51 protein-coding genes, 1 tRNA gene, 1 pseudogene and 1 riboswitch (2 of these 54 cut by a window edge) are annotated in these 57,266 nt (G+C 59.9%); of the genes and pseudogenes, 25 read left to right on the forward strand and 28 right to left on the reverse strand.

Annotated elements, in window-relative coordinates; translation table 11 throughout:
- The 7 genes from M0412_RS04395 to M0412_RS04425 all read left to right on the forward strand — a co-directional run.
- A protein-coding gene (locus M0412_RS04395; protein WP_046798332.1) for a twin-arginine translocase TatA/TatE family subunit crosses the window boundary here: on the forward strand, positions 1 to 120 show its 3' portion. It extends 87 nt beyond the left edge of the window; 120 of the gene's 207 nt are visible here — the last part of the coding sequence; its start codon lies beyond the left edge, outside the window; its stop codon occupies positions 118 to 120.
- A gap of 53 nt (positions 121 to 173) precedes the next feature.
- Positions 174 to 905, forward strand: coding sequence for a Sec-independent protein translocase protein TatB (gene tatB, locus M0412_RS04400; RefSeq protein WP_269699702.1), 732 nt, complete (start codon positions 174 to 176; stop codon positions 903 to 905).
- Positions 902 to 1,705: a twin-arginine translocase subunit TatC gene (gene tatC, locus M0412_RS04405; RefSeq protein ID WP_142840012.1), complete on the forward strand. Its 804-nt coding sequence runs from the start codon at positions 902 to 904 to the stop codon at positions 1,703 to 1,705. The genes tatB and tatC overlap by 4 nt, the downstream gene beginning before the upstream one ends.
- 96 nt (positions 1,706 to 1,801) lie before the next feature.
- Positions 1,802 to 3,085, forward strand: a complete 1,284-nt coding sequence (gene serS, locus M0412_RS04410; protein ID WP_269699701.1) for a serine--tRNA ligase — start codon at positions 1,802 to 1,804, stop codon at positions 3,083 to 3,085.
- Between the two features lie 173 nt (positions 3,086 to 3,258).
- Complete coding sequence (gene surE / locus M0412_RS04415) at positions 3,259 to 4,029, forward strand: 5'/3'-nucleotidase SurE (protein WP_065115839.1); 771 nt, start codon at positions 3,259 to 3,261, stop codon at positions 4,027 to 4,029.
- A complete protein-coding gene (locus tag M0412_RS04420) occupies positions 4,026 to 4,679 on the forward strand; it encodes a protein-L-isoaspartate(D-aspartate) O-methyltransferase (RefSeq protein WP_162936635.1) in 654 nt (217 codons plus the stop codon). The genes surE and M0412_RS04420 overlap by 4 nt, the downstream gene beginning before the upstream one ends.
- A 345-nt stretch (positions 4,680 to 5,024) precedes the next feature.
- Entirely contained in the window at positions 5,025 to 6,593 is a 1,569-nt protein-coding gene (locus M0412_RS04425) for a peptidoglycan DD-metalloendopeptidase family protein (RefSeq protein ID WP_269699700.1), read from the forward strand.
- A 215-nt stretch (positions 6,594 to 6,808) separates the two neighbouring features.
- Here M0412_RS04425 and mobB read toward each other — a convergent pair whose 3' ends face one another.
- The 5 genes from mobB to moaA form a co-directional block, all read right to left on the reverse strand.
- On the reverse strand, positions 6,809 to 7,324 hold the full coding sequence (gene mobB, locus M0412_RS04430; protein WP_269699699.1) for a molybdopterin-guanine dinucleotide biosynthesis protein B: 516 nt from the start codon (positions 7,322 to 7,324) through the stop codon (positions 6,809 to 6,811).
- Between the two features lie 36 nt (positions 7,325 to 7,360).
- Positions 7,361 to 7,999 carry a molybdenum cofactor guanylyltransferase MobA gene (gene mobA / locus M0412_RS04435; RefSeq protein WP_269699698.1) on the reverse strand — a complete coding sequence of 213 codons (639 nt, stop codon included), beginning with the start codon at positions 7,997 to 7,999 and terminating at the stop codon, positions 7,361 to 7,363.
- Complete coding sequence (locus M0412_RS04440; RefSeq protein WP_142840007.1) at positions 7,996 to 9,195, reverse strand: multidrug effflux MFS transporter; 1,200 nt, start codon at positions 9,193 to 9,195, stop codon at positions 7,996 to 7,998. Before M0412_RS04440 ends, mobA begins: the two co-directional genes overlap by 4 nt.
- Before the next feature lies 1 nt (position 9,196).
- Entirely contained in the window at positions 9,197 to 10,165 is a 969-nt protein-coding gene (locus tag M0412_RS04445; protein ID WP_269699697.1) for a DMT family transporter, read from the reverse strand.
- A gap of 173 nt (positions 10,166 to 10,338) precedes the next feature.
- Positions 10,339 to 11,388, reverse strand: a complete 1,050-nt coding sequence (gene moaA, locus M0412_RS04450; RefSeq protein ID WP_269699696.1) for a GTP 3',8-cyclase MoaA — start codon at positions 11,386 to 11,388, stop codon at positions 10,339 to 10,341.
- 107 nt (positions 11,389 to 11,495) lie between these two features.
- On the opposite strand from moaA, the gene M0412_RS04455 reads away from it, so the two are divergent.
- The 3 genes from M0412_RS04455 (at position 11,496) to M0412_RS04465 (ending at position 14,628) form a co-directional block, all read left to right on the forward strand.
- The gene (locus M0412_RS04455; RefSeq protein WP_269699695.1) at positions 11,496 to 11,864 is read left to right on the forward strand and encodes a DUF971 domain-containing protein; all 369 of its coding nucleotides are present in this window, start codon (positions 11,496 to 11,498) and stop codon (positions 11,862 to 11,864) included.
- A gap of 308 nt (positions 11,865 to 12,172) precedes the next feature.
- Positions 12,173 to 13,975 carry a monovalent cation:proton antiporter-2 (CPA2) family protein gene (locus M0412_RS04460; RefSeq protein WP_269699694.1) on the forward strand — a complete coding sequence of 601 codons (1,803 nt, stop codon included), beginning with the start codon at positions 12,173 to 12,175 and terminating at the stop codon, positions 13,973 to 13,975.
- Positions 13,976 to 14,019: 44 nt separating this feature from the next.
- On the forward strand, positions 14,020 to 14,628 hold the full coding sequence (locus M0412_RS04465) for a pyridoxamine 5'-phosphate oxidase family protein (protein WP_269699693.1): 609 nt from the start codon (positions 14,020 to 14,022) through the stop codon (positions 14,626 to 14,628).
- A gap of 225 nt (positions 14,629 to 14,853) precedes the next feature.
- Here M0412_RS04465 and M0412_RS04470 read toward each other — a convergent pair whose 3' ends face one another.
- From M0412_RS04470 to M0412_RS04505, 8 genes are all read right to left on the reverse strand, one after another.
- On the reverse strand, positions 14,854 to 15,924 hold the full coding sequence (locus M0412_RS04470; RefSeq protein ID WP_142840002.1) for a GGDEF domain-containing protein: 1,071 nt from the start codon (positions 15,922 to 15,924) through the stop codon (positions 14,854 to 14,856).
- 491 nt (positions 15,925 to 16,415) lie between these two features.
- Positions 16,416 to 17,633 carry a gephyrin-like molybdotransferase Glp gene (glp, locus tag M0412_RS04475; RefSeq protein WP_269699692.1) on the reverse strand — a complete coding sequence of 406 codons (1,218 nt, stop codon included), beginning with the start codon at positions 17,631 to 17,633 and terminating at the stop codon, positions 16,416 to 16,418.
- Positions 17,634 to 18,125 carry a cyclic pyranopterin monophosphate synthase MoaC gene (moaC, locus tag M0412_RS04480; RefSeq protein ID WP_269699691.1) on the reverse strand — a complete coding sequence of 164 codons (492 nt, stop codon included), beginning with the start codon at positions 18,123 to 18,125 and terminating at the stop codon, positions 17,634 to 17,636. It abuts the gene before it with no gap.
- 7 nt (positions 18,126 to 18,132) lie between these two features.
- Entirely contained in the window at positions 18,133 to 18,948 is an 816-nt protein-coding gene (gene trpC / locus M0412_RS04485) for an indole-3-glycerol phosphate synthase TrpC (protein ID WP_269699690.1), read from the reverse strand.
- Between the two features lie 10 nt (positions 18,949 to 18,958).
- A complete protein-coding gene (gene trpD, locus M0412_RS04490; protein WP_269699689.1) occupies positions 18,959 to 20,002 on the reverse strand; it encodes an anthranilate phosphoribosyltransferase in 1,044 nt (347 codons plus the stop codon).
- 16 nt (positions 20,003 to 20,018) lie between these two features.
- Positions 20,019 to 21,911: a peptidyl-prolyl cis-trans isomerase gene (locus tag M0412_RS04495; RefSeq protein ID WP_142839997.1), complete on the reverse strand. Its 1,893-nt coding sequence runs from the start codon at positions 21,909 to 21,911 to the stop codon at positions 20,019 to 20,021.
- Between the two features lie 270 nt (positions 21,912 to 22,181).
- Complete coding sequence (locus M0412_RS04500; protein ID WP_256367998.1) at positions 22,182 to 22,316, reverse strand: hypothetical protein; 135 nt, start codon at positions 22,314 to 22,316, stop codon at positions 22,182 to 22,184.
- Between the two features lie 40 nt (positions 22,317 to 22,356).
- A complete protein-coding gene (locus M0412_RS04505; RefSeq protein WP_046798466.1) occupies positions 22,357 to 22,536 on the reverse strand; it encodes a hypothetical protein in 180 nt (59 codons plus the stop codon).
- A gap of 437 nt (positions 22,537 to 22,973) precedes the next feature.
- Between M0412_RS04505 and coaD the strand changes: the two genes are divergently transcribed.
- From coaD to M0412_RS04535, 6 genes are all read left to right on the forward strand, one after another.
- Complete coding sequence (gene coaD / locus M0412_RS04510; protein ID WP_142839995.1) at positions 22,974 to 23,468, forward strand: pantetheine-phosphate adenylyltransferase; 495 nt, start codon at positions 22,974 to 22,976, stop codon at positions 23,466 to 23,468.
- 29 nt (positions 23,469 to 23,497) lie between these two features.
- Entirely contained in the window at positions 23,498 to 24,067 is a 570-nt protein-coding gene (locus M0412_RS04515; protein ID WP_142839994.1) for a peptidylprolyl isomerase, read from the forward strand.
- A 36-nt stretch (positions 24,068 to 24,103) separates the two neighbouring features.
- Complete coding sequence (locus tag M0412_RS04520) at positions 24,104 to 24,613, forward strand: peptidylprolyl isomerase (RefSeq protein ID WP_065115822.1); 510 nt, start codon at positions 24,104 to 24,106, stop codon at positions 24,611 to 24,613.
- Positions 24,614 to 24,850: 237 nt separating this feature from the next.
- A complete protein-coding gene (gene queA / locus M0412_RS04525) occupies positions 24,851 to 25,933 on the forward strand; it encodes a tRNA preQ1(34) S-adenosylmethionine ribosyltransferase-isomerase QueA (RefSeq protein ID WP_269699688.1) in 1,083 nt (360 codons plus the stop codon).
- Positions 25,933 to 27,063 carry a tRNA guanosine(34) transglycosylase Tgt gene (tgt, locus tag M0412_RS04530; protein WP_003515541.1) on the forward strand — a complete coding sequence of 377 codons (1,131 nt, stop codon included), beginning with the start codon at positions 25,933 to 25,935 and terminating at the stop codon, positions 27,061 to 27,063. The genes queA and tgt overlap by 1 nt, the downstream gene beginning before the upstream one ends.
- Before the next feature lie 37 nt (positions 27,064 to 27,100).
- Positions 27,101 to 28,258, forward strand: a complete 1,158-nt coding sequence (locus M0412_RS04535; protein ID WP_269699687.1) for an aminodeoxychorismate synthase component I — start codon at positions 27,101 to 27,103, stop codon at positions 28,256 to 28,258.
- Here M0412_RS04535 and M0412_RS04540 read toward each other — a convergent pair whose 3' ends face one another.
- The 5 genes from M0412_RS04540 to M0412_RS04560 all read right to left on the reverse strand — a co-directional run bounded on the left by M0412_RS04540 (position 28,259) and on the right by M0412_RS04560 (position 33,572).
- Positions 28,259 to 29,536: a type III PLP-dependent enzyme gene (locus tag M0412_RS04540; RefSeq protein ID WP_161991220.1), complete on the reverse strand. Its 1,278-nt coding sequence runs from the start codon at positions 29,534 to 29,536 to the stop codon at positions 28,259 to 28,261.
- Positions 29,520 to 31,052, reverse strand: coding sequence for an AMP-binding protein (locus M0412_RS04545; protein WP_142839991.1), 1,533 nt, complete (start codon positions 31,050 to 31,052; stop codon positions 29,520 to 29,522). Before M0412_RS04545 ends, M0412_RS04540 begins: the two co-directional genes overlap by 17 nt.
- Positions 31,049 to 31,312 (reverse strand): acyl carrier protein, encoded by a 264-nt coding sequence (locus M0412_RS04550; protein ID WP_142839990.1) that lies wholly within the window; start codon positions 31,310 to 31,312, stop codon positions 31,049 to 31,051. Before M0412_RS04550 ends, M0412_RS04545 begins: the two co-directional genes overlap by 4 nt.
- Before the next feature lie 106 nt (positions 31,313 to 31,418).
- Complete coding sequence (locus tag M0412_RS04555; RefSeq protein ID WP_161991272.1) at positions 31,419 to 32,159, reverse strand: hypothetical protein; 741 nt, start codon at positions 32,157 to 32,159, stop codon at positions 31,419 to 31,421.
- 285 nt (positions 32,160 to 32,444) lie between these two features.
- Positions 32,445 to 33,572 (reverse strand): S-(hydroxymethyl)glutathione dehydrogenase/class III alcohol dehydrogenase, encoded by a 1,128-nt coding sequence (locus M0412_RS04560; protein ID WP_269699683.1) that lies wholly within the window; start codon positions 33,570 to 33,572, stop codon positions 32,445 to 32,447.
- Positions 33,573 to 34,005: 433 nt separating this feature from the next.
- On the opposite strand from M0412_RS04560, the gene M0412_RS04565 reads away from it, so the two are divergent.
- From M0412_RS04565 to M0412_RS04575, 3 genes are read left to right on the forward strand one after another with little or no spacing between them, the layout of a single operon-like run.
- Positions 34,006 to 35,373 (forward strand): TadE/TadG family type IV pilus assembly protein, encoded by a 1,368-nt coding sequence (locus M0412_RS04565; protein WP_371338077.1) that lies wholly within the window; start codon positions 34,006 to 34,008, stop codon positions 35,371 to 35,373.
- Positions 35,354 to 35,881: a TadE/TadG family type IV pilus assembly protein gene (locus M0412_RS04570; RefSeq protein ID WP_269699679.1), complete on the forward strand. Its 528-nt coding sequence runs from the start codon at positions 35,354 to 35,356 to the stop codon at positions 35,879 to 35,881. The genes M0412_RS04565 and M0412_RS04570 overlap by 20 nt, the downstream gene beginning before the upstream one ends.
- Positions 35,878 to 36,456, forward strand: a complete 579-nt coding sequence (locus M0412_RS04575; protein WP_269699678.1) for a TadE/TadG family type IV pilus assembly protein — start codon at positions 35,878 to 35,880, stop codon at positions 36,454 to 36,456. The genes M0412_RS04570 and M0412_RS04575 overlap by 4 nt, the downstream gene beginning before the upstream one ends.
- A gap of 43 nt (positions 36,457 to 36,499) precedes the next feature.
- Here M0412_RS04575 and trmFO read toward each other — a convergent pair whose 3' ends face one another.
- The 3 genes from trmFO to M0412_RS04590 form a co-directional block, all read right to left on the reverse strand.
- Entirely contained in the window at positions 36,500 to 37,957 is a 1,458-nt protein-coding gene (trmFO, locus tag M0412_RS04580) for a methylenetetrahydrofolate--tRNA-(uracil(54)-C(5))-methyltransferase (FADH(2)-oxidizing) TrmFO (RefSeq protein ID WP_269699677.1), read from the reverse strand.
- A gap of 831 nt (positions 37,958 to 38,788) precedes the next feature.
- Positions 38,789 to 38,932 carry a DUF1127 domain-containing protein gene (locus tag M0412_RS04585; protein WP_003495735.1) on the reverse strand — a complete coding sequence of 48 codons (144 nt, stop codon included), beginning with the start codon at positions 38,930 to 38,932 and terminating at the stop codon, positions 38,789 to 38,791.
- Between the two features lie 482 nt (positions 38,933 to 39,414).
- The gene (locus M0412_RS04590) at positions 39,415 to 39,561 is read right to left on the reverse strand and encodes a DUF1127 domain-containing protein (protein ID WP_013636249.1); all 147 of its coding nucleotides are present in this window, start codon (positions 39,559 to 39,561) and stop codon (positions 39,415 to 39,417) included.
- 662 nt (positions 39,562 to 40,223) lie between these two features.
- Here M0412_RS04590 and M0412_RS04595 point away from each other — a divergent pair.
- Positions 40,224 to 40,306, forward strand: a tRNA-Leu gene (locus tag M0412_RS04595).
- Between the two features lie 240 nt (positions 40,307 to 40,546).
- The gene (tig, locus tag M0412_RS04600; protein WP_046798367.1) at positions 40,547 to 42,025 is read left to right on the forward strand and encodes a trigger factor; all 1,479 of its coding nucleotides are present in this window, start codon (positions 40,547 to 40,549) and stop codon (positions 42,023 to 42,025) included.
- A gap of 137 nt (positions 42,026 to 42,162) precedes the next feature.
- Here the strand turns inward: tig and M0412_RS04605 are convergent.
- Positions 42,163 to 43,151 (reverse strand): annotated as a pseudogene (locus tag M0412_RS04605) (carbon-nitrogen hydrolase family protein).
- A gap of 437 nt (positions 43,152 to 43,588) precedes the next feature.
- On the opposite strand from M0412_RS04605, the gene M0412_RS04610 reads away from it, so the two are divergent.
- Positions 43,589 to 44,248: a hypothetical protein gene (locus M0412_RS04610; RefSeq protein WP_269699673.1), complete on the forward strand. Its 660-nt coding sequence runs from the start codon at positions 43,589 to 43,591 to the stop codon at positions 44,246 to 44,248.
- A 291-nt stretch (positions 44,249 to 44,539) separates the two neighbouring features.
- Here the strand turns inward: M0412_RS04610 and sthA are convergent, their stop codons facing one another.
- The 3 genes from sthA to M0412_RS04625 all read right to left on the reverse strand — a co-directional run bounded on the left by sthA (position 44,540) and on the right by M0412_RS04625 (position 49,038).
- Positions 44,540 to 45,943, reverse strand: coding sequence for a Si-specific NAD(P)(+) transhydrogenase (gene sthA / locus M0412_RS04615; protein ID WP_142839859.1), 1,404 nt, complete (start codon positions 45,941 to 45,943; stop codon positions 44,540 to 44,542).
- 505 nt (positions 45,944 to 46,448) lie between these two features.
- Positions 46,449 to 46,982 (reverse strand): DUF1003 domain-containing protein, encoded by a 534-nt coding sequence (locus tag M0412_RS04620; RefSeq protein WP_269699672.1) that lies wholly within the window; start codon positions 46,980 to 46,982, stop codon positions 46,449 to 46,451.
- Positions 46,983 to 47,097: 115 nt separating this feature from the next.
- Positions 47,098 to 49,038 carry an LTA synthase family protein gene (locus M0412_RS04625; RefSeq protein WP_269699671.1) on the reverse strand — a complete coding sequence of 647 codons (1,941 nt, stop codon included), beginning with the start codon at positions 49,036 to 49,038 and terminating at the stop codon, positions 47,098 to 47,100.
- A 221-nt stretch (positions 49,039 to 49,259) separates the two neighbouring features.
- On the opposite strand from M0412_RS04625, the gene M0412_RS04630 reads away from it, so the two are divergent.
- On the forward strand, positions 49,260 to 50,939 hold the full coding sequence (locus M0412_RS04630; RefSeq protein WP_269699670.1) for an NAD+ synthase: 1,680 nt from the start codon (positions 49,260 to 49,262) through the stop codon (positions 50,937 to 50,939).
- Between the two features lie 280 nt (positions 50,940 to 51,219).
- Here M0412_RS04630 and M0412_RS04635 read toward each other — a convergent pair whose 3' ends face one another.
- A complete protein-coding gene (locus M0412_RS04635) occupies positions 51,220 to 51,597 on the reverse strand; it encodes a glyoxalase superfamily protein (RefSeq protein ID WP_142839856.1) in 378 nt (125 codons plus the stop codon).
- A 192-nt stretch (positions 51,598 to 51,789) separates the two neighbouring features.
- On the opposite strand from M0412_RS04635, the gene M0412_RS04640 reads away from it, so the two are divergent.
- Positions 51,790 to 52,620: a TolB family protein gene (locus M0412_RS04640; RefSeq protein ID WP_269699669.1), complete on the forward strand. Its 831-nt coding sequence runs from the start codon at positions 51,790 to 51,792 to the stop codon at positions 52,618 to 52,620.
- Positions 52,621 to 52,692: 72 nt separating this feature from the next.
- Positions 52,693 to 52,876, forward strand: a riboswitch (cobalamin riboswitch).
- A gap of 96 nt (positions 52,877 to 52,972) precedes the next feature.
- Complete coding sequence (bluB, locus tag M0412_RS04645) at positions 52,973 to 53,689, forward strand: 5,6-dimethylbenzimidazole synthase (protein WP_269699668.1); 717 nt, start codon at positions 52,973 to 52,975, stop codon at positions 53,687 to 53,689.
- Positions 53,690 to 54,137: 448 nt separating this feature from the next.
- On the opposite strand, the gene M0412_RS04650 is transcribed toward bluB, so the two are convergent.
- Together M0412_RS04650 and M0412_RS04655 are read right to left on the reverse strand one after the other, a co-directional pair.
- Positions 54,138 to 55,241, reverse strand: coding sequence for a DUF2865 domain-containing protein (locus M0412_RS04650; protein ID WP_269699667.1), 1,104 nt, complete (start codon positions 55,239 to 55,241; stop codon positions 54,138 to 54,140).
- 138 nt (positions 55,242 to 55,379) lie between these two features.
- Positions 55,380 to 57,266 carry the 3' portion of an NADP-dependent malic enzyme gene (locus M0412_RS04655; protein WP_142839854.1) on the reverse strand. Its footprint extends 429 nt past the window's final position, so the window shows 1,887 of its 2,316 coding nt (coding positions 430–2,316); its start codon lies beyond the right edge, outside the window — the gene reads right to left on this strand; it ends in the stop codon at positions 55,380 to 55,382.

Below are 57,266 nucleotides of genomic sequence, written 5' to 3' on the forward strand. Positions count from 1 at the left end.
GGTGATGTCGCGAAGGGCATCAAGAGCTTCAAGAAGGGCATGGCTGACGAAGACCAGACGCCGCCGCCGGCAGATGCCAATGCGAAGACTGTCGACCACAAGGCTGACGAGATCAAGTAAGCGGCTCGTGTCGTTTGGTTTGAGACCGGCGCTAGGGTCTCGGGAGCGTATTGATGTTTGATATCGGCTGGAGCGAGCTTCTGGTGATTGCGGTCGTGCTGATCGTGGTCGTCGGACCGAAAGACTTGCCGCCCATGATCCGCGCCTTCGGCAAGACGATGGCCGGCCTTCGCAAGATGGCCGGGGATTTCCGCACGCAGTTCGATGAGGCCCTGAAAGAGGCCGATATGGACGATGTGCGCCAGACGATTTCCGATGTCCGCAATCTCAACCCGACAAATTCGCTGCGTGATGCGATGAACCCGCTGCGCCAGCTCGGCAATGAGATCAAATCCGACCTGCAGAAGGCAACGGCAGCACCCGATGGGCTGTCCTCCACTGCCGCACCCGCGACGAGCGAGCCGGTTGCCCCGCTCGTGAGCACGCCGGAGCCGGAAATGAAGCTGCCGGATACGCCGCCCGTCGTCGCCGCAGCAGCACCGGTTGCTGCCACTGCGGCAGAAAAGCCGAAGCGCGCCCGTGCGAAATCCGTTGCGACCGTCGAAGCCGAAGCGGTTGCCGCCAAGCCGAAGCGCGCCGCCCGCACCAAAGTGGCTGCAACGCCGGACGCTGTCGCTTCCGCGACAACGGGCGAGCCCGCCGTTTCGAAGACACCCGTGAAGGCGGTTGTCAAAAAGGCGGCCGTCAAGAAGGCCGCGGCTGACACGACGACGGCCGTGGCTGACGCCAAACCGGCCAGAGCGGCAAAAACAAAGGCTGTGAAGCCGAAAAAGGATGAAGCATGAGCGGGGATACCGAAGATAAGCCACAGCCGCTTATCGAGCACCTCATGGAGTTGCGCACCCGGCTGATCTGGTCGCTCGGTGCATTCTTCATCGCCTTCATTGCCTGTTTTGCGGTTGCCAAGCACCTCTTCAACCTGCTTGTCATTCCCTATAAGTGGGCAGTGCTCTGGGCGGGTCTCGATGTGACGAAATCGTCGTTGATCTATACCGCGCCGCAGGAGTTCTTCTTCACACAGATCAAGGTCGCGATGTTCGGCGCGATGGTCATCTCCTTTCCGGTGATCGCCTCGCAGCTCTACAAGTTCGTCGCACCCGGTCTTTACAAGAACGAGCGCGCCGCCTTCCTGCCGTTCCTCATCGCGTCGCCGATCCTTTTCCTCATCGGTGCGGCGCTCGTCTATTTCTTCTTCACGCCCATGGTCATGTGGTTCTTCCTCGCCATGCAGCAATTGCCAGAGGATGGCGAGGTGGCGATTTCGCTGATGCCGAAGGTGTCGGAATATCTCAGCCTCATCATGACGCTGGTGCTGTCCTTCGGTCTGGTGTTCCAGCTGCCGGTCGTCACCACGCTTTTGGCGCGCGTCGGCATTCTGACCAGCGACTGGCTGCGTGAAAAGCGCAAGTTCGCCATCGTCATGGCCTTTGTGGTCGCGGCCGTCCTGACGCCGCCCGATCCCATGTCCCAGATCGGTCTTGCGCTGCCTGCGATCATTCTCTACGAGATTTCCATCTACATGGCTCGACTCGTGGAGAGGAAACGTGCGGCGGAATCCAAAAGCACGGAGCTGGAAGAGACCTGAGCCTTTGCCAAGGTTTCCCCCGCTCACAAATCTCTTCGCGCCGGGCCTTTGCCCGGCGTTTTGCTGAGGGCAATGCAACAACGGTCTGGAACGACGATGCACGACATTAAATGGATACGCGAAAACCCCGAAGCCTTCGATGCGGCTCTTGCCCGCCGAGGTGCTGAGCCTGCTGCCAGCGGCCTGATCGCCCTTGATGAAAAGCGCCGTTCCGTCATCCAGTCCCTGCAGGACATGCAGTCCCGCCGCAATGCCGCCTCCAAGGAAATCGGCGCCGCCATGGCGCAGAAGAACATGGAGCTTGCGGAAAAACTTAAAACCGAAGTCGCCGACATCAAGGAAAACATGCCGCGCGCCGAGGAGGAGGACCGTCAGGTCACCGCCGAGCTGAACGACGCTTTGTCGCGCCTGCCGAACATTCCCTTCGACGATGTGCCAGACGGCAAGGACGAGCACGACAATGTGGTCACCCGCGTTGTCGGCCAGAAGCCCGGCTGGAACCATGCAGCCAAGGAACACTTCGAGATCGGCGAAGCGCTCGGCTACATGGATTTCGAGCGTGCTGCCAAGCTTTCGGGTTCGCGTTTTACCGTTCTGACCAGCCAGCTGGCGCGGCTGGAGCGGGCGCTTGGCCAGTTCATGATCGACCTGCACACGACGGAACACGGTTACACTGAAGTTTCCTCGCCGCTGATGGTGCGTGACGAGGCGATGTTCGGCACCGGGCAATTGCCGAAATTCTCCGAAGACCTGTTCAAGACCACCGATGGCCGCTGGTTGATCCCGACGGCGGAAGTGACGCTGACCAACCTCGTGTCCGGCGAAATTCTCGAGCAGGAAAAACTGCCGCTGCGTTTCACCGCGCTCACACCGTCCTTCCGTTCGGAAGCGGGCTCGGCCGGCCGCGATACGCGTGGCATGCTGCGCCAGCACCAGTTCTGGAAATGCGAACTCGTCTCCATCACCGATGCGGAAAGCGCTGTTGCCGAGCATGAGCGCATGACAGCCTGCGCCGAAGAAGTGCTGAAGCGTCTCGGCCTGCATTTCCGCACTATGACGCTCTGCACCGGCGACATGGGTTTTGGCGCACGCAAGACCTACGATCTGGAAGTGTGGCTGCCAGGCCAGGACACCTATCGCGAAATTTCGTCCTGCTCGGTCTGCGGCGATTTCCAGGGCCGGCGCATGAATGCGCGTTATCGCGGCAAGGACGACAAGGCGACGAAGTTCGTTCATACGCTGAACGGTTCCGGCACGGCCGTCGGCCGCTGCCTGATCGCGGTTCTCGAAAATTATCTGAACGACGACGGTTCCGTCACAATTCCAGACGTGCTGCTGCCCTATATGGGCGGTCTGACGCGCATCGAGAAGGCGGCTTGAGAATTACACGACCGTCGTGCCGGATTTGATCCGGCATCCAGTCAGCCCAAGTCCTTGGGCTGAAAAGAGTGCTTCCCGCCGCGCAGACGCGCGTCGGCTGGATGCCGGATCAGGTCCGGCATGACGGAGAAGAGGATGCTTCGTCCCCTGCGACATGAAAGCGGAGAGAAAACATGCGGATTTTGCTGACGAATGATGACGGTATCCACGCCGAGGGTCTGGCCGTGCTGGAGCGTATCGCCCGCACGCTGTCCGACGATGTCTGGATCGTCGCGCCCGAGACCGATCAGAGCGGCCTTGCTCATTCGCTGACGCTTTCCGAACCGCTGCGCCTGCGAAAAGTGTCCGACAAACATTATGCGCTGCGCGGCACGCCGACCGATTGCGTCATCATGGGCATTCGCGAAGTTCTGCCTGAGAAGCCCGACCTCGTGCTGTCAGGCGTTAATGCCGGCGCCAACATGGCCGATGACGTGACCTATTCCGGCACCATTGCCGGCGCCATCGAAGGCACGCTGCAGGGCGTGCGTTCCTTCGCGCTCAGCCAGGCCTTCAGCCATGCCGACGGCCGTGTCGTGCCGTGGGAAGTCGCCGAAACCTATGCGCCGGATCTTCTGCGCAAGCTGATGAATGTCGATCTGCCTGATGGCACGTTCCTCAATCTCAATTTCCCCAATTGCGCGCCCAAGGATGTGCAGGGCGTTTCCGTGACCGGGCAAGGCAAGCTCGATTTCGGCCTGACGGTGGAAGAACGACAGGACGGCCGCGGTTTCCCCTATTACTGGCTGCGCTTCGGCGAACGCCTCGGTACCTTCCGCGAAGGCACCGATATCCATGCCCTGAAGCACGGCAAGATTTCGGTCACGCCGCTTAAGCTTGACCTGACGGACTACACGGTGAAGGATCGGGTTGCGCAAGCACTTGGATTCGGAGTCGCCGATTGAAATCCGCAATGGTCGAAAAGGAAGGTTTTGCCGCTCTCGTTCTCCGCTTAAGGGGCGAGGGGATTTCCGACCTTGATCTCTTGACGGCGGTCGAGCAGACGCCCCGTTCGAAATTCGTACCGCCGCAATTTGCGGCCGATGCCTATTCCAGCCGCACAATCCCTATCGACTGCGGCGCCTTCATGGAAGGCGCCGACATGGCGGTGAAGATCCTTGCCCGCCTGCAGCTGAAACCCGGCCAGCGCGTGCTGGAAATCGGCACCGGCAGCGGTTTCATGACGGCGATCATCGCCCGCCGGGTCGAGCGGGTGTTTTCGCTGGAGCGTTACAAGACGCTGGTGCAGCAGGCGCAGAACTGTCTCGATGATCTTTCCATCCGCAATGTCGTCATCCGCCAGGCGGATGGCAGCAATGGTCTGGTGGGCGAGGGCACCTTCGACCGGATTGTTTCCACCGCCGCCTTCACCACCATGCCGCGCTTCTTTGCCGAGCAGATCGTTTCGGGCGGAATGATGATCGCGCCGATCATCATCGAGGGTGATCGCTGCGTGATGACCCGCTTCTCCAAGACCGGCAGCCGCTTCGAAAAGGAAGAGCTGTTTGAGGCGCCTTATCTGCCACTCAGCACCCATATTGCCCGGCATTTGTGACGAAATGAAAATTTTGAAGGCAATTCATTTTTGTCTTCTAATGTTCTGAATTGTCGCAACTATTTGATTTTCAATATCATTATTGTCCCAACATGACGCATCCGGTTTTCGTCATGGTTATCGAAGTGTCAAAAAAGCGCCAAACGGCTTAACGTTTTAACGGCGTGGTAACACTAACGCGCTTTAATCATAAACATCGACGCATGGTTTTCCCCACCTCGGGAAATGGGCCTTGCAAGAAGTGAAATTTGTGCCGGATCGGTCTCGATGCGGCGGGTTGGCGTCAGTGTAGATCGAGTCATGCGTATGAGACATTCGTCTAAAATCGGAAAATCAGTCGCAAAAATGTTCGCAGCGGCATTGCTGGCAAGCGTCGCAACGGGCTGTAGCTCGGATGCAACGCGGTTCGGCGGCCTCTTTTCCAGTGGACCGGATCAGATGACCACGGCGTCAATTCCAGCCCGGCAGGGCGGCGGTGCTTACGCACAGGCCCCGGTTCCGCAGGGCGACATGAATGGCGGTTACGCCTCTGCCGCGCCGCAGGGCGGTTACGCCAACCAGAACATGGCGGGTAATTCCTATCCGCAGTCCGGCGGTTACGGCGGCGGCATTCAGCCTTCCACGGCCCGCTCGGCTTCGGCCTCTCCGGTGCAGCGCTCCGAACTGTCGGCGCCTTCGGCAGTGGCAAGCCGCGATCCGTCGACCCGCAACGAAGCCATGGCTCAGCCTTTCCCGTCGGCGCAGCGACAGGCCGCTCCGTCTCTGGCCGCACCTGCCCGCCAGGCCGCAGCACCGGTTACCGACAATCTGACGACCGCAACCGTCCGTTCCGACAAGAATGGCTGGCATACGGATGGCGCTTCTTCCGTGACGCTGCGTCCGGGCGAAAGCATCACCACCATTTCCAACCGCTACGGCGTTCCGGAAAAGGAACTGCTGCGCGTCAACGGCCTGAAGACGGCGTCTTCGGCGCAGGCCGGCCAGTCGATCCTCATTCCGAAATTCGGCCAGGTGCGCAACGCTGCCAAGGATGCGGCCGGCAACATCGCGCTGAACCGCAATGGCGACCAGCCGACGCCGCTGCGCAGCCCCGAGGGCAATGTGGCCGTGCTGCCGTCGCAGGCCGCCGCTCGCGACAAGGTTTCCTCCGAGGCCGGCAAGCTGACACCTCCCGGTGGCAAGCCGTTGCCGCCGACCGGTGGCTACAAGGTTCAGCCGGGCGACAGCCTTGCGAAGATCGCCCGCGAAAACGGCGTCTCGGTTGCCGCGCTGAAGGCTGCCAACGGTCTTTCCAACGAAAGCATCCGTGTCGGCCAGACACTTTCCATGCCGGGTGCCGGCACTGACAACGTCAAGACAGCCTCCGTTCCCGCCAAGGAAGCGGCCAAGGCAGTCGAGACCGCATCCGCCAAGCCGGAGCCCTACAAGGCCCCCGCCGCTGCTGCCGCGACTATCCCTGCCGCGCCGGCCGCTACGGCAAGCGTCAGCGACATCGAAAAGAAGTCCGACATGGCGTCCCTTGCTCCGGAATCCACGGGCATCGGCAAATATCGCTGGCCGGTTCGCGGCGCGGTCATCAACAATTTCGGTGACAATGTCGAAGGCAGCCGCAATGACGGCATCAACATCTCGGTTCCCGAGGGTACGCCGATCAAGGCCGCTGAAAACGGTGTGGTCATCTATGCCGGCAACGGTCTGAAGCAGCTCGGCAACACGGTTCTGGTGCGCCATGATGACGGCAAGGTCACCGTTTACGGCAACGCCGCCAATCTCGACGTACAGCGCGGCCAGAAGGTCCAGCGTGGCCAGACGATCGCCACCTCGGGCATGACGGGCAGCGCCAAGCGTCCGCAGGTTCACTTTGAAGTTCGCAAGGATGCGACACCGGTGAACCCATCAGGTTTCCTTGAATAGGTATTGCGTCTCAAGGAATGATGAAGCCGGGTGAAGAGCCCGGCTTTTTCATTTTTGGGGGTGAGGGATGCAAACGTCTCCACATATTCGACGTCCTCCTCGGGCTTGACCCGAGGACCCATGGTGCGCGGAGTTGTGGATCCTCGGGTCAAGCCCGAGGAGGACGGAGGAGAGAGTGCGGCCGAGACAGAAACGGCCCCGTTTCCAATGCCAGTTTACCCTCTCACCAACCCCACCGTCTTCTCGATGAAATCCGCAATACTCGCGGTATCATCAAGATCGAAAACGGGGAGCGCCGTGTCCGTCACCTCATGATCGGCGGCAATTGCGATGATATGCGGATCGAGCGGCGCAAGCGGTTCGGTTTTCATCGCTTCCAGCCGCCGCGCCTCGATCTTAGGCACCGGCTCATATTTGTAACCTTCGATCAGCACGAGATCGCAGGGGGCGAGGCGGGAGAGGATGTGCTCGAAGGACGGCTCCGGTTCGCCGCGCAATTCATGCATGATGGCGAAACGGGTGCCGGAAACGATGGTGACCTCATGCGCGCCGGCCTGCCGGTGACGCCAGCTGTCGGCACCCACCTTGTCGATATCGAAATCATGATGGGCGTGCTTGATGGTGGAGACGCGGTAGCCGCGCGCCGTCAGCTCGGTGACGATGCGCACCGCAAGGCCGGTCTTGCCCGAATTTTTCCAGCCGGCAATGCCAAAGACCTTTTGTGTCGTCATGGTTGCAGCTCCATCTCTTTGTTTCAACGCATTATCCTACTGGAAATGCTCCAGATAGCTACGCGCCAGCGCCAGCTCGTCCGGGGTGTTGATGTTGAAGAATGGATCGAGGCTGCCCTTTGCCGTTTCCACCGGCGGGAAGGCCACGCCGATGGTGACATGCCGGGCAAGATAAGCCCGGATGCGGCGGTTGGCATCGTTCTTCAGCCACGCCTCGAGATCGTCGGCAAGCGCCACCGGCCACAGCGCGAAGACGGGGTGAAGCTGGCCGCTTGAGGCAGCGATGACGATCGTATTATCCGATATGTGTTCGCAAAGCCGGGCGACGAGATCGTCTGGAAAGAACGGACTGTCGGCAGGTGCCGTCAGGAAATGGCTGCCGGTGGCCTCGCGATTACGGAAATGCCGCATGCCGGCCAGAACACCTGCAAGCGGCCCGGCATGGCCATTCAGCGTATCGGGCAACAGCGGCAGGCCGAAACTGTCCGCCCAGCCGCCCTTGTCATTGGTGGCGGCATTGATGGTGACATCCGAGACCTGTGGCGCGATGCGGCGTACGACGTGGGAAAGCAGCGGTGCATCGCCCAGCGTCACCATCGCCTTGTTGCTGCCCATGCGCCGCGACAGGCCGCCGGCGAGCACGAGACCGGGTATCTCAAGGGGAAGGGCGCTCATTGCCGCTGTTCCTGCAGCCTTACGACATAGGTGGTGAGAAGGGCGACAAGGCCGGTCGCCAGCATCACCATGAGGAGCGGCCAGGTTCCGTCCTCCTTCGACAGGACCGAGGAGGCGAGTACCGAAAGGGCGGCGCCGCCGCCGATGGTCATCGCGCCGCCAAGACCGGAGGCCGAGCCGGCCAGATGCGGCTGAACGCTGACCATGCCGGCATTGGCGCTGGGAAGTGTCACGCCGTTGCCGACGCCGATCAGGGCAAGCGGCACGAAGAACGCATAGGCGCTTTCCGCCCCGCCGGTGATCAGCACAATGGTCGTGACGATGCCTGCAATGGCGATGACATTGCCCGAGAGCATCATGCGGGTGATGCCGATCTGGCTGGCATAACGGCCGGAGACGAAATTGCCGAGCATGTAACCGCTGGCCATGAAGAAGAATTGCAGGCCGAGCATGGCCGGGGCAAGCCCATAAAGCACGCTGCCGACAAAGGGCGCGCCACCGAGGAAGGAAAAGAACATGCCTGACGAGAAGGTCGAGGTCAGCGCATAACCCCAGAACAGCGGCGAGCGCAGAAGTTCGGGCCAGGCGTGGAACTGCTGTGAAAAACTCGCCGACTTATTGTGGTTGGTTTCGCCGAGATCAAACCAGGCGAGCACCAGAATGCCGACGCCAAGCAGGGCAAGGAGCGCAAAGCTCGACTGCCAGCCGGAAATGTCGTTGAGCAACCCGCCAACCGTTGGGCCAACCATAGGCACCACGGACATGCCCATGGTTACATAGCCGATCATCGAGGCGGCCTGTTCCATCGGCACCATGTCGCGCACGATGGCGCGGGCCAATACGAAGCCGGAAACGACGGCCGCCTGTGCGACGCGCCCGATCATGAAGACGGTGATGTTGGGCGCCAGCATGCAGACCAGCGTGGCGGCAATCATGATGGCGATGCTGGCAAGCATGACCGGGCGGCGGCCGAAGAGATCGGAAAGCGGGCCGATAAGCAGTTGCAGGCAAGCGGTGGCGGCGAGGTAGCCTGAAACGGCAAATTGCATAACCGCGTAATCGGTCTCGAAATAGAGCGCCATGGCCGCAAGTGAGGGCAGGAATACATTCATGCACAGCGCCGCGACGCCGGCGATAACGACCAGTGTGATGATATGGGGTGGGGTGGTCCGGTCGAGAAAACGGCCGCTTTTCATCTCACTCTCCCGCCTCTTCCGTAACGGCAGTTTTCGTTACGGAAGCCGGCCGCACCGTGGTCGCAGCCGTCGGTGTCGCGGCCGCGCGCTTGGCCATCTGCGAACGCTTGCGCAGGCTTTCGCGGTAGAAGGTATAAAGGCCTGAACCGATGACGATCATGGCGCCGATGATGGTGAAACTGTCGATCTTTTCGTTGAAGAAGAACACACCGATCATGAAACCCCAGAGCAGGCCGGTATAACGGAACGGTGCGACGAAGGAGATTTCGCCTGATCTCATCGCGAGAATGATCGCCTGATAACCGACCAGCACCAGAATGGCGGAAGCGGCGAGATGCGAGACGATCGTTACGTTCATCGGCTGCCAGCCGCCGAAAGGCACGATCAGCAGGCCGCCCACCGACATGTTGACGAAGGCGGTGATGACGGTGATGGCGAGCGAAGGTACGTCGGCATACATTTTCCGGGTCAGGAGATCACGTGCGGCGGTGACGGCGAGTGATGCGACGACCAGCAATGCACCGGGCGTGAAACCTTCCGGGCCGGGTCTGATGATGACGAGCACGCCGATGAAACCGACGATGATGGCCACCCAGCGCCGCCAGCCGACCGGTTCGCGCAGGAACAGCGCCGCACCCAGCGTCACCACCAGCGGCAGCGACTGCAATATGGCCGAAGCATTGGAAAATTCGATGAGGCCCAGCGCCGTCAGATAAAGCACGGCCGCAGTCACTTCGCAGAGACAGCGCAGGATGATGATGGGGCGCAGCAGGGTTTTCAACGGCCGAAGCGCGCCGAAATGCCGGGCGGCGATATAGATCAGCACCACGGTCATGATGCCGCGCACGAACATGATCTGGCCGGTGTTGATGTAGGGTGTGACGGATTTCGTCAGGGCGTCGTTGGCCGTGAAGCTTGCCATGGCGAGCGCCATGAAAAGCGCGCCGCGCGTATTGTCCGTCAATGCCATTCCATACGATCCCAGACCATGCGCAGTTTTACCCTGATCGCCCTTTCAGACGGTTTCGGGCGGCCTCGCGGGCGCGACGGCGCATTCCTCCATGTAAAGAGACGTGACACGGCCAAGCCGGCAATTCAACCGTTTATATGGGTGGGTGGACGAGAAAGAGGTTCAGCCGCCAATCAGCCGCCCGTCACGCTCATATGGCGGGCGACGGCAGGGCGTTTATGGGTGCGGTCGATGATGAAATCATGACCTTTTGGCTTGCGCAGAAGGGCTTCATCGATGGCGCTGGACAGATAGGCGTCGCTGTCGGAAGCGCGCAGCGCCGTGCGCAGGTCGGCGGCATCGTCCTGGCCCAGACACATGTAGAGCGTGCCGGTGCAGGTGAGGCGGACACGGTTGCAGCTTTCACAGAAATTATGGGTCATCGGCGTAATGAAGCCGAGCCGGCCGCCGGTTTCCTTCACCGTTACGTAACGTGCGGGGCCGCCGGTCTGGTAATCGCTGTCGATGAGCGTGAAGTTCTGTTCCAGATCGGCGCGCAGCTGCGACAGCGGCAGGTAACGGTCGGTACGGTCTTCCTCGATCTCGCCCATCGGCATGGTTTCGATGACCGTCAAGTCCATGCCGCGACCATGGGCGAAACGCATAATCTCGGCAATCTCGGTGTCGTTGAAATCCTTCAGCGCCACGGCGTTGAGCTTGACCTTGATGCCGGCTGCCTGTGCGGCATCCAGCCCTTCCATGACCCGGCCGATATCGCCCCAGCGGGTGATCTGGCGAAATTTATCCCGGTCGAGCGTGTCCAGCGAGACGTTGATGCGCTTGACGCCGCAATCGGCAAGTTCGGCGGCGAATTTGGCCAGCTGCGAGCCATTCGTGGTCAGCGTCAGTTCTTCCAGCGCGCCGGTGCGAATATGGCGGCCGAGGTTCCGCACCAGCGACATGATGTTCTTGCGCACCAGCGGCTCGCCGCCGGTGAGCCTGAGCTTGCGCACGCCGCGCGTTATGAAGACGGAACAGAGCCGGTCCAGTTCTTCCAGCGTCAGAAGGTCTTTCTTCGGCAGGAAGGTCATGTGTTCGGACATGCAATAGGTGCAGCGGAAATCGCAGCGGTCGGTGACTGAAACGCGCAGATAGGTGATGGCGCGGCCGAAGGGGTCAATCATCGGTGCGTTGTTTTCCGTCAGGAATTGCGCTTTTTCAAGCGATCCGGGGAAACTGTTCACATCTCCATCCTCGTTGCGCGATGCGCCTTTCAAATGATGTAGTGGCTTGCCTATCGTGAGGCAAGTCCGTAATTTTGACGCATATTATGAGCGTACGGAAGTGAAAAATGAGTGATGTCTGGCCGACCGAGCTGCTGGTGTCGAAAGACCGGCGGGAATTGACCGTTTCCTTTGACGATGGAAGCGTTTACCGGCTCCCCGCCGAGATGTTGCGGGTGCTTTCGCCCTCGGCGGAAGTACAGGGCCACGGTCCGGGACAAAAGGTCACGGTACCCGGCAAACGCAATGTCGCCATCCGTTCGATGATCGCCACCGGCAATTATGCGGTTCGCATCGTTTTCGACGACGGCCATGACAGCGGTATCTACACCTGGAAATATCTGAGGGAACTGGGCGAAACCGGCGACGCACTGTTTGACGATTATCAACGGCAGCTTGCTGAAAAGGGCTTGAGCAGGGAGCCGCTATCCCGGTAGGCGGACGCAAGGCCTGCGACACTCCCACCCTCATTCCTGTGCTTGTCACAGGAATCCAGCCAGCCCAAGCCCTTGGGCTGAAAAAGACTCCTCCCGCCGCGCCGACGCGCGTCGACTGGATTTCTGTGACAAGCACAGGAATGAGGGGAGGAGGACAGCGGCATCTGAAGCCAGCATGCCTGATGGACAAATAACCCGTTGAATCTGCGCATCGTCCTTCAGTAAAATCGTTTTCGCTTTTCACCTCGATGCGCTAGGAAGTGAGGGAGGGAACACCCTCGTCTTATCGATTTTCAGCGGGGTGGCGTGTGGCTGTCGAAGCGAACGGAAATGATCTGGCCCAGGTGGTCGTGTTGTTGGCGGCAGGCGTTGTCGCTGCGCCGATTTTCAAACGTATCGGCCTTGGCTCGGTGCTGGGTTATCTGGCCGCCGGCCTGGTGATCGGGCCTTACGGGCTCGGCTTCTTTTCCGATCCGCAGGCCATCCTGCATATTGCCGAACTGGGCGTGGTGATGTTCCTGTTCATCATCGGCCTTGAAATGCAGCCGTCGCGACTGTGGTCGATGCGGCAGGATATTTTCGGGCTGGGGGCGCTGCAGGTGCTGGTCTGTATGGCCGGCCTGACGTTGATCGGTGTCGGTCTTGGCTTTCCGGTCATCATGTCCTTCGTCGCCGGCACGGGTTTCGTGCTGACCTCGACGGCGATCGTCATGCAGATGCTGCAGGAACGCAACAGCATGTCCAGCCTCAAGGGCCAGCGCATCATCGCCATCCTGCTGTTTGAGGATCTGGCCATCGTGCCGCTTCTGGCGCTTGTCGCCTTTCTCGGCTCGGGCGGCGAACATGTGACGCCCTCGGAGCGCTGGATTTCCGTGGGCATCGCGCTTGCCGCCGTCGGAGCGCTCATTCTTGCCGGGCGTTATCTGCTCAACCCGTTCTTCCGGCTGCTCGCCGCCTCCGGGGCGCGTGAGGTGATGACGGCGGCCGCCCTGCTGGTGGTGCTGGGGTCTGCGCTGCTGATGCAGGTCAGCGGGCTTTCCATGGCCATGGGCTCCTTCCTTGCCGGCGTGCTTTTGTCGGAATCGTCCTTCCGCCACCAGCTGGAAGCGGATATCGAGCCGTTTCGCGGCATTCTGCTCGGCCTGTTTTTCCTCGGCGTCGGCATGGCGATCGATCTTGCCGTCATCGGATCCAACTGGCAGCTGGTGGTCGTCAGCGTCGCGGGCTACATGCTGCTCAAGGGTTTTCTCATCTATGGCGTGGCACGGGCGCTCGGCACCACCAGGCGTGAAAGCCTGGAACGGGCGGTGCTGATGGCGCAGGGCGGCGAATTCGCCTTTGTGCTTTATTCCGCCGCCGTTAGCGCCGGCATTCTCGACCGGGAAGCCAACGCCATCCTGACGGCGACCATCATCATCTCCATGGTGCTGACGCCGCTGATGGTCATTCTGCATGACCGGCTGGTGCCGGCGGCGGTTCCCAATACCGACGATCTCGATGTGCCCGAGAATGTCGAAGGCAGCATTTTGCTGATCGGCTTCGGGCGTTTCGGCCAGATCGTCAGCCAGCCGCTGCTGGCGCGGGGTTACACGCTGTCGCTCATCGACAAGGATGCCGACTTCGTGCGTGATGCGGCGGAGTTCGGTTTCAAGGTCTATTATGGCGACGGATCGCGGGCGGAAATCCTGCATGCAGCTGGCGCCAGCACGGCGCGCGCCGTTCTCATCTGTGTCGACGACAAGGACGCGGCGGTGCGGATCGCGGAGATCGTCAAGCACGAATTCCCGCTGGTTCCGGTTCTTGCCCGCGCCTATGACCGTGGCCACGCCATCGATCTTCTCAAGGCGGGCGTCGATTACCAGATCCGCGAGACGCTGGAATCGGCGCTGAATTTCAGCGAGGAAGTGCTGGGCGCCATGGGCGAGGAGCGTGAAGACGCTGCCCGTCTGGTGGAGGAATTCCGCGACCGTGACGAGGAACGTTTCGCCATGGAAGTCGTCGGCGGCATCTATGCCGGCCGTTCGCTGATCCGCGGCAATGCCCAGCCGGCCGACCTCGTCGCCGCACGCACCGCACGCGAGCGGGCGGAACGGGAAAAGGCGGAAGAGTAGGGCCCGCTTAGCAGTCAAGCAGATTTCGAGGGATTGAGGCGAATATGACGATCATTCGTACTGTTGAAGAACTGAAGGCCATCTATGACGGCACGAGCGAAGCCTCGGTCGCGAAGGTAACGGCGAAGCTGACGGCGGAATACCGGCTGATGATCGAGGCATCACCCTTTCTGGCGCTGGCGACGGTGGGGCCGGAGGGAATGGACTGTTCGCCGCGTGGTGACAGGGGCGGTGTGGTGCGGGTGGCGGATGAAAAGACCGTGCTGCTGCCGGACTGGCGCGGCAATAACCGCGTCGACTCGCTTTTGAACATCGTTCGCGATCCGCGGGTGGCGCTGATGTTCCTGATCCCCGGCTCGAATACGACGATGCGCATCAACGGCCGGGCCGTTGTTTCGGTTGATGCGGAACTGCTCCAAAGCTTCGAGATGGATGGCAAACATCCGCGCACCGTCATCGTGGTGACGATCGATGAGGTTTATTTCCAGTGTGCCCGGGCACTGATGCGCTCGGAACTGTGGAACCCGGAACACTTCGTCGAACCGGCGTCGCTACCCACGCCAGGTGTGCTGCTGAAAGCCGCGAAAGCGGAGTTCGATCAGGAAACCTATGACCGCGAATGGGCGGCGCGGGCGGCGGCCACGATGTGGTGAGGGGTTTGTCGCCAAGATTGCTCATAGCAATGTAACGACAGGCTGACGTCTTTCCTCTTCCCTCATTCCTGTGCCCGTCACAGCACACCAGTCGACGCGCGTCTGCGCGGCGGAGGGAGTTTTAAAGCTCAGGGACCTTGGCTGGCTACATTCCTGTGACAAGCACAGGAATGAGGGTAGGGGAAGTTGGGTGGTTTTAGTGCACCCAAACTGGCGCAATGCGCGTCACGTCCGGTAGATCAGCCAGTTCTTGCCGGTATAGTTCTTCTGCATGCCATCCTCGTAAAAGACGGAGCGGTTTCTGCCGGTTTCCTTGGCGTGGTAAAGTGCCGTATCGGCATGGCCATAAAGCTCGCCCGGATTGTTGGCCTGTGAAGCGGAGGCAAAGCCGATGGAGATCGTCACCGTGCCATAATCGGCGCCCGATCTTGAATTGCGGAAGGGCGTGCTTTCCAGCGACAGGCGGATGCGCTCGCACATCACCATGACTTCCTCCGGCGTATTGCCGTCGAGAATGATCGCGAATTCCTCACCGCCGCTTCTTGCGACGAAGCCATCCTTGCGGACATTGGCGCGGATGACCGAGGCGACGGTTGCCAAAATCTTGTCACCGACGGGATGGCCGAACGTATCGTTTATCCGCTTGAAATGGTCGATATCGAGCAGCACCAGCGATGTATATTGCAGGCCGATCGAGCTGTCATAGACGGAAGCCAGCCGGTCATCGAAAGCCCGGCGGTTGGAAAGGCGCGTCAGCGAGTCGGTATTGGCGATGCGCTTATATTCATCCAGTTCCAGACGGACCTGATGCATTTCTTCGGCATGGCGATTGACGTCGTTAAACGCCTTCTCGCCATCGATGATCTTCGTGCCCGTGGCTTCGGCCAGCAACAGGATCGCATTCTTCAGAATATTGGTGCTGGAGGCATTCTTGTCATCGATGCGCTGGCGCGTTTCGCCAAGTATCCTGTTGTAGTTCTCGATGGAGGATTGTTCCCGCCGCAATGTACCCAGCAACGCTTCCAGTTCGCGCCTGAGCTTTTCATGCGCGTCGTCGATTGCCCTGACTGGATTGCTTTCGCCGTAGCGCGTGGACAGTTCGTCCAGATCTTCCTGCGTGGCCCGGCTTCCCAGTGCCGCCAGATCCTTGGTCAGCGCCGGGTTCGAGCCGATATAGGCTTCGTAGAAAAGGCTGTAATTACGCGGGATCGGCGAAACACCCATGCTCCGCATGGCGTAGGCAATCTGCCCGGCAATGTCGGGTCCCGTTGTTTTGGGCGTGGATGCCGTGTTCATCAAGAAACTCCAGTGAGTCTGCTTATAGACTATGATTATTATTATGCGGGCTGTTTTGGAAAGCTTAATTTATAGAAAACTAATTTTTGTTCCCGGAAATTCCATTTTCGCTGATTTTTATCTTATTTAATTGATAATTATAAGTAATTTTCATTTTTAGAGATTTCCGGTGTTTTTTCCCTCTACTGTGCGCCTTGGTGACAGCATCGTATTTATTCTGTCAATCCCGATAACGCTTTTCGAGTGATTTATTTTGGCACAGCAATGCAGGGTACAACGAAGGGAAACGCCAGGTCAGTGCCTTTTTTCAATTCGGCAAGACATGACCTATAGGCGGCAAACTTCGCCGATTATGTCTATACACAAGAATCTTACAGTTTTTATTTGGTCGTCTCAACGCCAAACGGCGCGGTTTGCGCCGGTATAGACATGATATTTGTCACGCTTTTGAAACGGTGCGCCGTTTCGATCCGGCGGCTTTCGGGACCACGTCAGGTCCTGAGCTTAATAACCGGGCATTCCGTGCCTGCCGATGCTTCCGGCGCATGCGGCGGACGGATGATCAGGACGTCGGAATGGGCAAGGATGTTCATCATCGATGAATCCTGTTTGGCGTAGGCTTCCGCCGCGCGTTCACCACTGTCGTCGGTGCGGAGACGGGCGCGAAGATAATCCTGCCGATGGTCATTGGCCTTCAGCGGCGCTGCGGTTCTGACTGTCGCTGTGCGTTGTACAGGCGCGCGTCGGCCGATCCGGCGGATCAGCGGTTCGAGAAACAACAGGCTGCAGACGAGGCTGGCGACCGGGTTTCCGGGAAGGCCGAGAACCTGCATGGCGCCGATCGCGCCGACCATCAGCGGCTTTCCGGGACGCATGGCGATGCGCCAGAAATCCAGCTGCATGCCTTCCGCCTTCAATGCCGCCTGCACGAGATCGTGGTCGCCGACGGAGGCGCCGCCCAACGTCACCAGCACATCCACCCTGGCTGCGACAGCTTTGCCGATGGCGGCGCGGATCAGCGTATCGTCATCGGCGATGATGCCGAGGTCGAGAATATCGGCGCCCGCCTGACGGGCGAGGGCTGAGACGCCAAAAGTGTTGGAGGCGATGATCTGGGCCGGGTTCGGCGTGCTGCCTGGCGGCAGCAATTCGTCGCCGGTGGCGAGGATGGCGATGCGCGGCCTGCGATAGACAGCCAGCGTGGCGTGGTTCATGGCCGCCGCAAGTGTCAGGTCGGTGAAGCCAAGTTCGCGCCCGGCTTGCAGAACCGTTTCGCCCTGCGCAAAATCCTGCCCGCGCGGGCGAATGTGTCTCCCGGCGGTGACTTCGAAGGCGGTGCGGATCTTGCCGCCTTCCAGCACCTCCGCATCTTCCTGAATGAGGATGGTATCGGCTCCCTCCGGCACCGGCGCGCCGGTGAAGATGCGCACTGCTTCGCCTTCACCCAGAGTGCCGGTAAAGGCATGGCCGGCAGCCGCCTGGCCGATGACGGTCAGGACTGAGCCGATCTCAGATGCATCGACGCTGCGTAGCGCGTAGCCATCCATGGCGGAGGCATCGAAAGGCGGCTGGGTGAGGCGCGCCGCCAGATCGGCCGAGAGGACGCGGCCATCACATTCGGCAAGCGGCAGGGTTTCACTGTCGATTACCGGAACCGCCGCTTCCAGAAGGCGCCGTGTGGCATCATCTACGGGCAGCAGCGGTTTCATTCAGCTCTCCTGCCGGCGAAAATCACCGGATTTGCCACCGCTTTTTTCGAGCAGGCGGATATTGACGATTTCCATCGCCTTGTCGGCAGCCTTGGCCATGTCATAGATCGTCAGGCAGGCGATGGAGACGGCGGTCAGCGCTTCCATCTCCACACCGGTCTTGCCAGACAGTTTCACCATGGCTTCGACGCGCAGGCCAGGCAGGGTGGTGTCTTCGGCAATGTCCACCGCGACCTTGGTCAGCATCAAGGGATGGCAGAGCGGGATGAGATTGGCCGTCTGCTTGGCGGCCATGATGCCGGCAAGGCGCGCGGTGCCGATGACATCGCCCTTCTTGGCGTTGCCGTCGCGGATGAGCGCCAGCGTTTCCGGTTTCATTTTCACGAAGCCTTCGGCGACGGCGACACGGATGGTTTCCACCTTGTCGCCGACATCGACCATATGCGCCTCGCCGCTGGCATCGATATGGGTGAGCTTTGAGGCCTCGCTCATCGGGGATTTACTCCGCTGCCAGAATGCCGGATTGGCCCGTCAGCAGCGCCTTGGTGGCCGCCGTCACATCATCCTTGCGCATCAGGCTTTCGCCGACGAGGAAGGTGCTGATGCCGCTTTTTTCGAGGCGCTGACAATCCTCGAAGGTGAAGATGCCGCTTTCGCCGACCAGCAGCTTTTCGGCCGGTACGAGGCCTGCGAGCTTCTCGCTGGTTTCGAGGCCGACTTCAAAGGTGCGCAGGTTGCGGTTGTTGATGCCGAGAAGCGGCGAGGCGAGCTTCAGGGCCCGTTCGGTTTCCTCTGCATCATGCACCTCGACCAGCACATCCATGCCAAGCGCGAAAGCCTCGTCTTCGAGGCGCTTGGCCTCGTCGTCAGAGAGCGATGCCATGATAAGGAGAATGCAGTCCGCGCCCCAGGCGCGGGCCTCATGCACCTGATAGGTCTCGAACATGAAATCCTTGCGCAGAGCCGGCAAAGCGCAGGCATTGCGGGCGGCGGTCAGGAATTCCGGTGCGCCTTGAAAGCTCGGGCTGTCCGTCAGCACCGAAAGACAGGCGGCACCGCCCGCCTCATAGGCAGCCGCCAGCGCCGGCGGATCGAAATCCGGGCGGATGAGGCCTTTCGACGGGCTGGCCTTCTTGATCTCGGCGATCAGGCCGAACTTGCCTTCGGCCTGCTTTGCCCGGAGCGCCTTGTAGAAACCACGCGGCGCACTCTGGTCAGCGGCCATGGCCTTGAGATCGGCCAACGAGGTCTTCGCCTTGGCAGCGGCGATTTCCTCGCGCTTGTAGATCTCGATCTTTTTCAGAATGTCGCTCATGGTCTCGCTTTCATTCCTGCTTGTGGTCGGCCTGCGCGGCATCGGCTTCATTGGAAACGGCGACCAGACGGTCGAGTGCTGCTGCCGCCGCACCGCTGTCGAGCGCTTCGCTGACGATCGTCATCGCCTGACCCAATGTTTCGGCCTTGCCGGCGATGACAAGGGCAGCCGCCGCGTTGCAGAGCGACACGTCACGATAGGCATTGCGCTTGCCCGACAGGACGTCGCGCAGGGCTGCCGCATTGGCAATACCGTCGCCGCCTTTCAGATCAGCCATCGCCGCAACGTCGACGCCGAAATCTTTCGGGGTCAGATCGAAAGTGCGGATCTTGCCATCTTCCAGCGCGGCCACATGGGTGACGCCTGTCGTGGTGACTTCATCCATACCATCGCCATGGACGACCCAGATGCTTTCCGAACCGAGATCGCGCAGCACTTCGGCAAGCGGCACCAGCCAGCGCGGCGAAAACACGCCGAGCAATTGGCGCTTTGCACCCGCCGGGTTGGAGAGCGGGCCGAGCAGGTTGAAAATCGTCCTTGTGCCGAGTTCGACCCGGCTCGGGCCGACATGGCGCATGGCGGAGTGGTGCATCTGCGCGAACATGAAGCCAAGTCCCGCCTCTGCGATGCAGCGGGCGATGAGATCGGGACCGATATCGAGCTTGACGCCAAGAGCGGACAAGGCATCCGCCGTGCCGGATTTGGAGCTCAGCGCCCGGTTGCCATGCTTGGCGACCGGCAGGCCCGTGCCGGCAACGATGATCGAAGCCAGTGTCGAGATATTATAGGTGCCGATGCCATCACCGCCGGTTCCGACGATATCGATGGCATTGGCTGGGGCCGAGACCGGCAGCATGCGGGCGCGCATGGAGGAAACGGCGCCGACGATTTCGTCGACCGTTTCGCCGCGCACGCGCAGCGCCATCAGGAAACCGCCGATCTGCGACGGGGTGGCTTCGCCCGACATCAGAATGTCGAAGGCCGTCCGCGCATCCTCGCGGTTCAGGCTTTCTCCGTTCGCGACCCTGGCGATCAGCGGCTTCAGTTCGGCCATGGTTTCCGCCCCCCGGTCAGAAGCCGACCATCGCCTGATCGGCGAGGGCCTGATTGATGGTCACACCATAGTCGTTTTGCAGACGGTTGACCATCTGGTCCAGCATATCGTCGCCGGCTGCACGGGCAATGGCGGTAAACTGCTGGTCGTCATTGGCAAGCGCGTCGGCAGGGGCGTTGGTGTCAACCGAGGTGACCTTGAAGAGGATGCGGCTGGAACCATCGGCATCTGCCGCCGTGCCAACCACGCCTTCAGCGCCGGAGAAAACGGCGGCAATCGTCTGGCGGCCGAAAATCGCATCCTCGCTGGTGCGGCGCAGGCCGGATTTCTGCTCGACGGCAAGGCTGAGCTCGCCGGCAACAGCCTCGAGCGTTTCGCCCTTTTCAACGCGGGCCTTCAGTTCGTCAGCCTTGGCGGCAAGCGCTGTGCGCTGCTGCTCGGACGTCCAGTCGGCCACGACATCGTCGCGGACTTCGGCAAGCGTGCGGTCACGGGCGGGGATGATCTGCTCGACATCGAACCAGATGTAACCTTCGCGGCCGAGATTGATCGGCAGGGCTTCGGTGCCAGGTTCGGTCTTGAAGACTTCCTGCGCCAGCTGCGGCGAGGGCAGGCCTTCGACCGTGTCACCCTTTTCATCGAGGCCGGCGGCATCGATGGCGGCAATGGTGACGGGCTTGAGGTTCAGCTGCTTTGCGGCATCGGCAAGCGACGAACCACCGGCGCGCAGATCCTCGTAACGGTCGTGCACATTGGTGACTTCTTCCGCCGCAGCGGCAGTGGCGAGATCCCTGCGGATATCTTCCCTGGCTTCATCCAGCGTGCGGGTGGTTTCCGGCTTGATGCCGGTGACGCGCAGGATGACCGGGCCGAAGGAGCCTTCAACGACGGCAGATACGCCGCCATCCTTCTGGATGCCGAAGGCCGCGTCGGCAATCGACGGATCAGGGATGGTATCCTTGGTGAATTCGCCGAGCGTCACGTCGGAAGCGGTCTTGCCCTGATCCTTCACCACCTGATCATAGGTGGTGTTGCCGAGGCGGATCTGTTCGGCGGCCGCGGCAGCCATTTCCTTGTCCGTAAAGGTCAGCTGTTCAACCGTACGGCGGCCGGCGGTGCGGAAGCTGTCCTTGTGGCTGTTGTAATAGGCGGCGATCTGCGCCTCGGTCACCGAGGACTGATCGGCAATGTCTGACGGTTCCAGCTTAACATAGGTGAACTTGCGGAATTCCGGGGCGCGATATTTCGTCTTGTTGGTTTCAAACCACGGGGTGAGCACGTCGTCGCCCGGTGCCTTGACCGGCGGGATGACGGCGTTGGAAAGAATGACGTAATCGACGGCGCGCTGCTCGTTGCGATACTGCTTCAGCGCATCCACCAGCACCTGCGGTGCGGTAAAGCCATCCGAGACGGCTTCGACAATCTGGCTTCTGACGGCAACCTTGCTGCGTTCCTTGATATAGTCGTCCTCGCGGAAGCCGGAATTGCGCAGGCGTTCGCTGAACAGGTTGCGGTCGAACTGGCCGTTGACCGACTTGAAGGCCGGGTCTTCGGCAATGAGCTTGGCAAGGCGATCTTCCGAAAGGCCGAGATTCATCTTGGATGCAAGCTCGTCAAGCGATGCCCCTGCCGCAAGCTGGCTGAAGACCTGCCGGTCGATGCCGAAGGCCTTGGCCTGTTCGGTCGTCAGCCTTGTGCCGAACTGGCGGCTGAGATCGGAAATCTGGCGCTGATAGGCGAGGCGGAATTCCTCCGGGCTGACCGTCTGGTCACCCACCGTCATGACGGCGTGGGAATTGGCGGTGACAAGCGATGCGGAGACGCCCCAGACGCCAAACGAAACAACAAGCAGGAGAAGCAGCAGCTTGGCTGCCAGGGTTCGAGAAGCATTTCTCAGGGAATCGAGCATCGTTATGCAAACCTCACAGGAACGTCATCGCGGTCGCCAGCCTTCCGGCCCGCAACGTATCGGCGTTCCTTAAATCAATCCAAACGGAAATTGAAGGGAATTTCCCTTGGAAAAACGGGGTTTTGAAAACGCTTATGTGATTGGAGCGACGTTTTTCCGCCTTCATCTTCGCCGCATCGCCTTAATGAGGCGCAAAATAAAACCGCCCGGAGCGCCCAGGCGGTTGCGAAGAATCGTTTTTGAACCGGCGGTTAAGGCCGTTCGCCGCACTCAGAAAGCGCGGTCGCGCCGGATCGTCGCCTTGAATTCCTCGTCTTCACGCCGCATCTCGGCGATGACGGAGATCATCGATGTCACGAACATTACGCTGATCAGGGCCAGAAGCATCGTCAGAAATGTGAACATGATATCGTCTCCGGTCGTTTCGAGGAAATTGGCCCCGTTATCAGTAATAATTCATATACTGGTAACGGGCGGTCAGCTGCGGATAGTCCGGTCCCTGGGCTTCAGGCTTCTGCTCATAAAGGCTAAACGTCGTTGCTACCATTGCGATAACCAGTACTGTCCAGGCGGTGCTGATGACGCTGATTTTCGCCGAAGTAGACTGTTTTTCTCTTACAAACATCTGTCCGTTCCTTTGGTTCTTTCTTAACGCGCCATGCCTCAACATGTTCCGCGTCAATCGTAAAAATCGATTAGCATCGCGCCTGTGAAACTTCCTTGAATGGCTTGTTCATCTGGCGTTCAGGAAACTGGCTAAGGGCGTCATTCGAGAAAAAGATACTCGGCAGCGAATGATGCGATGACCGAAAGGACGATCATGAAGGCCAGCATTTTCAATTCTCCGGATGCTTAACGGGTGAGGGGCGTTTCGGTTTCCCGATGTTGTGCATTTAAACAAAATAGCTCTGAAACCGCACTGAACGGCCCATTCATCGCGGGTTCACGGCACAGCTCCGGTTGTGCTGCGCGGTTATAATGTCTTGCGCCGCGTGGCTCTCCATGACAAAAGGCGGGCACATGATACCCAGCATCGAAGCGCGCCCACCATCTGAGAGCGATATGACGATTGCCTTTTATCCAGGATCATTCGATCCGATGACCAACGGACATCTGGATGTGCTTATCCAGGCGCTGAACGTGGCGTCGAAAGTCATCGTTGCCGTCGGCATTCATCCCGGAAAAGCGCCGCTGTTCAGCTTTGATGAGCGGGCGGCGCTGATAAAGCAGGCGCTTGCCGAACAGCTGCCCACCGAGGCGGCGCGTATGGAGGTCGTTTCCTTCGACAATCTGGTGGTGGATGCCGCCCGCCAGCACGGAGCGCGCCTTTTGCTGCGCGGCCTGCGCGATGGCACCGATCTCGACTATGAAATGCAGATGGCCGGCATGAACCGCCAGATGGCGCCTGATATCCAGACCGTGTTCCTGCCCGCTGGAACATCTTCGCGACCCATTACAGCCACATTGGTCCGGCAGATCGCCGCCATGGGCGGCAATGTCGATGCCTTCGTGCCGAAAGCCGTGCTTGAAGCCCTCAACGCCAAGCTGAAGCGCTGACTTCAGCCCCACATTCTGGAGCCAATCCGATGAAACTCGTTCGATTTGCCTTTGCCGGCGCCATGTTTGCAGGCGCGCTTGCCGCCAGCACCATTGCTTCCGCCGCCGAACTTCTCACTGTCCAGCTGAAGGACGGTCCCGTCGTCATCGAACTGATGCCGGAAGTCGCGCCCAAGCACGTGGCGCAGATCGAGGCACTGGCCAAGAAGGGCGCTTATGACAACGTCGCCTTCCACCGCGTCATCGACGGTTTCATGGCGCAGACCGGCGACGTGCAGTATGGCAACATGGAAAAAAGCTTCAACGCCCAGCGCGCCGGCACCGGCGGTTCTGACCTGCCGGATATTCCGGCTGAGTTCTCCAAGACGCCGTTCACGCGCGGTGTGGTCGGCATGGCCCGCTCGCAGGATCCGAATTCCGCCAACTCGCAGTTCTTCATCATGTTTGCCGATGGCCCGTTCCTGAACGGCCAGTACACCGTGGTCGGCAAGGTCGTATCCGGCATGGAAGCCGTGGACAAGATCAAGCGCGGCGCCGGCAGCAACGGCGAAGTTTCCAACCCCGACCGGATGATCAAGGTCACCGTCGGCAAGAAGTAAGGTAGGGCAATAGAGCCCGAACAGAGGAGAATAATCATGGCCGAGATCAAGGATCCGGAAAACACCATCATCATGGAAACGACGACCGGCAAGGTCGTGATCCAGCTGCTTCCGGAAGTTGCTCCGGGTCACGTCGCCCGTATCAAGGAACTGGTATCGGAAGGCGCTTATGATGGCGTCGTGTTCCACCGCGTCATCGAAGACTTCATGGCCCAGACGGGCGACGTGAAGTTCGGCAAGAAGGGTTCGGAAAGCTTCAACCCGGCACGCGCCGGCATGGGCGGCTCTGAAAAGGAAGACCTGAAGGCTGAATTTTCCGCCATTCCGCACGTTCGCGGCACCTGCTCGATGGCCCGTTCGCAGAGCCCGAACTCCGCCAACTCGCAGTTCTTCATCTGCTTCACCGATTCGCCCTGGCTGAACAAGCAGTACACCGTCTGGGGCCAGGTCATCGAAGGCATGGAAGCCATCGACAAGGTCAAGCGCGGCGAGCCGGTGAAGGATCCCGATTCGATCGTTTCCATGAAGCTTGCTTCGGCGGCTTGAGGTTAAAGAGTTTCTCCCGCCTTGCTGAACTGCAGGGCGGGCGGATGTTTTGCTGATGGAGTGTTCCTCGCACTCGACGTCATCCTCGGGCTTGACCCGAGGATCCATTCCCGCCAGCGTCATGGGTCCTCGGGTCAAGCCCGAGGATGACGTGGAGGGGAGGAAGCCCCTTCACCAACAACGACCCGCCGGCAGTTTGCTGCGAGGCGGGTTTTGATATTTTCGAGAGCCCTTGCAATGCGTGTAGACCTGTTCGATTTCGATCTGCCCGAGGAGAATATCGCCCTTCGCCCGGCGAACCCGCGCGATAGTGCGCGTCTGCTGGTGGTCGATCCGAATGAAAACCGCATGGAGGACCATCACGTCTTTAACCTGCCGTCTTTCCTGCGGCCCGGCGATGCGCTTGTCTTCAACGATACCCGCGTCATTCCCGCTCAGCTGGAAGGTGTCAGGCTGCGTGAAGGTGCGCCGGAGACGGCGGTTTCGGCCACGCTGCACATGCGTACCGATCAATCCCGCTGGAAGGCTTTTGCCCGCCCCGGCAAGCGCATCAAGGAAGGCGACCGCATCCGGTTTGGTTATGAGCGCGACAATGCCTGCGGCCTTGCCCATCTGGAGGCCACCGTCGAGGAAAAGGGCGAGGATGGCGAAATCACGCTGCTGTTCGATGTGTCCGGCCCTGTTCTGGACGAGGCGATTGCCTCGGTCGGCCATATTCCTTTGCCGCCTTATATCGCTGCCAAACGGCCGGAGGACCAGCAGGACCAGACCGACTACCAGACCATTTATGCCCGTGAAAAGGGCGCTGTCGCTGCCCCCACCGCCGGGCTGCATTTCACGCCTGACCTGTTCGAAGCACTGGACAAGGCCGGCATCGAGCGGCATTTCGTGACGCTTCACGTTGGGGCAGGCACTTTCCTTCCGGTAAAGTCCGACGATACCGACGATCACAAGATGCATTTCGAGATCGGCCATGTGTCGCAGGAAACCGCTGAACGGCTGAATGCGGTGAAGGCGCGGGGCGGGCGCATTATCTGCGTCGGCACCACTTCGCTGCGGCTCATCGAAAGTGCGGCCGACGAGAATGGTGTTATCCACCCATGGTCCGATGCCACCGGCATCTTCATCACGCCTGGTTACCGTTTCCGGGCCGTCGATATGCTCATGACGAATTTCCACCTGCCGAAATCCACGCTGTTCATGCTGGTTTCGGCTTTCTGCGGTCTCGAAACGATGCGTGACGCTTACAGGCGCGCCATCGAAACCGGATACCGTTTCTATTCCTATGGCGATTCCAGCCTGTTGTTCCGGAAAAACTGATGCACGACAAATTCACCTTCACCCTGAAAGCCACGAGCGGCGGCGCGCGCCTCGGCGAAGTCGCCATGCCGCGCGGCGTCATCCGCACGCCCGCCTTCATGCCTGTCGGCACTGTTGGCACCGTCAAGGCCATGTATCTCGATCAGGTACGCGAGCTGGGTGCCGATATCATTCTCGGCAATACCTATCACCTGATGCTGCGGCCCGGCCCGGAGCGTGTTGCGCGTCTTGGCGGTCTGCATGAGCTGATCCGCTGGCCGCATCCGATCCTCACCGACAGCGGCGGCTTCCAGGTCATGTCGCTTTCCGGTCTGCGCAAGCTCGACGAGAAGGGCGTGACCTTCAAGAGCCATGTGGACGGTTCGCTGCACCACATGTCGCCGGAACGCTCGATCGAAATCCAGGGCATGCTCGATTCGGACATCCAGATGCAGCTCGATGAATGCATTGCGCTGCCGGCCGAGCGCAAGGAAATCGAGCGCGCCATGGAAATGTCGCTGCGCTGGGCGGAACGCTGCCGCGTCGCCTTCGGCGAGCAGCCCGGCAAGGCCATGTTCGGCATCGTGCAGGGCGGCGACCAGCCGGATTTGCGCATTCGTTCCGCCGAAGGGCTGAAGCAGCTTGATCTCAAGGGTTATGCCGTCGGCGGCCTTGCCGTCGGCGAACCGCAGGATGTGATGCTGGGCATGCTCGATATCACCCTTCCGGTGCTGCCGACCGAAAAGCCGCGTTACCTGATGGGCGTCGGCACGCCTGATGATATCCTGAAATCGGTGGCGCGTGGCATCGACATGTTCGACTGCGTGATGCCGACCCGCTCCGGTCGTCACGGGCTTGCCTTTACCCGTCGTGGCCGCGTCAATATTCGCAACGCCCGGCATGCCGAAGACATGCGCCCGCTCGACGAGCAGTCCAACTGCCCGGCCTCGCGCGATTATTCCCGCGCCTATCTGCATCATCTTACCCGCTCCAACGAGGCGCTGGGCGGCATGCTGCTCTCCTGGCACAATCTTGCCTATTATCAGGAGCTGATGCAGGGTATCCGCAAGTCGATCGAGGAAGGCCGTTTCGCCGATTTTTATGCGGAAACCATCGAAATGTGGGCGCGGGGCGATATAGACCCCATCTGACTCTTCCCGAGTTTTTCTCCTGTTTCGGACGCTTTCCTTGGCACATGCGCCTTACGTTCTTTTCCGGGATGACACGACCGGCACGGTGACAGCCTTCGCCGAGCCGGAAGAGATCATCGTCGCGGATGAGCCTGAGGCGTTTTTCGCCGCGCTCAAGCGCATGGAGGAACTGCGCCGGGCCGGTAAATATCTTGCCGGCTATATGTCCTACGAGGCGGGTTTCCTGTTCGAACCAAAGCTTGCGCCTTCTGCCGCCGAGCCTCGTAATGTACCGTTTCTGACCTTCGGCGTCTTTTCCGGCCCACAGCCGGATGCGGGGCGGTTTGCGCGCCCCGACGCGCTGTCGGATGCGGATGCGTTTCTTTCCGATCCCGTGCCGGCCTGGACGCTCCAAGAATACCAAAAGCGCTTTGCGCGCTTGCACGACCATCTGCGTCGTGGTGACTGTTACCAGGGCAATCTGACCATGCCCGTCACTGCCCGCTGGAGCGGCGATCCGCTCACTGCCTTCTGGTCGCTGATCGAGCGCCAGCCGGTGAAATACGGCGCGCTGGTCGATCTCGGCGGCCCGGTCATCCTGTCGCGCTCGCCGGAACTGTTTTTTTCGGTCGATGGCGAAGGTTTCATCGAAACCCATCCGATGAAGGGAACGACACCGCGCGGGGCGGATGTGGAGGAGGACCGGGCAATCATCGCGGCGATGCTGGCGGATGAAAAGACGCTGGCCGAAAACCGAATGATCGTCGATCTGCTGCGCAACGATATTTCCCGTATCACCGAGGTCGGCAGCCTTCATGTGCCGCGGCTGTTCGATATCGAGACTTATCCCACGGTGCACCAGATGGTCAGCCATGTCAGGGCGAAGCTTCTGCCTGATGTGACGGTGGAAGACATCTTCGCCGCGCTGTTTCCCTGCGGTTCCGTCACTGGTGCACCAAAAATGTGGGCGATGAAAATCCTGCGGGAGCTGGAAGCCGGCCCTCGCGACGCCTATTGCGGCGCGATCGGCTTCATGTCCCCTAACGGTGATATCCGGTTCTCAGTGGCGATCCGCACCCTTAGCCTGTTCGATAACGGCCGCGCCGTCTTTAATGTCGGTGGCGGCATCGTCTTTGATTCCGATGCGGAAGCCGAATATGACGAGTGTCTGCTGAAATCGAAATTCGCGGTGGGGAACAGGTTGCTGCGGCGGTGATCAGCGTCCGATCACTTCAAATACACCATCTTCCACCAGCACTTCCTTCGCCACCGCGTGGCTGAGAAAACCCGCAGGGCTGGCGCTGGCGCCATAGGCGCCCGATTGCAGGATAGCGAGTAAGTCACCGGCCTTCAGTTTCGGCAGTGCTGTATTGCGGGCCAGTGTGTCGAGCGGTGTGCAAAGTGGACCGACGATGGTTGCAGTCTCGTCGTAATCTGCCTGCATCTTGGCGGGCGCGACGATGGGATAGTTGCGCTTGACGATCTGGCCAAGATTGCCCGAGGCCGCCAGATGGTGGTGCATGCCACCATCCGTCACCACGAAGGTGGTGCCGCGCGAGGTTTTCACCGAATTTACCTCCGCCACATAGATGCCGCCGGGGCCGGCGAGGAAGCGGCCGGGTTCGACGATGATATGGGCGTCGGTTATCAGCGGATGCGCTTTCACAAGCGCCTTGAGTTCGGGAATGGCGGCGCTGACCGTTGCAAGATCAAGCGGCATTTCCCCGGCGAAATAGGGGATGCCGAGGCCACCGCCGAGATCGATGGTTTCAAGCGGTCTGCCCAGCATTTGCGCCATGCGTGCGGCAAGGGAAATGGCGTGTCGCCATTGGGAGACAAGCATGTCGGCGTCGAGAATCTGCGTGCCGCCATAGATGTGCACGCCGACGAGATCAATATGTCTGGCATCCCTGAAAAGCCGCAGGACGTTTTCCAGCTCTTCCTCGTCGAAACCAAAAGCGGTGGCCTTGCCGCCCATACGCATGGCGCCGGCCTGCGCATCCGGCACGGGGTTGATGCGGATCGAGGCTTTGACCGGTTTACCGATCTCTTCGATGCGGGCGATTTCCTCGGCGCTTTCAATATGGATTTCGCCGATGCCGCCCTCGATCACCTCGCGCAATTCGGCCATGCCCTTGCCGGGGCCGGCGAAGATGATGTTCTCAGGTGCGATGCCGGCCTTGATGGCGGCGCGATATTCGCCGACGGAGGCGATTTCTGCACCCGCGCCCTGTTGCCGGAAGAGCGCGATAATGGCGGGCAGGGGATTGGCCTTTACCGAATAATAGATATCGGCAAAGCCCGAGAGCGCCGTTTCAAGGTTCCGATAGGCACGGCGCATGGCGCTGGCATCATAGAGGAAGCATGGCGTTCCGGTTTGGGCGACGATATCGCGCACCGCAAGCCCGCCGATGACAAGGTCATTGTCAGTGACCGCAAATTGCGCAGCCGCAAGGGCCGGGCCGTGGCTCTGGGTTTTATCCGTGGGCGACATTGTCCGTCCGTTCGCGCACCAGCGCGCGGTAATCCACCTTGCCATTGGCGGTGACCGGCAGCCGGTCGACCAGTTCGATGGCGCGCGGGATCATGAAGGGAGCGAGCATTTCGGCGGCTTTCTTAAGGGCTGCCGAAACGTCGATATTTTCATTGGCGGCGGTTGCCACGGCATGCACCCTTTCACCGGCAAAGGGGTCCGGCAGACCAATGACGGCGACCTGCTGGAACAGCCCTGTCGACATCAGGCTTTCCTCCACCTCTGTCGGGCTGATGCGATAGCCTGACGATTTGATCATCGCATCGTTGCGGGCAACGAAGCTGAAGAAACCGTCCTCATCTTCCACCGCCAGATCACCGGAATAACAGACGGTTTCGCCGCCCAGCGCCGCTGGAGTGAAAGGATGAGGGCGCAGCACTTTTGCCGTGTCTTCCGGCCGGTTCCAGTAGCCCAGCGATACGGTCGGGCCGCGGTGGACGAGAATGCCTGGCTCGCCCGGTTTTGCCCGTTGTCCCTTGTCGGTGACGATGAAGATTTCGCATTCCGGAATGGCCTTGCCGATGGAGGTCGGGCGGCTGTCGATTTCTTCCGGTGGCAGGAAGGTGGAGCGGAAAGCCTCGGTCAGACCATACATCAGGTAGATTTTCGTATCCGGCAGCTTTTCGCGCAGCGCTTTTACGGTTTCCTGCGGCACACGCCCGCCGGAATTGGTGATGTAGCGCAGATGCGGCAGTGGCGTCTTTGCGAGCGACGGGGCCGCTCTGGTCAGGATCGCCCAGACGGTCGGCACGCCGGCGAGACCCGTCACGGCATGGTCGCGCAGATCGCGGACGATATCGTCGCCCAGCCGGAAGGTGGAGATGATCGTGGTCGCGCCCTGTTCCACAGCCGTCAGCAGCTGGTTCAGGCCGTAGTCAAAGCTGAAGGGCAGGAGGGAAAGAATGCGGTCGCTTGCGGTAATTTCGAGATAGGTCCGCACGATGCGCGCGCCGGCCAGAAGATTGCGGTGCGACAGCATCACGCCCTTCGGCGAGCCGGTGGAGCCGGAGGTATAGAGGATCGCCGCGAGGTCCTCGCCGATTGCCGCCGAAGGGCGGGCAGGTGCGTTTGTGCTGCTCTCGATATCTTCCGCCAGCAATAGGCTCACATCCGGCAGGCCTTCCAGCGCTGCGCCGAGTTCTTCCTGCATTGCCCTGCTGCTGATGACTATTTTCGCGCCGCAATCCGTGATGATATGGCGGATCTGCTGTGATTTCAGCAGCGCGTTGACCGGCACAAAAACACAGGATGCCATGCTGACGCCGAAGATCGACCAGCATTCCTCGATGCCGCGCGGCAGGAAAATGACGACGCGGTCACCGCGCTCTGCGCCGGCCTGCTGCAGGGCTGCCGCGCAGCGGTTCGCCGCCTGCGCGAATTCCCGATAGGTCAGGGCTATATCTTTATGGACAAGGGCCTGATCGTCGCTTGCCGCCTGGGCGGTGAGCAGGTGATGCAGCAGGAAATGGGGTGTCATTTCCTTCGTTCCCTGAGGACGAAGGCGATGAGATCGGCGGGTGTGCCGAGATTGTCAGGCGTGAAATGCTCGTCATCGAGAACGATGCCAAAAGTCTCGCCGAGGAAGATCATCAATTCCAGAAAACCGAGCGAATCGATCACGCCTCCTTCGAGAAGCAATGTATCGTCGGTAAAAGGTGCATAGGCGGGAAAACGGTTCGAGAGATAGGAGTAGATGGTATCAGCAACGTTGGTTTCGCTTTTCTTTGCGGCAAGCATGCTTGTTCTCCGATGTCCCGTTTGTTCCCCATAAAACCTGCCCGGAATGACGCTTTATCTATAAAGGTCGAGAACCTGTCAGGTCAGCTATGGTTCAGTAAAATACCTAGGGTGGCAATAACACCAACTCTGAGTATGTTTCGTTAATAAAATGTGGGTTCCATGCGCCTTTTACTTGTATCGGTGCGAATTTATGTGCGGCAAACCCGCCGGCATTGCGCTCACCATCAAGTGCCGACATGGTCAGGGCAAGCCTGCCTCGGCCAAGAAGATGACGGGCGATTGCGGAAATATGCCTTTGCGCTACCTCTCGGTCCTCGCAATAAATCAGCCGGGCGGAGGGCAGCTTCTTGGTCGTGGTTTTCAAGAATACCAGCGGATGGTGATGGCCATCCGCCTGCATTATGGCGACGATGCAGCCGAGCCGCAGGTGATCTTCGAGCATCTCGCGCATTGCGGCCGGCAGGGTATCGGCCGACACGGCGGCAAGTGGGCTGAGCCGCGCGCCCGAGGGACGCAGAGCCTTGAGCGGCAGTGGATAAAAAAGCGTGTGTTCCGTCACCGTATGAAAACCGAGCCGCTCGTTCAGCTTGCAGGCTTCGGGAGACGGGGTGAGGTCGGTAAACAGCTCTTCCTCGGACGAGGAGGCCATTTGCAGCATGCGCGGTGCGAACCACCGGCATGAAGGCTCGACATACCAGCTGGACAGGTTGGCGACGATCCTGCCGGTTTCGGGCAGGCGGCTTTTGATCGTCAACAGAACGCCCTCCGCGTTCTCACCCTTCATCAGCAATTGCCCGATCGGACCAAGTTCCCGACGCGCATGGTGGTCGCTGATAAGCGCCAGCCCGCGGGACCAGAAGACCTCGCTTTTTTCGGGGAAACCTTTCGCCAAAAGGGCAACGGCGGCGGCGCGGTTTCCGTTGTCAATCGGTACGATTTTCAGGGGTCGCTCTCCGCAATCTGGCGTTAACTGGCCGGGGAAAGAGATTTTTCAACTTCGCCGCGTAGTACTGGCTTACGACGATAGATTTACTGTCCCGTTAATCGCCTGGGCTGCAAGGCGGCGGAGCCGATCACGTTTGCATGAAAGCAGGCGCGCCAAACGCGCCCGCCTCCTGTCATTGGCGGATCAATAGACCACGACGCCGCGTATGCTCTCACCCTTGTGCATCAGCTCGAAGCCCTTGTTGATGTCTTCGAGCGGCATCACGTGTGTGATCATCGGATCGATCTGGATCTTGCCTTCCATGTACCAGTCGACGATCTTCGGCACGTCGGTGCGGCCGCGCGCGCCGCCAAAGGCCGTGCCCATCCAGTTGCGGCCGGTGACCAGCTGGAACGGACGGGTCGAGATTTCTTGGCCGGCGCCGGCAACGCCGATGATGACCGACTTGCCCCAGCCGCGATGCGAGGCTTCCAGCGCCTGGCGCATGACCTTCGTGTTGCCGGTGCAGTCGAAGGTGTAGTCAGCACCGCCGATCAGGTCGCCATTGCGCTTCGTCATATTGACGAGATAGGGCACGATGTCGTCGCCGACATCCTTCGGATTGACGAAGTGGGTCATGCCGAACTTTTCGCCCCAGGCCTTGCGGTCATTGTTGATGTCGACGCCGATGATCATGTCGGCGCCGGCAAGGCGCAGGCCCTGCAACACGTTGAGGCCGATGCCGCCGAGGCCGAAGACGATGGCTGTGGAACCAATCTCGACCTTGGCGGTGTTGATAACAGCACCGATGCCGGTGGTGACGCCGCAGCCGATGTAACAGACCTTGTCGAAGGGCGCGTCGGGATTGATCTTGGCAAGCGCGATTTCCGGCAGGACGGTGTAGTTCGAGAAGGTCGAGCAGCCCATGTAGTGGTGGATCTTGTCCTTGCCGATCGAGAAGCGCGAGGTACCATCCGGCATGACGCCCTGACCCTGGGTGGCGCGGATGGAGGTGCACAGATTGGTCTTGCGCGAGGTGCAGGAATAACACTCGCGGCATTCCGGCGTGTAGAGCGGAATGACATGGTCACCCTTTTTGACCGAGGTGACGCCGGGGCCGACATCAACGACGATACCGGCACCCTCATGGCCGAGGATGGCCGGAAACAGACCTTCCGGATCGGCACCGGAAAGCGTGAAATCATCGGTGTGGCAGATGCCGGTCGCCTTGACCTCAACAAGCACTTCGCCGGCGCGCGGACCTTCCAGCTGAACGGTCATGACCTCAAGCGGTTTTCCTGCCTGAATGGCAACAGCGGCGCGTACGTCCATTTTCGATCTCCTGGCGTTGTCTGATGATTGGATAGGGCTGTTTTGCCCGAGCTTGCCGGCAGGGACAAGGGGCAAAAGCGACCTTCACGTCTCAGTTACGACCAAAAAAGTGAAGCTGTCTCCGCACCGGAGAAGGAGGGCGAGCCTCGGCAAGATTGTATCCGCAATCGAATATCGACCTGGCGTATTCAATTGAATATTTCGACTATAATAAATTATGAATATCTGATTTAAATATATGATTTTACATACTATTTTTGATGTTCTGGTGATCTTTAATTTACGAATCTGATGTTTAATTCGCCATATAAAATGACGAATGAAATTGGGCTGCCATCGATCGGTGGTTCCGGAAAATACCTTTATCTCGCGAATGCAACAGGCCTTCGCCACTTGTGTCGCGCCGCCATGATCGCGGCGAGCATCAGCGGTTTTGCTGAGTTTGTATCCTGTGGCCCCAGGGGATTTCGCCCGGCTGCAGTCTTTGTGTGTCCGGCTGGGGAGGAGCCGGGGCGATCCGTGGCGGTTGGATGAAAAGCGATTATTGCAGATGTTTCATATTGAAAAAATCTTGAGCGCGTCGGCGCATCATTTCCGCCTGCTTCTTCAGGATCGGCGGGGAAATTTTGCGATCATGACGGCATTGCTGATGCCGGTTTTTCTGTTCACATTCGGGCTATTGTTCGAAGGCGGCCGGGCGCTGGCCTATTACAGCCAGTCAAAGCGGGTGATCGCGCAGGCCTGTGAGCGCTCGACGAAACCGACCCGTACGAATGTGCCTCTCGATGAAGTTCGCCGCAAAAACGTGCTGGATACATTCGATGCGCTTATCACCTCCACCAAACAGGAGGTGGTGAGCCGCGACGTGACGATCGACTGGCTGACCACCGATATCGACGCGAAATTTACCTATAAGACGGTGTTGGGCGGCCTGTTCAATGTCGAAAAGATGGACTACGCGCTGACTTACCGTTGCGACGGTATTCCTCCCTATCCGTATGACGGCGAGGTGATCGTAAACAACACATTCGACCGGCTGAACGGTAAAGACCGGATTCTCGAAAACGGTAAAGGCCCCAACGCCATGAATGGGTGCTGGGGCGTCGTCAGCTATGAGGAAATTGGATGGAATGGTGGCACGGGCCCCGGCATCGAGCTTCAGGACTGGAGCAATGCGGCGTGCCGCAAAAAATTCGGCTGGCAGGGTTATGACGAGCCGAAGAAGGATGCTGGACCTGCTTGCGTCAGCGTCTCACAGCAGGACGTCGCATCGACTGACGTGAAAGATCCGAAAAATAACAACAAACTGAAAGAATCCGAGAAGGACGCGTCGCAATCCGCGGCAACAAATCCATGTCCGCCTGAATCGGAAGAGTTGCAAAAACCTTCCATTCTGACTGCCGCGGATGGCGGGATACCGCCGACCAAATATGTGGTGGAACTGGACAGCCATTGGGAAGGGCAAAAGAGAAGAGACGCCAACAGTTCCATTTTCAAGATTGTGGAACTGCACCCCGGAAAATATGAGGTTTCGGTCTGGTATAATGGCCGCAACGACGCCTATGGCGGCACCAACGACATCGACATCTTCCTGCAGCTCCAGCGTCCGCAATTGGGCCCCGAAAAGAAGATCATCGAAATGGCGCAGAAGGGCAAGGTCTTCTGGGAGCGCCGCACGTATTCGATCACGGTCGATACCTACTCCGTCTACAAGCTGACGATTGCCGCAGGCGGCAAAAGCGACAGTCTTGGCGGCATCATCACGGCTTTTGAGGTGAAGTATGTCGATTCACCGAAATAAAGGGCTCGCTCGGTTCCGCTCTTATGCGCTCGATATCCGGGCGGCCACCGCCGTCGAGTTCGGTCTGCTTCTGCCGGTCTATTTTCTGCTGGTCTTCGGCATTTTCGAGGTCGGTCTGGCGCTGCTGCTCACTCTCAATCTGGCAACGGCGGCCAATGCCGGCGCGGAAATGCTGCGCAAGGCGGCGGCAAGCCATACGGCGGTTACTGAAATCGATTTCAGGCGGGTGATCGCCTCCAATTTCCTGCTCGGCACGACGGAAAGCGACATGAAGATAACGCTCGTCCCGATCCCGGACGCGGATTTCACCGCCGTGCCGCTGACATTTCCGGTCGAGAACAGGTTTCAGGTGCCGGATAAAAATGCCGGGCAATATCTTCTGGCGCTTGGGTACAATTGGCCATTCATTCTGCCCACGACGCGTCTGCTGATCCCCAGCGGCGGCGACAAGCAGCCGCAACTGCAGAATATCTCCCTGGCGATCACCGCCGTTCGGGTGACGGAATGATGAGGTTTCGGCTGAAATCCGTCTTCGCCGCCATGCTGCGATCGCGCTCCGGCGTGGCCGCCGTGGAATTCTCGCTGCTATTGCCGATGCTGATTATTTTTCTGGCGGTGATGATCGAGACCGGTCGTGGCTGGCTGAGTTATGACCGTTTCGTCACGGTTGTCGATAATACAGCCCGCTGGTCCGCCCGTTTCCCGGAATTCGAGGAGCGGGTGAGGACAGGAGTGAAAACCTTTGTCATCGACGCCGGGCAGCCGCTCAATCCGGAGGAGCTCGATCTGACCTTGCGGAGCGCCAGGCTGGTGGGCGGTGTCGCAACGGTCGAATTTGCGCCTTACAACTTCTTCGGCTCCGCAGAAGCCGTCACCTGGGACAAGATGCTGAAGGCGGGGAATTTCAAGGAAGAAGAAGCCGTCATCGTGATTTCGGGGCGTTATAAATATAGCCCGTTATTCTCGTTCCTGCGCCCTACGACCATCGAGTTCGAATATGTCGCGACGGTCAATCCGTATTTCTCGCGGCACTACAAATACCAGAAGGGCAAGTCGGACTGGTCCTTCTGGAATGTTCGCTGACGGTATTGGCCACGGAACGCTGCCTGGCCAATGCTTCGATCATTCAATGATCCAGCGCGGCACCGGCTGCCGGGGCGGTTTCGCCCATCCCCAGCCATTCCGCGCAATCCTTCAGCGCCCGCGCTGCAACCAGCTGGCGTTTCATAATCGTCTTGTCCTTGCCGCGAAAACGTTTCACGCCCTCCGGCTTGACGATGGAGCCCGGCTCCAGTTCGGGGAACAGGCCGAAATTGATGTTCATCGGCTGGAAGGAACGCTTGCCCGGCTCATCATCTGAGGAAAGATGGCCGCCGGTGATGTGGTTGAGAAGCGAGCCAAGCGCCGTGGTGGCCGGCGGCAGGCTCAGGGCCTCGCCCTTGCGTTCGGCGGCGGCGAAGCGGCCGGCGAGAAGGCCGACGGAGGCGCTTTCCACATAACCCTCGCAGCCGGTGATCTGGCCGGCGAAGCGCAGGTCGGGGCGGGATTTCAGCTTCAGCGACGGATCGAGCAGGACAGGGGAATCGATATAGGTGTTGCGGTGCAGGCCGCCGAGGCGGGCGAATTCCGCATTTTCGAGGCCCGGAATCATGCGGAACACATCCGCCTGCACGCCGTATTTCAGTTTCGTCTGGAAACCGACCATGTTGTAGAGCGTGCCGAGCGCATTGTCCTGGCGCAGCTGCACCACGGCATAGGCCTTGACGGTGGGGTTGTGTGAATTGGTCAGCCCCATCGGTTTCATCGGGCCATGGCGCAGCGTCTGGCGGCCACGTTCGGCCATGATTTCGATCGGCAGGCAGCCGTCGAAATAGGGCGTGCCTTCCCATTCCTTGAAACCGACCGTGTCGCCGGCAATCAGCGCGTCGATGAAGGCGTTATATTGCTCTTCGTCCATCGGGCAGTTGATGTAGTCCTTGCCCGTGCCGCCGGGGCCGACCTTGTCGTAACGCGACTGGTACCAGCAGATATCCATGTTGATGCTGTCGCGGTGGACGATCGGGGCGATGGCGTCGAAAAAGGCCAGCGCATCCTCACCCGTTTCGGCCTGGACCGCTGCCGCCAGATCCGGCGAGGTGAGCGGCCCGGTGGCGATGATGGTGCTGCCCCATTCCTTCGGCGGCAGGCCGGAAACCTCCTCGCGGACAATCGTCACCAGCGGGTGAAGTTGCAGCATTTCGGTAACGGCAAGCGAAAACCCGTCGCGGTCGACGGCAAGCGCGCCGCCGGCCGGTACCTGATGTTTGTCAGCGCAGGCCATGATCAGCGAACCGGCAAGCCGCATTTCGGCATGGATGACGCCGACCGCATTGGCCGTCGCATCGTCCGAGCGGAAGGAGTTGGAACAGACCAGTTCCGCCAAGCTGTCGCCCTTATGCGCGTCCGTGCCGCGCACGCCACGCATTTCATGCAGGATGACGGGCACGCCGCTCTGCGCGATCTGCCACGCGGCTTCCGAACCGGCCAATCCGCCGCCCACGACGTGAATGGGAGAATGGGTCTTGTCTTGCATGCTGGCGTCCATCTGGCGTCCATGGGCCGCATGCGGGGCAGAGGCTCCCGTTCGGCGGCTGTCTCTTGAGTGATTGTTTCGCGCGGGTCCCAGAGGACGCGGCATTGTTGCGGGATGCACTAGCATGCATGGCCGGGGCAGCCAAATGTTTTTGGGATTGGGCGGGCGAGGAAGAGGCGCGGGGCATTGCGAAACGGCGCGTGCCGCCTGCTTCTTCTCCCCGAGGGGGAGAAGTCCGCGGCAGCGGGATGAAGGGGCGAGGGTAGCGATATTCTGAGAGCTACCCCCTCATCCGACCCTTCGGGCCACCTTCTCCCCGGCGGGGAGAAGAAACAAGCGGCGATCTCGACCCCGATGTGTTTGGCGTAGCGCCCGTATCCGAGATGCGGACAAGCTCTATTTTTAAGGGTGGCGGATATGAGGATAGTCAGGCTATCAAGTTCGCGGCAGGGCTAAAAAGCCGACAAGCATCTGGGGAGCGAGCGCCTGCCGCCTGCTTCTTCTCCCCGAGGGGGAGAAGTCCGCGGCAGCCGGATGAGGGGGCGAGGGTAGAGATATTCGGAGAGCTAGCCCTCATCCGACCCTTCGGGCAACCTTCTCCCCGACGGGGAGAAGAAACAAGCGGCGATCTCGAACCCAATGTGTTTGGCATAGCGCCTGTATCCGAAATGCCGACCGGCTCTGTAAAACCGAATGGTGGCGGATGCCCGGAGTGCATCTTCAAAAAAAAGCTGCTTGCAGCCGACTGCCAGAATCAAAAACGGCGCCAGAGGCGCCGCTTTCTTTACCTGTCGCTCGATCGTCGCGCCCTGGAGGTCGGGCAGCGGGACGATCGTTTACGCCTTAGCGGAACGAACGGGCTGCTACGTTACGGATGTCGTAACGGGTCAGACCGATGTCGCTCAGAGCCTGGTTGGAGAGGCTGCCGAGTTCGTTGATCGTGCGGCGGTAGGAGATCCAGTTCTTTGCAATGCGGATAGGGTTCATGGTCGTTTCCTCAATCTATCTCTGTTGATTTCGTCTGCCGGCTCAGTGTTTCTCTGTGCTCTCGGCTGTTGAGGTTTATATATAGACATTAAGCCATGTTGTGCAGTGCAGAATTTAGGCTACTGCCATGCATTTGTGCACTATGTCGGCTAAATTTGCGGCTCTGAATATCATCTGAGCAAAATATAAGCGGAAATGTCTGTGTTTCGGGCGGTTTGGATGGGTCTGGTGGCCCGTTGCGGCGATGAAGAGGCATTTTGGGGAGGTTTAGTGGAGCGAAAGCGGTTTTAGCCTTGCTCAAGCGTTGTGCGGGCATGGGGGAATAGGGCGATTTTTTCATCCGCTGCTCTTCGCATATGCAGGAGAGAGCCGCTTACGCCGTCAGAAATTCCCAAAACGAAAAAAGGCCAGAGGCGGGCGCCTCAGGCCTTTTTGGGAGGGTCGTCTCGCATCCGTCGCGTTTGCGCGGCGGGGCATCTCTATTAGATGCCGACGGCGGTGCGGGCGACGCGGCGGATGTCCTGACGGCCAATGCCGAGGTCACTCAGTTCGCGGTCGGTCATGCGGCCAAGTTCGGTTACGGTCTGACGATACTTGCGCCAGTTGGTGAGCGAGCGGGTGATGTTCATGGTCATTTTCCTCTTCGTGCTGTTCAGTCCGCGCGGCCAGTCTTGGGAGGCTTTGGGTCCGGGGCTGAACTGATCTCTGTATGACCATGAATATAATCGGTTTAATCAAAACAAAAACAGACAAAGCAAGATGTCACCTATGCACGCAATGCACGACAAGCCGGTAAATGAGCCCGATTGCGGCGATTCATGCATAATTTGTGACCAATTTATGTGCTTTTGGTGACGCCAGATGGCCGGAAGATGTGCAGCCGTGCGGCAGGGCTGGCCATGCGTGAAGAGGCAGGTGCAGGGCAGGGGCGACGAATCTCATCGGCTGACGGTGACCCGGCTATGGGAGTTGCCGGCGATGCTATATATAATGTCAATGTAGCCGCATAAATGATGTGCGCATTTTCTGCCTGCATAAGTGTCGCTGCGGGGGCAGGGGCGGCGGGCGGGCTGAGGCTCTGGACACAAGCGTGGCCTGCCGTTTTTTAGTCCGGGATCGGTGCTGCCTTCCTTGCTGCATCACACTCCCTTATTGCCGAGGGCAAACGGTGAAAGAGGAATACTCATCCGCGCCCTTGGAGCGGAGCCAAGAAAAGTCCTGATGAAACCGGAGGCAGGGGAACGGCGTGCTTGACCCTTTCTGAACATTGTGACATACCGCCGCCCAACGTGCGGGTATGGCGGAATTGGTAGACGCATTGGTTTTAGGTACCAACGCTTCGGCGTGGGAGTTCGAGTCTCTCTACCCGCACCACAAGCAAAGCATGGCTGTGCCACGCTTGCGCCAGAGTGCATCTTTATAAGATGCGGGGAGCTTCGGGGTTCATCATCCCCCTTGCACCTTTGTCTCCGGCGCCGGCGCAATGTTGCCCGGCAGGCGCTTGTGTAAAGAAATAAGGGAAGCCACGGCCGGGGAACGATGTTTCCGGCGCAGTGCTCGAAAGTAAACCAACGGCTGTCTGAGCACCGCCGCCATGATGTGAAGGTTAGGAAAATGCAGGTTATCGAAACGCTCGCTGAAGGGCTGAAGCGCGAACTCAAGGTCGTTATTCCGGCCGCCGACATGAAGGCCCGTCTGGACGAGCGCCTGGTTGACGCCAAGGACAAGGTTCGCATCAACGGCTTCCGTCCCGGCAAAGTGCCGATGGGCCACCTGAAGAAGATGTATGGCAAGTCCATCATGGCCGACCTCGTCAACGAGCTCGTTCGTGAAAAGCCGACCGAAATCCTTTCCAGCCGCGGCGAGAAGTCTGCTACCCAGCCGGCCATCTCCATGACCGAAGACGAGCAGGAAGCCGAAAAGATCCTGTCGGCTGAATCCGATTTCGAATTCACCGTTGCCTATGAAATCATCCCGGCCATCGAACTGAAGGCCAATGACGGTATAAAGGTTACCCGCGAAGTTGTTGAAGTCTCTGAAGACGAAATCAACGAGCAGATCCTGAAGATCGCTGAGAGCGCCCGCACCTTCGAAGCCAAGAAGGGCAAGGCTGCCGATGGCGACCGCGTCACCATGAACTATCTCGGCAAGGTTGACGGTGTTGCCTTCGACGGCGGCGCTGCTGAAGATGCTGAACTGGTTCTCGGTTCGGGCCGCTTCATCCCCGGCTTCGAAGACCAGCTGGTCGGCGTCAAGGCTGGCGATGAAAAGACCATCACCGTGACCTTCCCGGCTGACTACCCGGCTGCAAACCTTGCCGGCAAGGAAGCCAACTTCGACATCACCGTCAAGGAAGTTGCCGCTGCTGCTGCCGTTGAAATCAACGACGAACTGGCTGAAAAGCTCGGTCTCGAATCGGCTGAAAAGCTGAAGGAAATCGTCAAGGGTCAGATCGAAAGCCAGTACGGCAACATCACCCGCCAGAAGGTCAAGCGTCAGATCCTCGACCAGCTGGACGAAATGTACAAGTTCGACACGCCGGCTGGCCTGGTTGACGCCGAGTTCGACAACATCTGGCGCCAGATCAACACCGATCTCGCCCAGTCCGGCAAGACCTTCGCTGACGAAGACACGACCGAAGAAGAAGCCCGCGAAGAATATCGCAAGCTTGCTGAACGCCGCGTCCGTCTCGGCCTCGTTCTCTCCGAAATCGGCGAAAAGGCCGGCGTTGAAGTGACCGAAGAAGAAATGCAGCGCGCGCTGTTCCAGCAGCTGCAGCAGTTCCCCGGCCAGCAGAAGGAAATCCTCGATTTCTTCCGCAACACGCCCGGCGCTTCCGCTTCGCTGCGCGCTCCGATCTTCGAAGAAAAGGTCATCGACAAGCTGCTCTCCGAAATCTCGGTAACGGACAAGACCGTTTCCAAGGAAGAGCTGCTGGCTGACGACGCCGAAGAAGCTACGGAAACCAAGAAGAAGGCCCCGGCCAAGAAAAAGGCTGCTGCCAAGGCTGACGACGCCGCTGAAGGCGAAGAAGCCGCTCCGAAGAAGAAGGCTCCGGCCAAGAAGAAGGCCGCTGAAGGCGACGCCGAATAATCTTCTTCAGTGTAAGCTGATCGAACAAGGGGCCGTGGCGAAAGCTGCGGCCTTTTTTGTTTGGGCGTGGACACTACGTTCCACCCTGAGCCAGGTGGCCAGTGGCACAAATCAGCGCCACTGGCGGGTATTGAGTGTTAAAACTGGTTCCGGCTGTCGCTTCTCGGATCGTTATTTACCTGATGAGGCGTGTAAAGATCGGCGCGCGCTTTTCGCCGCCACGGTCGCGCGGGGTTTTCCCGATCGATGATGACATCCGCTAACGCAATAGCCGGTAAACCATTCATCGGGCATTGCGCCACCCATTGACCATCTGGTGCGGCGACTCCCGAGGGAGCGCTGGGACTTTGTGGGGCAAGGGTGGAAAGCTGGCCCAATAGGAGTTGCTCGATGCGTGCCCCAATATTTCCGTGGCAAATGCCGACGCATTGGAAGGGCCGTCGCCCGCGGTCGAAAACAGCATGCAATCGACGTTCAGCTTTTCATATTCCATGAATATTTCCGGATAGTGCGCTTCCATGCCAAGGGCGCAACCGAAACGGACGCCATCGACTTCAAACGTCACCGGGACGCTTCCCGGCGAGTACATGAATGAGATTTTGGTGTTCGACAGCAGACGCTCATCATAGCGCGTTACAAGCTTCCCACGATCAGAGACCACATACAGGCTGTTATATGGCCGGTGCGGCGACGTCAGCTGATGGACGGCACCCAAAACTGTCCAGAGTTTCAACTTGTGCGCAAGTTTTCTGGTTGCCTGCAGTTCGTTGCGCAGAGTTTCCCATTCGAACCGTGTCCAGTCGGAAGGTCCGATTTCTGCCGGGCCGGTCCCGGACATAATCCGTTTACCTGGCCAGCACGTTGCGCCCTCGGGGAAATGTATGAGACGAGCGCCGACCTTATGGGCTTCGCACATAAGGTGGCGTATTTCCTGTCCGCTTGTCTTCAATGCGGAGACGTCACGAGGATCGTCGAACAGCGATGTCTGCGCGACAGCCATTCGGATTGAGCTGCTTCCAGGGACATCTGGTATTTTTCGAATATGCCGAAGAGCAGCTGTATAGGATTCGCCGGTTTTGGCTGCGCGAGCTCTTACGCGACGTTTCAGGTTGCTATTTTGCGTCATTATCAGGCCTCTCACGTCCCGGACGCAGTTCCCCAGCAACCCGCCCGAAACGATCGGACCAAAAAGATGGCCTGAGACAACAGTCCCTTTGCCTCCGTTGAAGACCGCGCTGGGGACGGTCCGGGAGGTTGAGCGCAGGCGACGCTCACCAAATATCAGCGGGGAGACGCCGATTCGTCAAGCAATCGAAATGTTTGGCCAGGCGACTTTTTGAATGCGGTGCGCCGCAGCATAAAAATTGCTGCATATGCGCTTGTTCATCTCCCGTTCATCTGGCACAATAGCCAACATGATTTCCCGGCTGCTTCGTGTTGCCATTCTGGGAAAGCGGGTCATCCTGATGGGTGGCCTTCGTCGCCGACAATCTCGTTGGACTCGACTTTTACCGTGCATGACCGGGTCTCTCGGCATGCCCTTAAATGGCTTGGGAACAAGATATGCCATCACGCACATCCATTTTCATCTTCGGCCTGCCGCTTATGGCGTTGGTGGGGATTTCAACATCAGCTCTTGCCGATGAGGCCGGGCTGATCTGGAAGCCGGTCAAGAATTCCGACCGTTCCTATACGGCGCGCATCGGCGCGAAGCTGCCGGTCGATACGCCGATCCGGGCGGGGCTGGAAATGGGCATGAGTGCTTCAAAGACGGGGCAGGTGGTGGATACGCCGGTGCGTGTATGGGGCAATGTCACGCTGCTCGCCGAACAGCTGCCCGGCGTTTCGCTTGCCCGCGATGTCGGTGTGCTGTTCAACGCGCTGACGGGATCGAGCAGCGTTTCCGTGACTTCGCAGCAGAAGCGTATCGTCACGCCGGAACTGGATATCGAGGCGAACCGCAATTTCACCGTGCGTTATGATGGCACGGCGCAGCAATGGAACGGCCTCGACGTCTCGCAGTCATTGCGGCTTTCCCGCTCCGAGACCGGCACCGCTTTTGTGCTGACGGGGGCCAGCCGCAACAGTTTCAATGAGTTCAGCAGCGGCGTGGCGGTGGAGCAGAAGATCGGCGATAATCTGACGTTGCGGGGGACGCTGGATCAGGGCTATGCGGATCATTTCCGGCCCGGCGTGAGTGCGCGGTACAGTATTCGCTGGTGAGTGCGGTTCCACCCATAGTGGGGTGGCTGAAAACTCGGCGTCATCCTCGGGCTTGACCCGAGGATCCATGGTGCGCCGGTTTGTGGATCCTCGGGTCAAGCCCGAGGATGACGACGGAGAAGTCTGCTATCTCTGCAGCGGGAAGAGGCTTTTCGACCCAAGGACTTGGGTTGGCTGGACCCCGGATCAAGTCCGGGGTGATGGAGTGGGGATGCTACGACCTTGCCACAAGCGCGCAAGGCAACCTGCCATGCCTCTCGGCAGCTTCGCACCCCTTTGAAAATCCGCTGATCAATCCTTCTTGATCTCACCCATGCGGTTCCACGCATCCAGCCCGGCAATCTTGTAGGCCTCAGCCAGCGTGGGGTAATTGAACGTATTCTCCACGAAATATTCCACCGTGCCTTTGAGGTTCAGCACCGCCTGGCCGATATGCACCAGTTCGGTCGCTCCTTCGCCGACGATGTGGACGCCCAGCAGGCGGCGGGTTTTCAGCGAGAAGATCATCTTCAAGAGGCCGCTGTCGAGGCCCATGATATGGCCGCGCGAGGTCTCGCGGAAATGGGCGATGCCGCATTCATAGGGAATGCCGCGTTCGATGACTTCTTCTTCCGTCAGGCCGCAGGTGGAGATTTCCGGCACGGCATAGATGCCGTAGGGGAAGAATTGCGGCGGTTCGCCGGCCGGTGCGCCGACGGCATGGCGGGCAGCGATGCGGCCCTGTTCCATGGAGGTGGAGGCAAGGCTGGGGAAACCGATGATATCGCCGGCAGCATAGATGTTCGGCACCGAGGTCTGGAAGGTTTCGGGATCGACCTTCAGGCGGCCACGGCTGTCGGCTTCCAGCCCGCAGGCCGAAAGGTTGAGCGTATCGGTGGCGCCGACACGGCCGGCGGCAAACAGCACCGTCTCGGTTTTGAGGACGCGGCCATTGCCGAGCGAAACGAGGCATTTGCCGCTCTCGTCGCGTTCCACTTTTTCCGCCTTCTGGCCAAAGATCAGCTTCATGTTGCGATCACGCAGCTGATAGGTGAAGTCCTCGACGATTTCCTTGTCGATGAATTCCAGCATGGTCTCGCGCGGTTCCACCACCGTCACCTGCGTGTCGAGCGCGCTGAAGATCGTCGCATATTCGATGCCGATGACGCCGGCGCCAACCACGACCATGGAGCGCGGCAGTTCCTTTATTTCGAGAATCTCATCCGAATCAAGCACCGCCTGGCCGTCGAAGGGAATATGCGGCGGCCGGTAGGGCCGGGTGCCGATGGTCAGCAGGATGGAGGTGCCGGTGACATTCATGATCTCGCCGTCGTTCTTCACCACCTTCATGGTGTTGGCGTCAACGAAGCTTGCCGTGCCGCGAATGTGCTGCACGCGGTTGCGGGCAAACTGGTGCTCCAGCACCTCGACTTCGTGATCGAGCGTAATGAGCAGGCGGCGGCGCAGATCGTCGGCGTCGATCTCCTGCTTGACGCGGTAGGAGCGGCCGTAAAAACCGCGCTCACGCCAGCCGGTAAGGTTGAGCGCAGTTTCGCGCAGGGTCTTGGAAGGAATGGTGCCGGTGTGCACGGAAACGCCGCCGACGCGGCTGCCTTTCTCTATGACCAGAACCTTCTTTTCGAGCTTGGCGGCCTGAATGGCGGCCCGTCTTCCCGCCGGACCGCTGCCGACAACAATCAGATCGAACTGGTGCATGAAAAACCCCGGAACAGAATGCATTGCGATAACCGGATGTCGCATCCGGCACGGCGTCGTCGCGAAATGGTCGTGATGCCATTTTGACGATGGGGAGTGATTCCCCCGTCAACCTTGCCCGCAAGAGTGCAATGCAACAAACGCCTGCGTCAATCTGTAGCGCAAGATTCTGACGGATTCGTAACTGGGGGTGAATTTTCAGTGGACCGACCGTGCCTGGGGCTTACCCCCCTCTGCCCTGCCGGGCATCTCCCCCTCAAGGGGGGAGATCGATCTGCGGCTAGGTCTCGCCCTCTCTAAGCTTGAGGATGAAGCGATGAAAGAGCCTCTTGCCGATCTCCCCCCTTGAGGGGGAGATGCCCGGCAGGGCAGAGGGGGGTAAGGCCACACGCGCCTCCGTCCACTATACTCCACCCCCCACCCGGCAGGCCTGCATGCAGGATAACAGCACGCGGCAGGGCGGGGAAAAGCGGGGATGAATTTTGCCGGTGTCAGCCGTCCTTTGTCAGCCGTCTTTGCGGGTGACGTGGTGGTGGAGTGCGGCGAGGTCCTGTCTCAGCGCCGCAAGCTCGGCCAGCACCTTGACGTCGATCTTTTCATGCAGCGACAGTACTTCCAGCTCGGCCTTCAGGTTCACTTCGTAATCCTTGGCGGCTTCGAAACGATCGCGGGCGGCCTGGCGGTTCTGTGACATCATGATGATCGGCGCCTGAATGGCGGCCAGCATGGAAAGCAGCAGGTTGAGGAAGATGAACGGGTAGGGGTCGAAGGCGCCTGTTGTCAGTATTATGGTGTTGATGATCGCCCAGAAGATCAGGAAAAAGCAGAAGCCGAGGATGAAACCCCAGGAGCCGCCGATCTTGGCAATATTGTCGGCCAGCCTGTCGCCGAGACTGGCGCCGGCGGAAAATTCCGCATTGATGTCGCTCGAAACCAGCTTCTTCTGGTGCGACAGTTCCAGAATGCGGCGCTCCACCTCACCAATTTCGCGGGAGGAACGTTTGAAATGCGACGTGATGTAGTCGGAGATATCTGACACGGTGTGTCTCCGGTTTTGATGAGGTGCCTGCGCTCCGTGCGAGATAAACCCGCATGGCGGCGGAATTCAAACGATTTCCGTCGCCATGCGGTTCAGGCGTCCCCGCCACACATCATCAGACGGCCGGCGCACCCTCGTGCAGCCAGTTGAAACCGGGGAAGAAGCGCTCGCGGCCATATTGGGCGCCGAACATCATGTCGAACTGCAGCAGGCGGTAATCGCGCACCACGTCGGGAACGGCGTTCGGGGCGATAGACCAGTCGGGCAGGGCCTTGCCATCGGTTTCCACCAGCATATGCCGGTCGATGACGGAAAAGGCATGCTGCACCTCGCCGAGCGTGCCGGTGTAGAAGGGATCGGAGAAGCCGGCGGTCTTCAGCACGTGATAGGGCAGAAGCGCCGGGCTGATGGTGCCGATATTCTTGCGCACGCCCTTTTTCGAGGACCAGACAACGAGCGGCGTCTCATGTTCCTTCTTCATCACGTCAAGTGGTGCACGGCGGCTGGCCACCATGCCCGGCATATAACCGCTTTCCACGAAGGCCTGGCCAAGCGGCGGCAGGTGATCGCCAAAGAGGACGATGATGGTTTCGCGGTCGCGCTTCTTCGCCCAGCGCATCATTTTCAAAAGCGCATCATCCGCTTCCACGACGCCTTGCGAATAGGTGGAGAGCGCCTGCGAGGCCGATGCGGAGAGATCGCCTTCGACGCTGATGGTGTTTTCGGCGTAACGGGTCGCCTCGTAAGGCCCATGTCCCTGCAGGGTGACGGCGAAGAGGAAGAGCGGGTTCTGCGCCTTGTCGGCCGTCGCCATGATCTCGTCCATCAGCGCATCGTCAGAGGCGAAGTTGCCGCGTTTTTCCATGGCCGGCAAAGTCTCTTCGGAGCGGAATTCCTCGAAGCCGAAATTCTGATAGACCTGCTTGCGGTTCCAGAACCATTCCTGGAACGGGTGCATGGCGATGGCTGAATAACCTTCACCGCGGAAGAAGCTGGCGAGCGAGGGCACGGGGCGGCGGATATATTGCTGATAGGGAATGCTGCCATAGGGCAGGAAGGCGTTGGAAAAGCCGGTCAGCGCCTCGAATTCCACATTCGCCGTCATGCCACCGAACTCGGGCGAAAACACGTTGCCGGACTGTTTGGCGCGGATCGTCGGCATCGGATCGGCGGAGAGCTTCACATTTTCAAGCCGGGTCGGGTCCCACAGCGATTCGCTCATCAGCATGATGACGTCAGGATAATCGCCCTTGTTGGCGGCGAAGGCGGCGGGTTCCGCGGTCAGGTCGGCGATGCTGTTTTCGCCGTAACCCTGCGGCGCCGAAACATTGGCCATGGGAATATTGAAAGCGAAGGCCATCAGGAAGCCGTTGTGACGGTAATTTTCCTGCTGGTCCCACATCATCGGAATGATGTTGAGGCGATCGCGGACCCAGGAATAATGCGAATAGTCCATCAGCGAGGCGAGGCCGGCAAGAAGCGGCAGCGCCAGTGCAAGCCCCGCGGCGCGTTCACGCCAGCTCAATGACGGGGAATGCCGGCGCGCCAGCAGCCAGAGCGCCACGAGAGCGGCAATGGCGGCGCAGATGCCAAGTCCGACCAGCACCGCCGTCAGCGGTTGCGCCTTCAGCATGGTGGGCAGAAGCTCGAAAATCTGGCGGCCGAACAGCAGGTCGGATGGGTAAAGCGGATCGGAGAGATAGGTCTGTTTCTGCGCGGAAATAAGCCCGGTCAGCGCGCAGAGCGGCGCAACTGCGATGAGGGACAGATAACGCCGGCCAAGGATCGCATCCAGCGCGACCAAAAGAGTGAGCACGGCGGCAATGGTGGTCATGCCCGGGCGGGCGGAGGAGGTGAGGAAAGCACCGACATCATGGAGCGAACCGCGGGCGATCCATTCCAGCGCCACGACGAGCACGATGGAGGCGACCGTCAGATTGGCAAGCGTATAGGCCGCGGCCGAAAGCTTCGAAAGGCTCCTTGTCCATGCAGGCGAAAAGACGAAACCAGCCTTTTCGGAAGCCGTTGTTTTTGGCGCCGAATCTCTCAAACTCATACTCCGGTATTGCAGGCGTCCGCCCAATCCGGGGAGATGAATCAGGCGTCGCAAAAGTGTCATGTAACTGTCACATAAGCGCGATGAACGCGACATGAACTTTGCGGAGGATGGCTGGAACGGTGATAACCTTAGCGTGAACGTAGCCGTGGCGCATCGCCCATGCGGTGGTATGCAATTGCCGCGTTGCGGAGCGGCCACGGGCGCGGTATTGAAATGGCATGAGCGACAGACACGATATCCAGAACCATCTCCGGATTGCCGTCGGGCAGTTCAATCCCACCGTTGGCGACGTGGCGGGCAATCTCGCCAGGGCGCGTGAGGCAAGGGCCGATGCGGCAACGCAGGGCGCCGATCTTCTGCTTCTGACCGAGCTGTTCATTTCAGGTTATCCGCCTGAGGATCTGGTGCTGAAGCCGGCTTTCCTGAAAGCCTGCCTGAAGGCTGTGGAAGAACTGGCGGCAGACACCGCCGATGGCGGACCGGGTGTCGTCATCGGTTTTCCACGCCAGGGCGAGACGGGCCGGCACAATTCGGTGGCGCTTTTGGATGGCGGCAAGATCATTGCGCTGCGCGACAAGATTGACCTGCCCAATTACGGCGAGTTCGACGAGAAGCGGGTTTTCGCCGAAGGATCGATTTCCGGCCCCTATAATTTCCGCCGTGTGCGGATCGGCATTCCGATCTGCGAGGAAATCTGGAACGACATGGGCGTGTGCGAGACGCTGGCCGAGAGCGGTGCGGAAATCCTGCTGGTGCCGAACGGGTCGCCCTATTATCGCGGCAAGCTGGATGTGCGCCATCAGGTGGCGCTCAGGCAGGTGATCGAGAGCGGCCTGCCGCTCGTCTTCGCCAACCAGCTGGGCGGGCAGGACGAGCTGGTGTTTGACGGCGCAAGCTTTGGCTTCAATGCCGACAAGACGCTTGCTTTCCAGATGAGCCAGTTCGAGGCCACACTTGCCGTTACTGATTGGAAACGCACGGCTGATGGCTGGCATTGCGAGAGCGGGCCATTCTCGAAAATACCAGAGGGCGAGGAGGCGGATTACCGCGCCTGCATGCTGGGCTTTCGCGACTACGTGAACAAGAACGGCTTCAAGAGCGTGGTTCTCGGCCTTTCCGGCGGCATCGATTCGGCGATTTGCGCCGCACTGGCCGTTGACGCGCTGGGCGAGGAGCGGGTGCGCTGCATCATGCTGCCTTACCGTTATACCTCGGAAGAATCGCTGAAAGACGCCGCCGATTGCGCGAAAGCGCTGGGCTGCCGTTACGATATCGTGCCGATCATCGAGCCGGTGGAAGGTTTCCTTTCGGCGCTTTCCGATCTCTTCGAGGGCACGGAAGAGGGCATTACCGAGGAAAACCTGCAGAGCCGCACGCGCGGCACCATTTTGATGGCCGTCTCGAACAAGTTCGGCTCGATGGTGGTGACGACGGGCAACAAGTCGGAAATGTCGGTGGGTTACGCCACGCTTTATGGCGACATGAATGGTGGTTTCAACCCCATCAAGGACCTCTACAAGATGCAGGTCTATGCCATTTCCAGCTGGCGCAACGCCCATGTGCCGCCGGGTGCGCTCGGCCCTTCCGGCGAGGTCATCCCCGCCAATATCATTTCCAAGGCGCCATCGGCCGAATTGCGCCCCAACCAGACCGACCAGGATTCGCTGCCGCCTTATCCGGTGCTGGACGATATTCTCGAATGCCTCGTCGAGAAGGAAATGTCGGTCGAGGAAATTCTGGCGCGCGGCCATGATGTGGTGACCGTGCACCGGGTGGAGCATCTGCTCTATCTCGCCGAATACAAGCGCCGGCAATCGGCACCGGGTGTGAAGATCACCAAGAAGAACTTTGGGCGTGACCGGCGTTATCCGATCACCAACCGGTTCCGGGATCGGTGATTAAGGCGGTTTCCGGAGGGGGGCCTTTAACGCTGGTCCGGTGTCATCCAGAGTAATTGCCTGTGAGACGGTGCGGCATATTTCTTCTCCCCGCCGGGGAGAAGGTGGCCCGAAGGGTCGGATGAGGGGGCACCATTGCCGTATATCACGACCCTTGCCCCCTCATCCCGCTGCCGCGACCTTCTCCCCCTCGGGGAGAAGAAACAAGCGGCATGCGCTCAGTCCGCGATGGGGGTTCATGAATGGCGCAGAGAAAACCCCGCGCCACTCTTCACTCACCTCAAATAACCTGCCCCACATCGATACGGTTGCCGTCAGGATCTTCAAACACGAAGGCCCTGAGGCCATAATCCTTGTCCTGCAGAGCCTTGATGATGCGCAGCCCATGGCTTTTGCAAATCTCATGCAGCGTATCGACATCGCTGACCATCATATGCGCCACGTTGAAGGGCGCTGCCTTATGGGTGGGCTGCAATGTCAGGTGCAATTCGGCATTGCCCTGTTTGAGGATCATGAAGCCGACGGGAGTGCCGTTTTCGAAGGTTTTTGTGAAGCCCAGCACACCGACATAAAAGTCATGGGCCTTTTCGATATTCTTGACAGGAAGCATTGCGGCGATCCGCCCGAAGCGGATGCCGTGATCGGCGATGGTATTCATCGCGGAACCTCGGATCTGGGAGAAACGGGAAGGGTTACGGGCGGTGCCGGAACGCTGGCGTTTTTTCCGATTTGAATTTGCAGGACGGTGCCTGCGGCCATAGGATCATAATCACCATGGCGGCGAAAGCAAACGGAATGTCTGCGTCCGCCAACGATCAGAGCCAGACTATCGACAGCCCCGGGAGGCAGCATGCGCAGTTCCATCGAAATCTTCAACATCCGCACCCGGCAGATGCGGGTGGTGTGGCAGACGCCGGAGCTGTTCGAGGCGCCGAACTGGTCGCCGGATGGCAAATATCTGCTGTTGAACAGCGAGGGGTTGCTCTATCGCCTGTCCCCATCCGGTGATGCTTCACCGGAGAAGGTCGATACCGGCTTTGCGACGCAATGCAACAACGACCACGGCATTTCGCCTGATGGTTCGCTGTATGCCATTTCCGACAAGGTGAAATTCGGCAAGAGCGCCATTTATCTTCTGCCATCGGCGGGCGGTGCGCCAAGGCTGATGACGAAGAACCTTCCTTCCTATTGGCATGGCTGGGCGCCGGACGGGAAGAGTTTCGCATATTGCGGCATTCGCGATCAGGTCTTCGACATCTATTCCATGGATATCGACAGCGGCATCGAGACGCGTCTGACCCATGGTGAGGGCCGCAATGACGGGCCGGATTATTCGCCTGATGGTGCGTGGGTCTATTTTAATTCCAGCCGCACCGGGCTGATGCAGATCTGGCGGGTGCGGGTGGATGGCTCCGCTGTGGAGCGCATCACTGACAGTTCCTATGGTGACTGGTTTCCGCACCCGTCTCCCAAAGGGGACAAGGTGGTGTTCGTCTCCTATGACGGCGACGTTTTCGACCATCCGCGTGATCTCGATGTGCGCGTGCGGCTGATGGATATGGATGGCGGCAATGTCGAAACGCTGTTTGAGCTTTTCGGCGGGCAGGGCACGATGAACTCGCCCAACTGGTCGCCGGACGGTGATGAATTCGCTTATGTGCGTTACTTCCCTGTGGCGTAATGCGATTTGGCTTTCGTTAAGGTCACATTGCCGCACCGGCCTCGCGATACTTGCATTCGCAAGCCTTCTTGCTCATAGCTTCCTCAGTCAGGTGCCCGCCCTTGTGGCGGGAGAATCGGGAATCCGGTGAGAAACCGGAACGTGCCCAGCGCTGTGAGGCGGATGCCCTTTTCAAAAAGCCACTGAAGTCATTCGGGAAGGCGAAGAGGGCGGATGAAGCCGAGTCAGAAGACCGGCCTGGCAGGATAGACCGAACCGCGCGGACGGCGGCAGGTTGCTGAAGAGGCGCGTCGTGCATGCGAAAACCGGCATGGTTTCGGCATCCGCGCGCCCGCATTGTTGGGGTTAAACGATGCCGACCGACCCGTCCGCTGGCAATCCATTGCAAACCGATCCATTCGACCATGCGCTTTCGCCTGCCCAGCCATTCTCCGGTGCGGAGCGCGAGGCGATCTACCGCGCCATCGAGACGCGTCGCGACGTGCGCGACCAGTTCCTGCCTGATCCGCTGCCGGAGGAGCTTGTCGAGCGTCTCCTGAAGGCGGCGCATTCGGCTCCCTCTGTCGGTTTCATGCAGCCGTGGAATTTCACGCTCGTCACCGATGGGGCCGTGCGCCAGGCCGCCTTTGTGGCCTTCAGCCGGGCCAATGAAGAGGCGGCGGCGATGTTTACGGGCGAGCAGCAGGCGCTTTATCGCAGTCTCAAGCTCGAAGGCATCCGCAAGGCGCCGCTCAGCATCTGCGTGACCTGCGATCCAACACGCGGTGGCGAGGTGGTGCTGGGGCGCACCCACAATCCGCGCACGGATGTCTATTCCACAGTCTGCGCCATCCAGAACCTCTGGCTTGCCGCCCGCGCCGAAGGCATCGGCGTCGGCTGGGTCAGTATTTTCCACGACAGCGATATTCGCACCATTCTTGATATCCCTGAGCACATCGAAATTGTCGCCTGGCTGTGCCTCGGGCGCGTCAATACGCTTTATACCGAACCGGAACTGGCGGTGAAGGGCTGGCGCCAGCGTGTGCCGCTGGAGGAGCTGGTGTTTCGCAATCGCTGGGGTGGGCGGTAAGGCACTGATAACGGTCTGCGGATGAAGTGAAGCGTTGCCGCTTTTTCTTCTCCCTGGGGAGAAGGTGGCCCGAAGGGTCCGATGAGGGGGCCAGCTCACCGAATATCGCTGACGTTGCCCCCTCATCCCGCTGCCGCGGACTTCTCCCCCTCGGGGAGAAGAAACTTGTGGCACCCGCCCGGTCCTAACCGCCGGCTTACTGCGCGACGGGGAACCCCGTCGCCGTTTTGATCTGCTTTGCGGCAAGCCCGGCCCCGGTTCTGGGGAAGTGCCGTCGCAAGGCGGTGCTGCGCGTTTCTTCTCCCCAAGGGGGAGAAGGTGGCCCGAAGGGTCGGATGAGGGGGCTAGCTCACCGAATATCGCTGACGTTGCCACCTCATCCCGCTGTCGCGGACTTCTCCCCCTCGGGGAGAAGAAACAAGGGTCGGGCGCTCGCTCACGACACATATCACTGCTGCGGTTGAATGCCCTTCAGTGCCGGGTTCTTCAGGTCGATGCGGCCCGTCTGGTCCGGCAGGAATTTCGGGCCGATGACGCGGACTTTTGCGTCGTTCGGATCATAATCGCGTTCGGGAACCGGTTGCTCCGGCGGTTTTGCCGCCTGTTGCTGTTCGGCCGGTTCCTTCGGCTTGTCGCCCTGCGGTGACGGAATGGTGGTGATGCCGGAATAGGGCTTTTCGGCCTGTGGCCGGGCGGCCTCTTCCTGCTTCTGCATGTCCTCGTGATAGGCGGCCATGTTGCAGGCGCAGCCGGGCGCTTTCGTAGACGCGTTGCGATAGGCGAAGGCGGTGGGCAGGTCCCTGTAGGGTTTGCCGGTTTCGGCCGAGACCATATCGGAGGTTTCCTGATCCGTCATGGAGTGGAAATAAAGCTCGGTCTGCGTGCCCGGGCACATTTTCTGGCATTGCTCCGCCTGGGCGCGGAAATCGAGCGGCGAGGCATTGGAGGCGATCGGGAAAAACGAGCCGTCGCAGGTGCGTACGCAAAGGGTGCGCAGTCCGCCCTCGGCGGCGGCATTGGGGTAAGGCGACAGGCCCGTCCGTCCCGGCTCACGGTCGCCCTGGCGGAAAGCATCGGGATAACGGGTGACATCCGGGGCCTGCGGCGATTGCCTGTCCGTTTCCGGCATTGCGCTGCAGCCATTGGCGTCGAGTGCGGCGAGAATGCGCTGGCGCCTGATGCCGCCATCATCGCTGCGCTGAGCCGCCATCGCGTCATCACGGTCACGAATGATGGCGTCACGTTCGGCCTCGGCATCCACCAGCGCATCGCCGATCTCGGCGCAGAGGCCGGCATTGGGGTTGCCGTAGACAATGACGCTGCCGGATGAACAGCCATAGCTGCGCAGATCGTTCCTGATCTTGCGCACGACGATGTTCTGGCGGGCGAGCGCATTGGCGTAACGCCGCACCTCTGCCGTGTTGCCGATGACACGTGGTGGCTCGCGCAGTTGCGCATAAAGCGTATCGCAGACCTGATCCGCGAAGGCGGTGGCCGGGGCGAGGAAAACAAGGGGAAGCAGGAGGCCGATGATGCGGCTGCGCCGGGTCAATTGTGCGATCCGTTTAATGTCCCCGGCCGGTGGCAGGGGCGTTATACTTCACGAAATCCGTGTTTCAGGAAGATAACATAAGCTGTTGCCGCAATGCGGCAACAGCTTGTTCAAAATTGCGTTAATGCGCCCGCAGCATCACACCGAAGGGTGCGAAGCCTGGACCACGGCAAAGGCTGCCATGTTGACTACGCCGCGCGAGGTGACGCTGGGCGACAGGATGTGGGCGGGCAGGGCTGTGCCGAGCAGGATCGGGCCGACATGCAGGCCTTCCGTCAGGGTGCGGGTGACGCCGAGCGTGATGTTGGCGGCGTCAAGGTTCGGGAAAACCAAAAGGTTCGCTTCGCCGGTCAGCACGCTGTTCGGCATGGCGCGCTTGCGCAGCGCTTCCGAAAGGGCTGAGCCGCCCTGCATTTCGCCGTCCACTTCCAGCTCGGGGGCTGCTGCCTGCACGATCTTCAGCGCGCGGCGCATCTTGCGCGCACTTTCAGAATCGCGCGAACCGAAATTGGAGTGGCTGGCGAGCGCGATCTTCGGCGTGATGCCGAAACGGCGAATTTCCTTGGCCGCAAGAATGGCCATTTCCGCCACTTCTTCTGACGTCGGATCGTTATTCACGAACGTATCGGTGAGGAACAGCGCACCCTGCTGGGTGATGAGCAGGCTGAGGCCCGCAAAGGAGCGCACATTCTCCTGCTTGCCGATGATCTGGTTCACGTCGCGCAGATGCCGGTCATAACGGCCTTCCAGACCGCAGATCAGCGCATCGGCTTCGCCGCGCTTGACCGACAGCGCGCCGATGACGGTGGAGTTGGTGCGCACGATGGTACGCGCCGCTTCCGGGTTGATGCCGGCGCGGCCGACCAGCGCGAAATAATCATCGACATAATCGCGGTAGCGCGGATCGTCTTCCGGATTGACCACGGCGAAATCCGTATGCGGGCGGATGCGCAGGCCGAAGCGCTTCAGGCGCGTTTCGATGATCTGCGGGCGGCCGATGAGGATCGGGATGCCGGTGCCTTCTTCCAGCAGAACCTGGGCGGCGCGCAGCACACGCTCGTCTTCGCCTTCGGCAAAGATGATGCGCTTCTTTTCGGCGGCCTTGGCGGCATTGAAGACCGGCTTCATGATGAAGCCGGAGCGCCAGACGAAACGGTTCAGCTGGTCGAAATAGGCTTCGAAATCGGTGATCGGCCGGGCGGCGACACCGCTTGCGGCGGCAGCGCGGGCAACGGCCGGCGCAATGCGCAGGATGAGGCGCGGATCGAAGGGCGAGGGGATGAGATAGGTCGGGCCGAAGACCGGGGTTTCGCCGCTATAGGCTCGGGCCGCCACTTCCGAGACTTCCTCGCGGGCAAGCTCGGCGATGGCCTGCACGGCGGCCATCTTCATTTCTTCGTTGATGGTCGTCGCACCGCAATCCAGCGCGCCGCGGAAGATATAGGGGAAGCAGAGTACGTTGTTGACCTGGTTCGGGAAATCCGAACGGCCGGTGCAGATCATCGCGTCCGGGCGCGCCGCACGCGCCACTTCAGGCATGATTTCCGGATTGGGGTTGGCGAGCGCAAGAATAAGCGGATTTTCCGCCATGCGCTCCAGGAGTTCCGGTTTCAGCACGCCGGCCGCCGAAAGGCCGAGGAAGACATCGGCGCCATCGATGGAGTCAGCCAGCACGCGTTTGTCGGTCTTCTGGGCGTAGACTTCCTTCCACTCGTCCATCAGCTCGTTGCGGCCGTCATAAACCAGGCCTTCGATATCGTGGACCCAGATGTTTTCCTTTTTTGCGCCCATGGCGACAAGCAGGTTGAGGCAGGCGAGGGCTGCCGCACCGGCGCCGGAGGCGACGATCTTGACACTGGACAGAGACTTGCCGGCCAGTTCCAGCGCGTTGGTGACGGCGGCGGCAACGATGATCGCGGTGCCATGCTGATCATCGTGGAAGACGGGGATGTTCATCTTCTCGCGCAGCTGGCGTTCCACCTCGAAACATTCCGGCGCCTTGATGTCCTCAAGGTTGATGCCGCC

The organism is Agrobacterium sp. O3.4, from assembly GCF_041414895.1.
Taxonomy (GTDB): Bacteria; Pseudomonadota; Alphaproteobacteria; order Rhizobiales; family Rhizobiaceae; genus Agrobacterium; species Agrobacterium cucumeris.

Excerpts from the sequence above, each read along its gene's own strand:
- tatB (WP_269699702.1), top strand. The coding sequence starts at position 174 with ATGTTTGATATCGGCTGGAGCGAGCTTCTGGTGATTGCGGTCGTGCTG.
- tatC (WP_142840012.1), top strand. The coding sequence starts at position 902 with ATGAGCGGGGATACCGAAGATAAGCCACAGCCGCTTATCGAGCACCTC.
- serS (WP_269699701.1), top strand. The coding sequence starts at position 1,802 with ATGCACGACATTAAATGGATACGCGAAAACCCCGAAGCCTTCGATGCG.
- surE (WP_065115839.1), top strand. The coding sequence starts at position 3,259 with ATGCGGATTTTGCTGACGAATGATGACGGTATCCACGCCGAGGGTCTG.
- M0412_RS04425 (WP_269699700.1), top strand. The coding sequence starts at position 5,025 with ATGTTCGCAGCGGCATTGCTGGCAAGCGTCGCAACGGGCTGTAGCTCG.
- mobB (WP_269699699.1), bottom strand. The coding sequence starts at position 7,324 with ATGACGACACAAAAGGTCTTTGGCATTGCCGGCTGGAAAAATTCGGGC.
- mobA (WP_269699698.1), bottom strand. The coding sequence starts at position 7,999 with ATGAGCGCCCTTCCCCTTGAGATACCCGGTCTCGTGCTCGCCGGCGGC.
- M0412_RS04440 (WP_142840007.1), bottom strand. The coding sequence starts at position 9,195 with ATGAAAAGCGGCCGTTTTCTCGACCGGACCACCCCACCCCATATCATC.
- M0412_RS04445 (WP_269699697.1), bottom strand. The coding sequence starts at position 10,165 with ATGGCATTGACGGACAATACGCGCGGCGCGCTTTTCATGGCGCTCGCC.
- M0412_RS04455 (WP_269699695.1), top strand. The coding sequence starts at position 11,496 with ATGAGTGATGTCTGGCCGACCGAGCTGCTGGTGTCGAAAGACCGGCGG.
- M0412_RS04465 (WP_269699693.1), top strand. The coding sequence starts at position 14,020 with ATGACGATCATTCGTACTGTTGAAGAACTGAAGGCCATCTATGACGGC.
- M0412_RS04470 (WP_142840002.1), bottom strand. The coding sequence starts at position 15,924 with ATGAACACGGCATCCACGCCCAAAACAACGGGACCCGACATTGCCGGG.
- glp (WP_269699692.1), bottom strand. The coding sequence starts at position 17,633 with ATGAAACCGCTGCTGCCCGTAGATGATGCCACACGGCGCCTTCTGGAA.
- moaC (WP_269699691.1), bottom strand. The coding sequence starts at position 18,125 with ATGAGCGAGGCCTCAAAGCTCACCCATATCGATGCCAGCGGCGAGGCG.
- trpC (WP_269699690.1), bottom strand. The coding sequence starts at position 18,948 with ATGAGCGACATTCTGAAAAAGATCGAGATCTACAAGCGCGAGGAAATC.
- trpD (WP_269699689.1), bottom strand. The coding sequence starts at position 20,002 with ATGGCCGAACTGAAGCCGCTGATCGCCAGGGTCGCGAACGGAGAAAGC.
- M0412_RS04495 (WP_142839997.1), bottom strand. The coding sequence starts at position 21,911 with ATGCTCGATTCCCTGAGAAATGCTTCTCGAACCCTGGCAGCCAAGCTG.
- M0412_RS04500 (WP_256367998.1), bottom strand. The coding sequence starts at position 22,316 with ATGTTCACATTTCTGACGATGCTTCTGGCCCTGATCAGCGTAATGTTC.
- M0412_RS04505 (WP_046798466.1), bottom strand. The coding sequence starts at position 22,536 with ATGTTTGTAAGAGAAAAACAGTCTACTTCGGCGAAAATCAGCGTCATC.
- coaD (WP_142839995.1), top strand. The coding sequence starts at position 22,974 with ATGACGATTGCCTTTTATCCAGGATCATTCGATCCGATGACCAACGGA.
- M0412_RS04515 (WP_142839994.1), top strand. The coding sequence starts at position 23,498 with ATGAAACTCGTTCGATTTGCCTTTGCCGGCGCCATGTTTGCAGGCGCG.
- M0412_RS04520 (WP_065115822.1), top strand. The coding sequence starts at position 24,104 with ATGGCCGAGATCAAGGATCCGGAAAACACCATCATCATGGAAACGACG.
- queA (WP_269699688.1), top strand. The coding sequence starts at position 24,851 with ATGCGTGTAGACCTGTTCGATTTCGATCTGCCCGAGGAGAATATCGCC.
- tgt (WP_003515541.1), top strand. The coding sequence starts at position 25,933 with ATGCACGACAAATTCACCTTCACCCTGAAAGCCACGAGCGGCGGCGCG.
- M0412_RS04540 (WP_161991220.1), bottom strand. The coding sequence starts at position 29,536 with ATGTCGCCCACGGATAAAACCCAGAGCCACGGCCCGGCCCTTGCGGCT.
- M0412_RS04545 (WP_142839991.1), bottom strand. The coding sequence starts at position 31,052 with ATGACACCCCATTTCCTGCTGCATCACCTGCTCACCGCCCAGGCGGCA.
- M0412_RS04550 (WP_142839990.1), bottom strand. The coding sequence starts at position 31,312 with ATGCTTGCCGCAAAGAAAAGCGAAACCAACGTTGCTGATACCATCTAC.
- M0412_RS04560 (WP_269699683.1), bottom strand. The coding sequence starts at position 33,572 with ATGGACGTACGCGCCGCTGTTGCCATTCAGGCAGGAAAACCGCTTGAG.
- M0412_RS04570 (WP_269699679.1), top strand. The coding sequence starts at position 35,354 with ATGTCGATTCACCGAAATAAAGGGCTCGCTCGGTTCCGCTCTTATGCG.
- M0412_RS04575 (WP_269699678.1), top strand. The coding sequence starts at position 35,878 with ATGATGAGGTTTCGGCTGAAATCCGTCTTCGCCGCCATGCTGCGATCG.
- trmFO (WP_269699677.1), bottom strand. The coding sequence starts at position 37,957 with ATGGACGCCAGCATGCAAGACAAGACCCATTCTCCCATTCACGTCGTG.
- M0412_RS04585 (WP_003495735.1), bottom strand. The coding sequence starts at position 38,932 with ATGAACCCTATCCGCATTGCAAAGAACTGGATCTCCTACCGCCGCACG.
- M0412_RS04590 (WP_013636249.1), bottom strand. The coding sequence starts at position 39,561 with ATGAACATCACCCGCTCGCTCACCAACTGGCGCAAGTATCGTCAGACC.
- tig (WP_046798367.1), top strand. The coding sequence starts at position 40,547 with ATGCAGGTTATCGAAACGCTCGCTGAAGGGCTGAAGCGCGAACTCAAG.
- M0412_RS04610 (WP_269699673.1), top strand. The coding sequence starts at position 43,589 with ATGCCATCACGCACATCCATTTTCATCTTCGGCCTGCCGCTTATGGCG.
- sthA (WP_142839859.1), bottom strand. The coding sequence starts at position 45,943 with ATGCACCAGTTCGATCTGATTGTTGTCGGCAGCGGTCCGGCGGGAAGA.
- M0412_RS04625 (WP_269699671.1), bottom strand. The coding sequence starts at position 49,038 with ATGAGTTTGAGAGATTCGGCGCCAAAAACAACGGCTTCCGAAAAGGCT.
- M0412_RS04630 (WP_269699670.1), top strand. The coding sequence starts at position 49,260 with ATGAGCGACAGACACGATATCCAGAACCATCTCCGGATTGCCGTCGGG.
- M0412_RS04635 (WP_142839856.1), bottom strand. The coding sequence starts at position 51,597 with ATGAATACCATCGCCGATCACGGCATCCGCTTCGGGCGGATCGCCGCA.
- M0412_RS04640 (WP_269699669.1), top strand. The coding sequence starts at position 51,790 with ATGCGCAGTTCCATCGAAATCTTCAACATCCGCACCCGGCAGATGCGG.
- bluB (WP_269699668.1), top strand. The coding sequence starts at position 52,973 with ATGCCGACCGACCCGTCCGCTGGCAATCCATTGCAAACCGATCCATTC.